44 protein-coding genes are annotated in these 47,517 nt (G+C 65.5%); 23 read left to right on the top strand and 21 right to left on the bottom strand.

Going from position 1 to position 47,517, the window contains the following annotated elements:
• Positions 1-163: 163 nt before the first annotated feature.
• The 6 genes from OCW50_RS25855 to OCW50_RS25830 all read right to left on the bottom strand — a co-directional run bounded on the left by OCW50_RS25855 (position 164) and on the right by OCW50_RS25830 (position 3,981).
• Positions 164-1,186 carry a glycoside hydrolase family 3 N-terminal domain-containing protein gene (locus OCW50_RS25855; RefSeq protein ID WP_262299537.1) on the bottom strand — a complete coding sequence of 341 codons (1,023 nt, stop codon included), beginning with the start codon at positions 1,184-1,186 and terminating at the stop codon, positions 164-166.
• Positions 1,187-1,232: 46 nt separating this feature from the next.
• Complete coding sequence (locus OCW50_RS25850; protein ID WP_262299536.1) at positions 1,233-1,724, bottom strand: GNAT family N-acetyltransferase; 492 nt, start codon at positions 1,722-1,724, stop codon at positions 1,233-1,235.
• A gap of 206 nt (positions 1,725-1,930) precedes the next feature.
• Complete coding sequence (locus OCW50_RS25845; RefSeq protein WP_262273177.1) at positions 1,931-2,338, bottom strand: DUF6894 family protein; 408 nt, start codon at positions 2,336-2,338, stop codon at positions 1,931-1,933.
• A gap of 7 nt (positions 2,339-2,345) precedes the next feature.
• The gene (locus OCW50_RS25840; protein WP_262299535.1) at positions 2,346-2,597 is read right to left on the bottom strand and encodes a hypothetical protein; all 252 of its coding nucleotides are present in this window, start codon (positions 2,595-2,597) and stop codon (positions 2,346-2,348) included.
• Positions 2,594-3,346: a Crp/Fnr family transcriptional regulator gene (locus OCW50_RS25835; RefSeq protein WP_262299534.1), complete on the bottom strand. Its 753-nt coding sequence runs from the start codon at positions 3,344-3,346 to the stop codon at positions 2,594-2,596. The genes OCW50_RS25840 and OCW50_RS25835 overlap by 4 nt, the downstream gene beginning before the upstream one ends.
• A 227-nt stretch (positions 3,347-3,573) precedes the next feature.
• Positions 3,574-3,981 (bottom strand): hypothetical protein, encoded by a 408-nt coding sequence (locus tag OCW50_RS25830; protein WP_262299533.1) that lies wholly within the window; start codon positions 3,979-3,981, stop codon positions 3,574-3,576.
• A gap of 301 nt (positions 3,982-4,282) precedes the next feature.
• Here OCW50_RS25830 and OCW50_RS25825 point away from each other — a divergent pair, with 301 nt between their 5' ends.
• The 3 genes from OCW50_RS25825 to OCW50_RS25815 all read left to right on the top strand — a co-directional run bounded on the left by OCW50_RS25825 (position 4,283) and on the right by OCW50_RS25815 (position 8,299).
• On the top strand, positions 4,283-4,420 hold the full coding sequence (locus tag OCW50_RS25825; RefSeq protein ID WP_262273181.1) for a hypothetical protein: 138 nt from the start codon (positions 4,283-4,285) through the stop codon (positions 4,418-4,420).
• A 429-nt stretch (positions 4,421-4,849) separates the two neighbouring features.
• Entirely contained in the window at positions 4,850-6,247 is a 1,398-nt protein-coding gene (locus tag OCW50_RS25820; RefSeq protein ID WP_262299532.1) for a metal-dependent hydrolase family protein, read from the top strand.
• A 204-nt stretch (positions 6,248-6,451) separates the two neighbouring features.
• Positions 6,452-8,299: a metallophosphoesterase family protein gene (locus OCW50_RS25815; protein ID WP_262299531.1), complete on the top strand. Its 1,848-nt coding sequence runs from the start codon at positions 6,452-6,454 to the stop codon at positions 8,297-8,299.
• On the opposite strand, the gene OCW50_RS25810 is transcribed toward OCW50_RS25815, so the two are convergent.
• Complete coding sequence (locus OCW50_RS25810) at positions 8,193-9,221, bottom strand: AI-2E family transporter (RefSeq protein ID WP_262299540.1); 1,029 nt, start codon at positions 9,219-9,221, stop codon at positions 8,193-8,195. The genes OCW50_RS25815 and OCW50_RS25810 overlap by 107 nt on opposite strands.
• Before the next feature lie 869 nt (positions 9,222-10,090).
• Between OCW50_RS25810 and OCW50_RS25805 the strand changes: the two genes are divergently transcribed.
• The 3 genes from OCW50_RS25805 to OCW50_RS25795 are packed head-to-tail and all read left to right on the top strand — an operon-like array spanning position 10,091 to position 14,719.
• Positions 10,091-11,644, top strand: a complete 1,554-nt coding sequence (locus tag OCW50_RS25805; RefSeq protein ID WP_262299530.1) for an AbgT family transporter — start codon at positions 10,091-10,093, stop codon at positions 11,642-11,644.
• A gap of 35 nt (positions 11,645-11,679) precedes the next feature.
• The gene (locus tag OCW50_RS25800; protein WP_262299529.1) at positions 11,680-12,885 is read left to right on the top strand and encodes a M20/M25/M40 family metallo-hydrolase; all 1,206 of its coding nucleotides are present in this window, start codon (positions 11,680-11,682) and stop codon (positions 12,883-12,885) included.
• 4 nt (positions 12,886-12,889) lie between these two features.
• Positions 12,890-14,719 (top strand): SLC13 family permease, encoded by a 1,830-nt coding sequence (locus tag OCW50_RS25795; protein WP_262299539.1) that lies wholly within the window; start codon positions 12,890-12,892, stop codon positions 14,717-14,719.
• Between the two features lie 8 nt (positions 14,720-14,727).
• Here the strand turns inward: OCW50_RS25795 and OCW50_RS25790 are convergent, their stop codons facing one another.
• Positions 14,728-15,300, bottom strand: a complete 573-nt coding sequence (locus OCW50_RS25790; RefSeq protein ID WP_262299528.1) for an HdeD family acid-resistance protein — start codon at positions 15,298-15,300, stop codon at positions 14,728-14,730.
• A 120-nt stretch (positions 15,301-15,420) separates the two neighbouring features.
• Entirely contained in the window at positions 15,421-15,990 is a 570-nt protein-coding gene (locus OCW50_RS25785) for a DUF1269 domain-containing protein (RefSeq protein WP_262299527.1), read from the bottom strand.
• A gap of 517 nt (positions 15,991-16,507) precedes the next feature.
• On the opposite strand from OCW50_RS25785, the gene OCW50_RS25780 reads away from it, so the two are divergent.
• The 4 genes from OCW50_RS25780 to OCW50_RS25765 all read left to right on the top strand — a co-directional run bounded on the left by OCW50_RS25780 (position 16,508) and on the right by OCW50_RS25765 (position 18,488).
• The gene (locus tag OCW50_RS25780) at positions 16,508-16,747 is read left to right on the top strand and encodes a NepR family anti-sigma factor (protein WP_262299526.1); all 240 of its coding nucleotides are present in this window, start codon (positions 16,508-16,510) and stop codon (positions 16,745-16,747) included.
• Positions 16,737-17,285, top strand: a complete 549-nt coding sequence (locus OCW50_RS25775) for a sigma-70 family RNA polymerase sigma factor (RefSeq protein WP_262299525.1) — start codon at positions 16,737-16,739, stop codon at positions 17,283-17,285. The genes OCW50_RS25780 and OCW50_RS25775 overlap by 11 nt, the downstream gene beginning before the upstream one ends.
• A gap of 218 nt (positions 17,286-17,503) precedes the next feature.
• Positions 17,504-17,707, top strand: a complete 204-nt coding sequence (locus tag OCW50_RS25770) for a hypothetical protein (RefSeq protein WP_262299524.1) — start codon at positions 17,504-17,506, stop codon at positions 17,705-17,707.
• Between the two features lie 16 nt (positions 17,708-17,723).
• Complete coding sequence (locus tag OCW50_RS25765; RefSeq protein WP_262299523.1) at positions 17,724-18,488, top strand: 2-keto-4-pentenoate hydratase; 765 nt, start codon at positions 17,724-17,726, stop codon at positions 18,486-18,488.
• 214 nt (positions 18,489-18,702) lie between these two features.
• Here OCW50_RS25765 and arfA read toward each other — a convergent pair whose 3' ends face one another.
• From arfA to OCW50_RS25735, 6 genes are all read right to left on the bottom strand, one after another.
• Positions 18,703-20,256, bottom strand: coding sequence for an arabinosylfuranosidase ArfA (arfA, locus tag OCW50_RS25760; RefSeq protein WP_262299522.1), 1,554 nt, complete (start codon positions 20,254-20,256; stop codon positions 18,703-18,705).
• Positions 20,257-20,325: 69 nt separating this feature from the next.
• Positions 20,326-21,174, bottom strand: a complete 849-nt coding sequence (locus tag OCW50_RS25755) for an ABC transporter ATP-binding protein (RefSeq protein ID WP_262299521.1) — start codon at positions 21,172-21,174, stop codon at positions 20,326-20,328.
• 12 nt (positions 21,175-21,186) lie between these two features.
• Positions 21,187-22,248, bottom strand: a complete 1,062-nt coding sequence (locus OCW50_RS25750; protein WP_262299520.1) for an ABC transporter ATP-binding protein — start codon at positions 22,246-22,248, stop codon at positions 21,187-21,189.
• A complete protein-coding gene (locus OCW50_RS25745) occupies positions 22,245-23,114 on the bottom strand; it encodes an ABC transporter permease (RefSeq protein ID WP_262299519.1) in 870 nt (289 codons plus the stop codon). Before OCW50_RS25745 ends, OCW50_RS25750 begins: the two co-directional genes overlap by 4 nt.
• Entirely contained in the window at positions 23,114-24,118 is a 1,005-nt protein-coding gene (locus tag OCW50_RS25740) for an ABC transporter permease (RefSeq protein WP_262271815.1), read from the bottom strand. The genes OCW50_RS25745 and OCW50_RS25740 overlap by 1 nt, the downstream gene beginning before the upstream one ends.
• A gap of 42 nt (positions 24,119-24,160) precedes the next feature.
• Positions 24,161-26,053, bottom strand: coding sequence for an ABC transporter substrate-binding protein (locus OCW50_RS25735; protein ID WP_262271814.1), 1,893 nt, complete (start codon positions 26,051-26,053; stop codon positions 24,161-24,163).
• A gap of 159 nt (positions 26,054-26,212) precedes the next feature.
• Here OCW50_RS25735 and OCW50_RS25730 point away from each other — a divergent pair, with 159 nt between their 5' ends.
• From OCW50_RS25730 to OCW50_RS25710, 5 genes are all read left to right on the top strand, one after another.
• On the top strand, positions 26,213-27,169 hold the full coding sequence (locus OCW50_RS25730) for an ArsR/SmtB family transcription factor (protein ID WP_262299518.1): 957 nt from the start codon (positions 26,213-26,215) through the stop codon (positions 27,167-27,169).
• 312 nt (positions 27,170-27,481) lie between these two features.
• Positions 27,482-29,302 carry a PAS domain-containing HWE histidine kinase family protein gene (locus OCW50_RS25725; RefSeq protein ID WP_262299517.1) on the top strand — a complete coding sequence of 607 codons (1,821 nt, stop codon included), beginning with the start codon at positions 27,482-27,484 and terminating at the stop codon, positions 29,300-29,302.
• Positions 29,303-29,791: 489 nt separating this feature from the next.
• Positions 29,792-30,073 carry a hypothetical protein gene (locus OCW50_RS25720; RefSeq protein ID WP_262299516.1) on the top strand — a complete coding sequence of 94 codons (282 nt, stop codon included), beginning with the start codon at positions 29,792-29,794 and terminating at the stop codon, positions 30,071-30,073.
• A gap of 9 nt (positions 30,074-30,082) precedes the next feature.
• The gene (locus OCW50_RS25715) at positions 30,083-31,066 is read left to right on the top strand and encodes a zinc-dependent alcohol dehydrogenase family protein (RefSeq protein WP_262299515.1); all 984 of its coding nucleotides are present in this window, start codon (positions 30,083-30,085) and stop codon (positions 31,064-31,066) included.
• A gap of 19 nt (positions 31,067-31,085) precedes the next feature.
• Positions 31,086-31,928, top strand: coding sequence for a universal stress protein (locus tag OCW50_RS25710; protein ID WP_262299514.1), 843 nt, complete (start codon positions 31,086-31,088; stop codon positions 31,926-31,928).
• Between the two features lie 11 nt (positions 31,929-31,939).
• Here the strand turns inward: OCW50_RS25710 and OCW50_RS25705 are convergent, their stop codons facing one another.
• Both OCW50_RS25705 and OCW50_RS25700 read right to left on the bottom strand, forming a co-directional pair.
• Positions 31,940-32,257, bottom strand: coding sequence for a c-type cytochrome (locus OCW50_RS25705; RefSeq protein WP_373371512.1), 318 nt, complete (start codon positions 32,255-32,257; stop codon positions 31,940-31,942).
• Positions 32,257-32,661 (bottom strand): hypothetical protein, encoded by a 405-nt coding sequence (locus OCW50_RS25700; protein ID WP_262299513.1) that lies wholly within the window; start codon positions 32,659-32,661, stop codon positions 32,257-32,259. The genes OCW50_RS25705 and OCW50_RS25700 overlap by 1 nt, the downstream gene beginning before the upstream one ends.
• Before the next feature lie 561 nt (positions 32,662-33,222).
• Between OCW50_RS25700 and OCW50_RS25695 the strand changes: the two genes are divergently transcribed.
• From OCW50_RS25695 to OCW50_RS25670, 6 genes are all read left to right on the top strand, one after another.
• Positions 33,223-34,617 carry a selenium-binding family protein gene (locus OCW50_RS25695; RefSeq protein ID WP_262271806.1) on the top strand — a complete coding sequence of 465 codons (1,395 nt, stop codon included), beginning with the start codon at positions 33,223-33,225 and terminating at the stop codon, positions 34,615-34,617.
• A 31-nt stretch (positions 34,618-34,648) separates the two neighbouring features.
• Positions 34,649-35,287, top strand: coding sequence for a hypothetical protein (locus OCW50_RS25690; protein ID WP_262271805.1), 639 nt, complete (start codon positions 34,649-34,651; stop codon positions 35,285-35,287).
• A gap of 182 nt (positions 35,288-35,469) precedes the next feature.
• Complete coding sequence (locus OCW50_RS25685) at positions 35,470-36,180, top strand: L,D-transpeptidase (protein WP_262299512.1); 711 nt, start codon at positions 35,470-35,472, stop codon at positions 36,178-36,180.
• 434 nt (positions 36,181-36,614) lie between these two features.
• Entirely contained in the window at positions 36,615-37,421 is an 807-nt protein-coding gene (locus OCW50_RS25680; protein ID WP_262271803.1) for a bestrophin-like domain, read from the top strand.
• Positions 37,422-37,759: 338 nt separating this feature from the next.
• Positions 37,760-38,011: a hypothetical protein gene (locus OCW50_RS25675; RefSeq protein WP_262299511.1), complete on the top strand. Its 252-nt coding sequence runs from the start codon at positions 37,760-37,762 to the stop codon at positions 38,009-38,011.
• Between the two features lie 30 nt (positions 38,012-38,041).
• Positions 38,042-38,845, top strand: a complete 804-nt coding sequence (locus OCW50_RS25670; RefSeq protein WP_262299510.1) for a DUF72 domain-containing protein — start codon at positions 38,042-38,044, stop codon at positions 38,843-38,845.
• A 421-nt stretch (positions 38,846-39,266) separates the two neighbouring features.
• On the opposite strand, the gene OCW50_RS25665 is transcribed toward OCW50_RS25670, so the two are convergent.
• The 3 genes from OCW50_RS25665 to OCW50_RS25655 are packed head-to-tail and all read right to left on the bottom strand — an operon-like array spanning position 39,267 to position 43,729.
• Positions 39,267-40,955 carry a S8 family serine peptidase gene (locus OCW50_RS25665; RefSeq protein ID WP_262299509.1) on the bottom strand — a complete coding sequence of 563 codons (1,689 nt, stop codon included), beginning with the start codon at positions 40,953-40,955 and terminating at the stop codon, positions 39,267-39,269.
• 25 nt (positions 40,956-40,980) lie between these two features.
• The gene (locus tag OCW50_RS25660; protein ID WP_262299508.1) at positions 40,981-41,952 is read right to left on the bottom strand and encodes a phosphatase PAP2 family protein; all 972 of its coding nucleotides are present in this window, start codon (positions 41,950-41,952) and stop codon (positions 40,981-40,983) included.
• Between the two features lie 25 nt (positions 41,953-41,977).
• The gene (locus tag OCW50_RS25655) at positions 41,978-43,729 is read right to left on the bottom strand and encodes an AfsR/SARP family transcriptional regulator (protein WP_262299507.1); all 1,752 of its coding nucleotides are present in this window, start codon (positions 43,727-43,729) and stop codon (positions 41,978-41,980) included.
• A gap of 864 nt (positions 43,730-44,593) precedes the next feature.
• Between OCW50_RS25655 and OCW50_RS25650 the strand changes: the two genes are divergently transcribed.
• On the top strand, positions 44,594-44,851 hold the full coding sequence (locus OCW50_RS25650) for a hypothetical protein (RefSeq protein WP_262299506.1): 258 nt from the start codon (positions 44,594-44,596) through the stop codon (positions 44,849-44,851).
• 60 nt (positions 44,852-44,911) lie between these two features.
• On the opposite strand, the gene OCW50_RS25645 is transcribed toward OCW50_RS25650, so the two are convergent.
• Positions 44,912-46,669 (bottom strand): adenylate/guanylate cyclase domain-containing protein, encoded by a 1,758-nt coding sequence (locus OCW50_RS25645; protein ID WP_262299505.1) that lies wholly within the window; start codon positions 46,667-46,669, stop codon positions 44,912-44,914.
• A gap of 611 nt (positions 46,670-47,280) precedes the next feature.
• On the opposite strand from OCW50_RS25645, the gene OCW50_RS25640 reads away from it, so the two are divergent.
• Positions 47,281-47,517 (top strand): aquaporin (locus OCW50_RS25640; protein ID WP_262299504.1); only part of this gene is annotated, 237 nt, incomplete at its 3' end.

Here is a 47,517-nt window from a genome sequence, read left to right as displayed (position 1 = left end):
GAGCTTGCGCCAACGTCTGGAGAGAGGCCGCCACGCACGAACCCTGCGCACCCGTTTCCGGCATGATCCCGCCGCTTACCTGGCGGCTCTCGAACAGCAGGCCTGCCAGTTAGCTTTGCCGTCCTAGTTTTTTTGAACGTTCGAGCCCACGCGGGCAATTCGCTTAAGCGAGCCGGGCGAAGATGTCCTCGACCTCCGCATGCAGCTGCCGGACATCGACCTTGAGGGAGCCGAGACGCCGCTGTCCGGCCTCGATCCTCTCCCGGGTCTGATGCGACAGCGGCCGGGCGGCTCTTGCCGCGGCAAGGCTCTCCGCCGTGGTTCCATGGCTGTGCAGGGCGATGTCGCATCCGGCGTCGAGCGTCTGGCGCACGCGCTCGGGCAGAGGCCCGCGCAGGGATTCCATGAACAGGCAGTCGGAGATGAGCACGCCCCGGTAGCCGAGCTCGCCGCGGATCACATCGTTGCAGATGACGGGCGAGACCGAGGCCGGCAGCTCCGCGTCATAGGCGGAATAGACCACGTGGGACACCATGGCCCATGGGGTGTCGATCAGCGCGAGGAAAGGCTTGAAATCCGTCGCGGTCAGGACCTCCCGGCTCTCGCGCACCACCGGCCGCTCCTTGTGGCTGTCGGTCGTCGCCCGCCCGTGGCCGGGAATGTGCTTCATGACGGGCAGGTTGCCGACTTCCAGGAGGCTGTCGACCACGACGCGGCCGAGCGCGGCCACACGCTCGGGATCGGGACCGAAGGAGCGCGCTCCGATCACGGCGCTCGTCGTGTCGAAGACGAGATCGAGGACCGGCGTGCATCCGCTCGCCAGTCCGAGTTCCGTCATCATGGCCCCCATGGCGTGCGACGAGAGGCGCAGGGCGTGCTTGGCGAGATCCATGTCATGGTCGGCCAGGCGCGAGAAGTCGCGGAAGGAACGGAACGTCGGCCACGGGCCGGCATCGAGATGCTGCACGCGGCCGCCCTCTTGGTCCGTGAAGACCGGCGCATCGTCGCGTCCCACAGCCTCGCGGAACTGGGCCACCAGGGATTTGACCTGATCGGGCGTCTTCAGGTTCCGGCGTCCCACGAAGAGACCGTAGGGATTCGTTTCGCGGAACAGCGCGACCTCGTCGGCATCGAGAACCGGGTTCGGGATGCCCACGAAGAGGGCGAGCGGCACGTTTTGGGACATCGGGCTCTGCGGGGTATGAGTGAAGGGCAGTCGAGAGGGGCTGGGTTTATGCAAGAACCGCCGGCTTCGGCGTTCGCAGCATGTCGGCGTAGATCCCTTTGCCTGCGACCGCGATCTCGACGGCGCCGACCGCGTCGATATAGAACCGGGCCGGGCCGGGATCGCCGATGATGGCATAGGCGTAGCCCATGTCCTTCATGGCCTGGAGCGTCCGGTGCAGCAACGCGGCGCCGATCCCCTGCCCCCGCGAGGCCTCCGCAACGCCGGTGGGCCCGAAGAAGCCGCGCGCGATCGCGTCGTAGCACGCGAAGCCGACGAGCTCGCCGTTGCTCAAGGCGATCAGGCAGGAGGAAGGCTGGCGCCCGATGGCGACCGCCGCCTCGCTCGCCCAGTTCTGGCTGAAATGGCGCTCGACCCAGGACAGGACCACGTGCCGCTCGGGGGCGAGAACCGGCCGGATCGTCACATCCGTTCGTGCCGTTCGCCGGCCCAGGGCTTCGACAGCGGGAGCGTAAAGACTGACAAGCAGGTCGCCCATGCCTATTCCATAATTGGGGTATATCTATTTTTATAGTGTATTATATTTGGGTCAACTCGGCTTGATCCGTCAAGCCTGTTCTCCGCGCACGCAGCTGCGTCCCGAACGATGCGCTCTTCAAAGAGTGGAACATCGGACCCAAACCTGGGTCCGCTTTTCACGTCCGATGCTCGAGAGAGGCGGCCTGCGGATTGCGCGGGCGGAGATTACCGGTTCGCGTTCTTGCCGAGGCGGCGCAGCAGCTCTTGTGACCGGCGAAGATTCTCCTGAGCCGTTCTCACCTGCTGGGTCACGTCGGCGGTCAGGCGCATCATCCGCTCGCCCTGCTCCCTGGCGGTCCTGACGCCTTGGGACGGCCTCATGGCCCGTCGTCCGGCCTGACGGTCGAGAACCTCGGAAAACGGCAGCTCCAGGATCAGGTCTCCCGCGGCATCGACGATCTCGAAGGCGTAACGTCTCGGATTGCGGCCTTCGCGCAGCCATTCCTGCGCCATGTCGCCGGCGGCCCGGAAGGCTTCCAGGTAGGCAGCGTCCGCATCGGGAAGGACCACGCCGCTCTCATCCGGGCTGACGCCCTCCGGATCGCCCTTCAGATGGAAGTAGAACCGCGGCATCGCTTTCTCATCCCTCCTTCGTGGGCCCGCCATGCCCGAGGATCCACCGCTTAGCGGCATCCAGATCGGCGAAGGTGGGATGGTTGAGACCGTCCAGCCGGTCGAAGCCCGCCTCCAGGAACCAATGCCCGGGCGCAACCGGGTTCTCGGGCGAAAGATGGACCAGGACGGCCAGGAGCCGCTGGTCACGGTCGAAGACCAGCATGCCCTCCTCTTCAGCTCCCGTCGCGACGCGCACCGGCTGAAGGGTGAGGGTCATGCCGCGGCTCCGCCAGTCGTGAGGAGGTGAAGGTAGGTCTCGTCGAAATCCCCGACTTCCTTCAACCTCTCCCAGTCGGGAACGATCAACCGGGTGCCCCGGGTCTCGATCAGGCCGTCCGCCCGCATCTGCTGGAACACCCGGTTGACGTGGACGGCCGTGATGCCGAGCGCATCGGCGAACTCGACCTGGGTGATCGGCAGATCGCAGGAATGATCCTCGGCCAGCCCGACCGCGTGCAGGCGCACCAGCAGCTCGCACAGGATATGGGCCATGCGCGGATAGGCTTCACGGCGCCCGACATTGAGGATCCATTCCCGGAAGGCCGCCCCCTCCACCAGGGTCTCGCGCCAGAACGCAGCCGCAATCCTGGGAGAGCGCAGGCAGAGATCCCATAAGGCCTCGTGGGTGATGAAGCCGAGGCTGCACGGCGTGAGCGTCGTCACGCTGATGTCCAGCACCTTCAGGTGCAGGCTCTGGATGTCGGGCATGTCCCCGGGGACGCCGAAGGCGACGATCTGGCGCTTGCCGTCTCCCATCACCTTGCTGGTGCAGGTCATGCCGCTCAGGATCGCGAAGGATCGCGACGGGCGGTCGCCCTCGCGCACCACGTCTTGATCCTCCTTGATGGCCGTCACCTGGATCGGCAGTTCGAGAAGGGCCTGCCGCTCATCGTCCGTCAGCGGAAAGATGCTCTCCAGCTTGCGAATGATCGGACTGTGATTGGCGGGGAATGGTGCAGGCAACATCGTGTTCCCTGTTTGTCGGGCTGTAGGATCTTATGGCATAGCCCTGAGCCGCAGGTCGGCGCTTTTGATCGCCCACCATACAGGCGGGTGAGCGCCTGTCTTTGACCCATGTTAATCCTGTATGGCCTTTCGGCCGCCGTCCGGCAAGCGTCGCAGCGCAACACCCGGACGATGCGGATCGAGGCGCGGCTGCCCGGCTGTCGTCGACAGAATGGCTCCCCGGCGGCTCAGGGTGCGTTCGTGGACCAGCCGTGATCGGCCGGCGCTCGTCCGACGGGCCGGCGCTCGCGCGGGCCGTGCCCGACGGTCAGGCGCGGCCGGTGCGGATGCCCGACGCGGGCCGGGATCGCGCTGCGCACCGCCTGCTGGAGCAGCCGCAGTTCCTCCTGCAGGGCCGCCAGACGCGCGAGCAGCTCGGCATCGCTGAGCGGCCCGGCCGGCTGCTCCTCGCACCGCCCAACCGCCCGGATCTTGCGCAGCAGGGCCGGACCGATCGCCGGGGTGGACAGCCAGCGCGCATCCGGGATCGCCGCCACCTCCCCGAGGCTCGGGCAGCGGCCGGCGAACTCGCCGCAGATCACCGATTGCAGCCGGGGGGAGAAATGGCTCAGGGGAAAGAGTTCGTCCCGCGACATGGGCTTTGATCCTCGGGCTTTGATCCTCGGGCTTTGATCCTGGGGCTTCGATCTTCGCGCTTCGATCCTGGCGTTCGGGTCCGGGTTCGACCGGAGCCCTATCGCAGAAGCCGATCGTGTCTGCTCCGGGGCTGAATCAAGGCCAAGCCTGGGCAATCCGGCACGGCTATCCTTTTGCGCCCACGGCGCCCGTCCTGACGGGACCGTCGGAACCGTCGCGTCGACAGGCCCGTGGCGATGCAGGTGTGCTATCATGCCGGCGTGCGATCCGTCGCGACATTCCTGCAGGGAGGAGTTTGTCATGGCACACCGGGAGCAGCACGGGAATCGGGAATCCAAGAAGCCGAAGAAGGAGAAGCCCAAGGGAGGCGCGACACCGCAATCGACCAAATGGGCCGTGAGCGAGATCGTCGAGGCCCGGTCGGACTCCAAGCACTGATCGCAGCCTCCCGGACCGCGGGCTCGCCCCCGCCGGCATTGCGCGTGTCGCGCCATGGATCTCGGCGAGACCGATGAACGGATCCTCACGGAACAACCGGCCCGGCGCACCGCGCCGGGGACCGGGCGGCGAGCCTTCGCGTGGAGCCGTGTGGAGCACGGGAACACGCCTCGGCGACAACACCCCGTCCGGACCGGAATCGAACCGGGCCCGGCTTGGGCATTTCCCCTGTCGCGCTCGGGGTTTTCCCGATGGTCCGCGGGTGTGAGACGGGCTAAGCTCCGGGCGGAGCAGCCCACCGGGAGAGCCCGCGAGAGACTCCGCGAGAGACCCCACTGCGCCCGCCGTCGCATGGGGAGCGCCGTATGGTGTCGCAGACCCGGCCGGTTGCCGCGGCGAGGTCGGGGCGTGCGAGAACAGGGGAACGCAATGTCTGTCTTCCCGGCGACCGCCAGCGCGGTCCCCCGATCCTTCCGGCGGCTCGCGACGGCGGCGCTCCTGTGCATCGCGCCAGGTCCGGGCGATGCGGCCGAGCGGCCCCCGGCGACCCCGCCGGGCCCTGCGGCGACTCTCATCGAGAATGTACGGATCTTCGACGGCAGGAGCCCCATGCTGTCGCCGCCCAGCCATGTTCTGGTGAAGGGCAATGTCATCGCGCGGGTCTCAACCGCCCCGATCGACATCCCGCCGGACACCGCCGTCCAGGTGATTCCCGGAAACGGGCGCGTGCTGATGCCGGGGCTGATCGACATGCATTGGCACGCGATGTTGGTGCGCCCGACGCCCGTGACGCTCCTCTCGAGCGGGATCGGCTATTCGAACCTGCTGGCGGGCGTCGAGGCGACGGCGACGCTGATGCGCGGTTTCACCACGGTCCGGGACATGGGCGGCCCAGCCTTCGACCTCAAGCGCGCCATCGACGAAGGCCTGCTGCCGGGCCCGCGCATCTATCCCTCCGGCGCCATCATCACGATCACGGGCGGCCATGGCGACTTTCGGCCGCTGTCCGATCTGCCGAGGACCATCGGCGGGATGCTCGCGCGCGTCGAGCAGCTTGGCGGCAGCATGATCGCCGACAGCCCGGACGAGGTGCGCCTGCGGGCGCGGGAGCAGCTCATGCAGGGTGCGTCCCAGATCAAGCTGACCGCCGGCGGCGGGGTGGCCTCCCCGTTCAGCCCGCTCGACGTTTCCACCTTCACCGAGCCGGAGCTTCGTGCTGCGGTCGAGGCCGCCGAGAACTGGGGAACCTACGTCTGCACCCACGCTTACACGCCCGCGTCGATCCAGCGGTCGATCGCGGCGGGCGTCCGCTGCATCGAGCACGGGCACCTGATGGACGACGCCACGGCCCGGCTGATGGCCGAGAAAGGAATCTGGCTGAGCACGCAGCCGTTCCTCGACCTCGGCGGCGCCGACGCTCTGGGGCCGGCCGAGCAGGCGAAGAAGAAGCAGGTTCTGGCGGGAACCGAGAGGGTCTATGCGCTGGCGAAGGCGTACCACATCAAGACCGCTTTCGGGACCGACGTCCTTTTCTCGCAGGAACTGGCCGAACGCCAGGGGGCCATGCTCGCGACGCTCGCCCGCTGGTACACGCCGGCCGAGGCGCTCACCATGGCGACGTCGACGAACGCCGAACTCCTCGACCTGTCCGGACTGCGCAATCCCTATCCGGGCAAGCTCGGGGTCGTGGAAGAGGGAGCGCTGGCCGACCTGCTGCTCGTCGACGGCAATCCGCTCGACAACCTCGACCTGGTCGCCGACCCGGCCAGGAACTTCCTCGTCATCATGAAGGACGGACGGCTCTACAAGGACACCCTGCCCCGGTGATGTCCGGTCCCCAGGCGTGCCCCGGGGCTCGGATCGTGTCATTGTCCTGGAGCGCCCCGAAGGCCGCGACGATGCGCCGACGGCATCGGGTCACCGGACCCGAGGAGACCCGACCGGATGAGCGCCCCTGGGTTTCGCACTTTCGAGCAACGACCGGAATCGGCCATGATGAGCAAGTCACCGTCCGGGCAGGAGACAGGGACGATGCGGGAGACGACCGTCGATCCCGGCATTCCCTTTCTCATCGACCCGCGCGGCGGCGACATCGAGGATGACGTCGCGAGCCCCAAGAGCCGGTCGCTGATCGCGATCGGCGGTCGCCTTCTCGCCGAAATCAGCCTCCCCAAGCTTTTTGCGGCCTGGATCATGCTGATCGGCCTTCCGGCGGTTCTCCTCGGGCTTGCCCCGCTGGTGATCCTGGGATGGGCCAACACCATATCCCGGCAGCTCGCGACCGCGCTGGCAGGGTTCTGGTCGCTGCTGATCGTCGGAGGCCTCGTGGCGCTCGCCTGGGTCGGCGGCAGGCCCGTGCTGCGCGCCGCCGAGCAAAGCTTCTGGTCGCTCAATGCACTGGCCGTACAGCCGGTCTATGCTCTGTTCCGGGAAGGCCTGCGCCATATCGGCGGCAGGCTCGCTCCCGGCCTCAAACCGCGGCAGCGCACGCGGCTCTACGCTGCCGCGGCCCTGGGCGGAGGCCTGCTGCTGAGCGGACTGTCGCTCTGGTCCGTCCTGCTTGCCTGGCCCGCGTCGCGCTGGATCGGCCATGCGGGCGACGTTTTCGCGCCGCTCCAGCTGATCGGTCCCGCTCTCGCCAACGCGGTGGTCATCGTCGGATGCTATGTCATGGGAGCGGCCCTCGTCTGGGCGGCGGCCGATGGTGCCCTGGGCCGGCCGGCCGACCTCATGACCTTCGCCGAGATCCCGTCCGGCGTCCGGACATGGCGGATCGCGCACCTGTCCGACCTCCATGCGGTCGGAGAGCGCTATGGGTTCCGGATCGAAAGCGGGAGGACCGGGCCGCAGGGCAACGCAAGAATGCACCGTGTCGTCGATCGCCTCGCCTCGCTCCACAGGCACGATCCGGTCGATCTGGTCCTGATCACCGGCGACATGACCGATGCCGGCCGGTCGGCCGAGTGGGCGGAGTTCATCGACGCGGTCGCCGCCTATCCCGATCTGGCCGAACGCATCCTGATCCTGCCCGGGAACCATGACGTGAACGTGGTCGACCGCGCGAATCCGGCCCGGCTCGAGCTGCCGACCAGTCCTGGCAAGCGCCTGCGCCAACTCAGGACCCTCTCGGCGCTCGAAGCCCTGCACGGAGGCAGGGTCTTCTGCTTCGATTCCGAGGCGGGGCGCCTGGGTCGCACTCTTTCGGAGAGACTTGCCCCGTACAGGAACGACATCCAGGCCTTTGCCGAGACAGGAGGGCTCCGCCGGTCCCTGCGACTGGCTCGGATATGGGACGATGCATTTCCCCTGATCGTCCCGCCGACAACGGAGGAAGGCATCGGCGTGGCGCTTCTCAACTCGAACGCCCAGACCCACTTCTCCTTCACGAATGCCCTCGGGATCATGTCGGCGCTGCAAGCGCAGGATCTGGCGGCCGCCATGGAGCTTTATCCCCGCGCCGGCTGGATCGTCGCCCTTCATCATCACGTGGTCGAATATCCCACGCCGGCGCGGGCGTTCTCGGAGCGCATCGGCACGGCCCTCATCAACGGATCGTGGTTCGTCCGACAGCTTCGGCCCTTCGCCCGGCGCCTCGTGGTGGTCCATGGTCATCGTCACACGGAGTGGATCGGACAATGCGCGAGCGTCCGGATCGTCTCCGCGTCGTCGCAGGTCATGCAGGGGGCGCCGGTCGAGAGCGCCTCCTTCCTGGTCCATACCCTCGCGATGGTCGATGGCGGGCTTCAGCTCGCCAGGCCCGAACGGGTCGAAGTCACGTTTTCCGATGGGGACGATCGGGGAGCGGTTCATCCGCCTCGTCCGGTGGCCCGAGCTGAACCGCCAGCCACCGCGTCGCCGGATCCTGAGCACAGAAGGTGAGAACGGCAATCGTGATCGGAAGCCCGATGAACGTCCCCGGCAGGCCCCACAGGAACGTCCAGAGGAAGATCGAGAACAGCACGACGAACGGCGACATGGCGAGCACGCTTCCGGAGAGGCGAGGCTCGATATAGCTTCCAACCACGAACTGAATCACGTTCAGGCACGCGAAGACCGTGATGACGGCCTGCCAGGTATCGAACTGCACCATCGCGAGCAACGTGGGGAACAGGGTCGCGATGAACGGCCCGATGAAAGGGATGTAGTTCAACGTGAAGGCAATCACCCCCCACTCCTGGGCGAGCGGCAATCCGAAGAGCTCCGCGAAGAGCCAGACGAGCGCGCCGGTCAGAGCGCTCATCACGGTTCGCACCACCATGTAGCGGCGGATCTTCACGGCCGCTTCCGCGCCGCCCGCGAGCAGGACCCGTGACACCCGTTGATCCGGCAAAGTTCCGATCTTCCGCGCCGTTCCTTCGACTTCGAGCAGCCCGATAATCACGTATACGAGGACGATGAGCCAGAAGCTCAGGGTCGTGTTGACCTGGCCCGTGAACTTCTGCATGAGACCCACGATCCAGCTGATGTTGAAGTGATCCGCCCAGAGGCTCGCCACGACGATCCCCTGCTCCTCGAGCCATGCCGTCATCTGATTGTAGATCGCCTGGAAGCGGCCCAGATTGAGGAGGATCCAGCGTCCGACCCGGCTGAAGGCCCAGACCACCAGCGAGGCAAAGCCGCTGAACGCAGTCACCAGCAACAGGACGCTGATCGCCAGGGCGACGAGACGCGGAACGAAGGCCTGGAGCCGGGCCTGCAACGGCCACATGATCGCGATCAGGAACAGCGCGAAGGCCACCGGTGCGATGACGGCCTCGGCCACGTAGATCGCCCCGAGGACGATCAGGGTCGTCATCGTCATCAGGGCCCAGTTCGTCGACTCGATGCGAGAGGGGCCACGACGGGTCTCGTCCACGGGAACATGAGGTTGATCCACGTCGTCCCTCCCGGTCCATGGCAGCCATGGCGATGAGCCCCGCCATAATCGCGGGCCGGCGCCATCGGACCGGTCTGCAATCCGAAGCCGCTCGCCGGCGCTCGCCGGCGCTCGCCGGAGCTTGCGGAGCGCCCGCTCGCGCAAGATCGCGCAACAGGATACCGGCAGTCCGCGGCAGGAGCAAATCGCGAGACATCGGGAACGCGTGCGCCGCAGGGATTGCGAGGTGTTCCCGCATTCTCGACGGCCGAATGTCGATGCACGGCTGAGGCCGGGACCGGAAAGCCTGCCATCTCGTCGAGGAACCCTGCTGCCGGGTTCATGGCAGATGGCGAAGCCGGCCGCTCGCATCGAGAATCCAAGGATTTATTGCTTGTCACCATGTTGGAAAGAGACCATAATCCCTCCCCGGGTGACCTGAAGAACGGGCATTTTGCTCGATAGAGCCCAAGTCTTCAGAGTCCATGTCTCCAGGGTCCATGTCTCCGTGTCGGATCTCGAGAACGATTGCCACGAGCCTGCGGATTGAGTGTCGCCAGTTCCGCTCATTGCTGGACACCTAGAGCATCGAGCGCAAAAGTGGGAACCGGTTTTGCGTGGAAAGATGCTCCACAACAAAAGCTTGAAGCATCGAGCGCAAAAGTGGGAACCGGTTTTGCGTGAAAAGATGCTCTAAAGCTAAAGCTTGAAGCGTCGGGCGTGAGGTCGATGACACGTCCAATGCTTTAGCCCGGTCAGTGCACAGCTGCGTGTCGTGCCTCCTGTCGTGGGGCCCTCTAGCTCAAGGGCGAGAAATGACAACCAGCACGGAAATCGCGCCGAAGACCACGATGCAGCGGTTTCTCGACGGCGTCGAGCGCGTGGGGAACATGGTTCCCCATCCGGTCGTGATCTTCCTGATCCTCATCGGCGTCGTGGTCGTTCTCTCAGCCGTGCTCAGCCTGTTCGGGGCGGCCGTCTCCTTCGAGCGCATCAACCCCGACACGCACCAGGTCGAGACGGCCACCACGGAGATCCGCAGCCTTCTGACCGCGGACGGCATCCGCTTCATCTACGCATCCTTGATCCCGAATTTCATGGGCTTCACGGCGGTCGGACTCATGATCGTCGCGATGATCGGCGCGGGCGTGGCCGAGGAATCCGGCCTGGTGACCGCGTTGATCCGCAAGCTCGTCATCGTGTCGCCGGCCTGGGCGCTGACCTACATCCTGTCCTTCGTCGGCATCATCGCCAGCATCGCGGCCGATGCGGGCTATCTGGTCCTGATCCCGCTCGCGGGCGTCGCCTATCTGGCCGTGGGGCGCCATCCCCTGGCCGGGCTCGCCCTGGGCTTCGCCGCCGTGGCGGGCGCTTTTACCGTCAACATGCTGATCAAGCCGCTCGACGCGGTGCTCGTCGAGTTCACCAACGACGCGGCTCATCTGGTCGATCCCAACCGTTCCATCGGGCTCGCCTCGAATGTCTGGTTTTCGTTCGCCTCGGTGCTGTTCCTCACCGTCGTGGTGGCCTTCATCACCGACCGCGTGATCGCGCCCCGGCTGGGAACCTACGATCCCAGGCTGGCCGCCGAGGGAACGACGACCGAGCAGGCCGCCGAATTGTCGGAGCAGGACTCGCGGGGCCTACGCTTCGCGGGCATCGGGCTCATCGCGCTGATCGCCGTCTTCTGCCTCCTGACCCTTCCGCCGGGCGCCCCGCTGCGCAACCCCGACACGCGGGAACTCATCGGCAACTCGCCGTTCATGAACGGGCTGATCGCGCTGATCATGCTCATGTTCCTCGTGACCGGGTGGACCTATGGCATCGGCGCCGGGACTCTCAGGACGCTGCCCGAGGTGATCGCCGCTATCGAGAAGGCGGTGAAGAGCCTCGGCGGCACGATCTTCCTGTTCTTCGTCCTGAGCCAGTTCGTCGCCTACTTCACCTATACCAACATGGGCACCGTGATGGCGCTCAGCCTGTCGGGCGCGTTGCAGGCGGCCAACATCGGCGCGCTGCCGCTGCTGCTCGGCTTCATCGTCGTGGTGGCGATCATCGACCTGCTGCTGACCGGCGCCATCGCCAAATGGGCGATCTTCGCCCCGGTCTTCGTGCCCTTGCTCATGAAGCTCGGGGTCGAGCCGGAGGCGGTGCTCGCCGCCTATCGGGTCGGCGACTCGCCGATGAACGCGATCACGCCCCTGAACGCGTATTTCGCCCTGGTCGTGGGATTCGCCCAGAGATACGACCGGACGGCGGGTGTCGGCACCATCGTGTCGCTGATGCTCCCTTATGTGGTGTGGATGTTCGTTCTTTGGACGGCCCTTTTCGCCCTCTGGAAGATGTTCGGGCTCCCCTGGGGGCTGTGAACCTGCCGGGCAACCGCAAGCAACGGAATGAGACGATGGACAGCTTTGCCCTCCCCCTCGATGCCGCCGCCGCCGAAGCTCACCTGATGCGGTTCCTCTCGGTGGAGGGCGTGACCGGGCAGGAAGGCCAAATCGCCGCGGCCGTGTCCGAGGCGCTGAAGACGGCCGGCGTTCCCGCCTCCGCGATCCGCTTCGATGACGCGCACAAGCGTATTCCGATCCCGACGGAAACGGGGAACCTGATCGTCGATCTGCCCGGCACCCGACCGGGACCGCGGCTTCTGTTCGCGACCCATCTCGATACGGTGCCGCTCTGTGCGGGCGCCAAGCCGCGACGCGAAGGCGACCGCATCGTCGGAGACGGCACGACGGCCCTCGGCGGCGACAACCGCACCGGATGCGCCATTCTCGTCATCCTGGCCGAGACCCTTCTGAAGCACGGCCTGGCGCACCCGCCCATCACGCTTCTCTTCACGGTGCGGGAGGAAAGCGGCCTGCACGGCGCGCGCGAACTCGACCCGGCCGATCTCGGCGGCGCGGTGATGTGCATCAACGTCGATGGCCAGGATCCGAACGATCTGATCGTCGGCGCGGTCGGCCAGGAGAACTGGGAGGTCGAGATCCGGGGCAAGGCCTCGCATGCGGGCGTCGCGCCCGAGAAGGGCATCTCGGCGACTCTCGTCGGCGCCATCGGGCTTGCGGAAGCGCAACGGGAGGGGTGGTTCGGCAAGGTCGCAAAGAGCGACGGCACGGGAACGAGCAATGTTGGGATCTTCGGCGGAAAGGACGGCAAGGCCGCCGGGGACGCGACGAACGTCGTGACCGACTACGCTTTCATCAGGGGAGAGGCCCGAAGCCCCACATCCGCATTCGCAGCGGCCATCGCGCAGGGATTTGAACAGGCTTTCCGGAAGGGTCGGGAAGCGGTGAAGGACGATCAAGGCGAAATGGCAGATATGACCTTCACCCATACGCCATCCTATCCCCCCTTCAACCTGGATGAGACCACGCCGGTGGTGCGGCGCGCGACCCGGGCCATGACCATGCTCGGCCTCAAGCCCAACTACCTGTTCTCGAACGGCGGTCTGGATGCCAACTGGCTCGACAAGCACGGTGTCCCGACCGTCACCATCGGGGCCGGCCAGGCGGAGATCCACACCATCAAGGAATACGTGAACCTGCCGGAATTCGCGACCGGCTGCCGTCTCGCGCTGCTGTTGGCCACGATCGAGGATGAGTGAGCGATTGAGCCCGATCACCTATATCGCCGTCATCATCGCCGCAGCCGTCGTCCTGTTCATCTGGAACAAGCTGCCGGTCGTCGTCGTCGCGATGGCGACCGCGCTGGGGCTCTGGGCCACGCATGTCCTGACCCTGGAGCAGGCGCTCGGCGGGTTCGGCGATCCTGCGGTCATCTTCATCGCCTGCCTGTTCGTCGTCAGTGCGGCTCTGGAAGCCACCGGCGTGACGGCCTGGGCCGGTCAGCTCCTGATCCAGGGAGCGGGACAGGAGAGCCGGACGCGTCTTCTGCTCCTCACCATGAGCCTCGTGGCTCTGCTCACGGCCATGATCAGCGTCAACGGTGCGGTTGCCGCCCTGCTTCCGGTTGTTGTGGTCATGGCCGTGCGCCTCAAGAGGAAATCCTCGCAGCTCCTGATGCCCCTCGTCTTCTCGGCCCATGCGGGATCGATGCTTGCTCTCACCGGCACGCCGGTGAACGTCCTCGTCTCGGAGGCCGCATCGGAGGCCGGAGTGGGCGAGTTCGCCTTCTTCGAATTCACCCTCGTGGGCTTTCCCCTTCTGATCGGCACCATGGCGATCATCGTTCTCTTCGGCGAGCGCCTTCTGCCGCAACGCAACGGCGCCAAGATGCCGGCCGATCTCAGTCGTCATGCAAAGACGCTGGTGGAGCAGTATGGGCTCGCCGACGGCATCGTCCGGCTCCGTGTGCGCGCCACCTCGCCGTTGATCGGCCTTTCTCCGTCGGAGCTGGACTTGTCCCGCTTCGCAGACGTGCAACTCATCTCGGTTCAGGACGGAGACGGACCCTCTCCGCTTCGCCGATCCGTTTCGGAGGGAGACCTCATCCTCATCCGGGCAGGCGCGGAGGCGGCCGCCTCTCTCGCGGCGCGGATGCACCTCGCGTTTCGCGAGGACGTCGCATCGGGTCAGGGCGAGGACACGCTGTTCAACCGCAGGTCCGGTCTGGCCGAGGTGGTGATCCCGCCGCGGTCCGGGCTTGTCGGCCAGGCGGTTTTCCCGGGCATGGTCACCGACAGCGGCGACCTCGTGGTCCTTGCCGTGCAACGGGCGGGCTCGGAGGTCGGCACGGGCGGCCAAAAGTCCGGACAGGGTGTGGCCCTGCATCCCGGGGACAGCATGCTGCTCCAGGGGACCTGGAAGGCGCTCGATCTTCACCTCAGCGACCCGGACGTGCTGGTGGTGAACTCACCCGAGCTGGTGCGGCGCCAGGCGGTGCCGCTTGGGCCGGGAGCCTACCAGGCGATTGCCGTGCTCATCTGCATGGTCATCCTCCTCGCGACCGGCCTCGTGCCGCCCGCCGTCGCGGGCCTCCTCGCCGCCGGCGCCATCACCCTGTCCCGGATCATGACCCTCGAGCAGGCCTATCGGGCGGTCGACTGGACGACCGTGATCCTGGTCGGGGCGCTGATGCCGCTGTCGACCGCGATGGTGGAGACCGGGGCGGCCCGGTTGCTGGCGGAAGGTCTGGTCGGCCTCGTGGGCGGCGCCGGTCCCTACGCGCTCCTGGCCGGCCTCTTCGTGCTCACCGCAGTCCTCGGTCAGTTGATCAGCAACACCGCGACCGCCCTGATCGTGATCCCGATCGGGGCCGCGGCTGCGACCAGCATGGGGATCTCGCCGCGTCCCGTGCTGATGAGCACCGCGGTCGCCGCCGCGGGGGCTTTCCTGACCCCCATCGCGACGCCCACGAACCTGATGGTGATGGGCCCCGGCGGCTATGTTTTCGGCGATTACTGGAAGCTGGGATTGCCCCTTCTCTTATGGTTCTTCGTCATCGCGGTCTTCGTCGTGCCGCTGATCTGGCGGTTCTGACGGATGCGTCAGCTCGCCCGCACCTGCCAGGCGAGATAGGCGATGGCCGAACCGACGCTGATCAGGTTCATTCCGAGCAGGAATCCCAGAAGCCAGACGGACGTCACCGGCAGATAAGCCCAGAGGATCAGCGAAAGCACGATGCCCACGACGCCGCTGGCCAGAACCCAGCCCCAATTGGGAAAGGGACGGATCGTCAACGCGAAGACGACTTTTGAAATGCCCTCCATCATGAAGAAAACGATGAGGAGAAGCGAGATCGTCGTCAGTCCCTGGGCCGGATCGCGCAGGAACAGGAAGCCGATCAGCATGGCAAGGCCGATGGAGATCAGTTGCAGCCAGAAATGCGGCACATGGCGCGCGCTGACGAGGCTGAGGGTCTGCAACAATCCGCTGATCACCAGAAGCCAGCCGAGGAGAACGATGACCGCGGTCGACGAGACGATCGGATAGATGATCGCCAAGGAGCCAGCCGCGACGAGGAGCAAGCCCTCCGTCAGATACCACAGCGCATAGCGCTTGACCGAACTCCGCATGGCCTCGCGAAACACCTCTGCCGCGGCGTCCAGCGATATGGCCATCCTACCCTCCCGCCTCATGCAGCTCCCGACCGCGAACGGTCGGCTGGATGCGCTTCATGCGAGGCGGTCCACACGCGCCGGGAAACGACAGACTCCGCCCCGAGGCCGTCATCGGAACTCTCACTGCGACTGCGCCGGAACCGAACCCGCCGCCGCAACTCCCTCGCTTGGACTTGGCGCATGCGCCTTCGACAGGGCGGCCTGGAGCTTCGCTTCCTGCTCCGGCGACAGCGAGGACCGGATGATGTGCCCGCTGAAACCGGAGAGCTCGGCCAGCACCTTCTCGGGCTGCGATTTTCGAACGAGCAGGAACAGGGCCGATGTATCGGGCTTGAGGGTCGAACCGATGGATTTGATGAAGTCGTCGTTGATGCCGTAGTCGATCATGCTTCCGGACAGCGCGCCGGACCCGGCTCCCACCGCGCCCCCGATCGCAAGCCCGGCGAGGGGATTGAGGAACAGCAATCCGATGAGGCTGCCCCACATTGCGCCGGAGAGTCCGCCGGACGTCGCCCCGAGCCTGACGAGGTTGACGCTCTGCTTGACACGGACGGCACCGTCCGCTCCGCGGATGGCCACGACGGCATCCTCCAGATCGATGAGATATTCCTTCTGCAGTCGGGTCAGCTCGGTCAGGACACGATCAGCATCATTCGGGTTGTCGAACCCGACGACCACCAGTTCAGCCATGGGATCCGCTCCTCCAGCGCCAATCATGTGGGTCGTAACAAGGTCCAAATTACCATCAACCGGCTGGCGAGGTCTATCAGGTTTAACCCTAGGATTTCGGCCACGGACCCTCGGGCGCCGGGCTGGCGGCATCCTGACCGGGACCATCCGTTCCGAAGCGGCCATCCGCATCGCGGCCGACCGGGACAAGCCCGGTGATGACTCCCTCCACACGTCATGGCCGGCCTTGTGCCGGCCATCTCGATACGGTGAGGCGCGGCGCTCCACCGGATCGGGATCACCGGGACAAGCCCGGTGATGACGTGGTGTGTATGTGGCCCGTTGATGACGTGGAGGGGAGACATGGCCATCCCGATTGTCCGATGCGCTAGACGCAGACCTCGGCGAGCGCATGCGATCGATCGGACCCGGCGTTCCGGCACTATCATAGGTGAATGGCAAAGCTTTGCTCTTGCGTTAATGCAGACAGTCCGCGGTGAGCCCATTCAGAGACAGAAGCAGCGGTGTGGAGGAGAGAGTGGTTGCCAGCAACCCGAAAAGCGACGCCGCCCTGGTCGAGCCGAATGCCATCGAGGAGATCCTCGACGGTGATAACGCTACGGAAGCCGAGCCGACCTTGCCGCCGCACGTCGCATCCTTCTTGGGGGAGCAGCTTCAGGCCTTGTACTCTCACCTGATGAGTGAGCCCGTTCCGGACCGGTTCGTCCAGCTCCTCGCGCAACTGGATCAGGAGGGAACGCAGCCTGATGGCGAATGAGAGTTCCGTCCATCAGGCCATGTTGGCCGCGATCCTGCATCTGCGCGCCTTCGCCATTTCCCTGTCCGGCAACATCGAGCGCGCGGACGATCTCGTTCAGGTCGCTCTGCTGCGTGGGCTCGAGAACCTCGACAAGTTCCAGCCGGGCACGAGCATGCAGGCCTGGCTCTTCACCATCCTGAGAAACCAGTTCCACACCGATTATCGCAGGCGACGACGGGAGGTGGAGGATCCGGACGGGGTCATGGCCCAGCAACTGGCCGTGATGCCGGAACAAGGCTCTCGCCTCGACTTCAGGGACCTTCAGGTCGCCTTGACGAAGCTCTCCGTCGAGCAACGGGAAGCTCTTCTGCTCGTCTCCGCGGAGGGCGTCTCCTATGAGGAAGCGGCTCAGATCTGCGGGGTCAGCATCGGCACCATCAAGAGCCGCGTGAGCCGCGCCCGAAACCGCCTGGCGGAACTTCTGGCGCTCGACGGCAGCGAAGACCTCGGCCCGGACCGCCTGGTCAGAGCAGCACTGTTCCGGCACGCACCCTGACATCTCCCCGGTTCGGGCGCTGCCGACGAAGGTGCACGGCCGGTCGAACGCGGCCGGAGCGACGACGGCGGCCTGTTACAACGGTGCACCGGATCGCGGCATGGCCGGGGATTGAGCAAAGCGCGCCGGTTCGGCGTTAGGAAAAGGAGCCAGGACGTCCGGTTGGCTGACGACCGGATGGACGGGAACTCTTCGGGCGCGGCGGACAGGAGAACGTCATGGACAGCAGGGAAGCCAAAACCGGACAGCAGGATCTGCGGCTGGAGGCGCCCGCCGGAGCACCTTTTCCGTTCCAGGCTCATCGTTCGGTCGGCGAGCCGGCACTCTGCCCGTCCGCGGGATGCTTGTCGCGGCGGAACTCCACGCCGATAATCCGGCAGAGCGCCGTCGCGGCGCTGCTGACCCCAACCACCCCGACCTGAGGGCGTCCCTGTGAGCATGTCACCGAGCACGATCGCCGACCAGCTGGCTGCCGAACACCGAAATCGAGTCAAATTCCATAGGATCGATGGGATCGGCGGCCTTCAGGCTGCTTACCGCGTGCAGGACGCCTATGTGGAGTCCATCATTGCGGACGATTCCCGGGCCGGCTACAAGATCGGCCTGACCTCCAGGCGCATGCAGGAGATGTGCGGCATCGATCGGCCGGTCAGCGGCACGATCTTCAGCAGCAAGGTCATGAGGAGCGGCGCCCGCCTCGCATTGGACGAGTATGGCCACCTCGGCCTCGAATTCGAGATCTGCTGCCGCCTCGGCCGCGATCTGGTTCCGGGTGACGGTCCGGTCACACCCGAGCAGGCCGGCGACGCGATCGATGCCGTCGCTGCGGCGATCGAACTCGTCGATGATCGCCATGCCGATTACAGCGTTCTCGATATCAACACGCTCGTCGCCGACAATTCCTGGAATGCAGGCGTCGTGCTGGGAGAGTTCGTGCCGCCTCCCGGCCGCCTGGATGCGATGGAAGGGGTCGCCTATCAGGACGGCGAGGAGATCGGGCGCGGATACGGGGCGGATGCGCTCGGGCATCCGTTCATACCCCTGGCCTGGCTGGCGAACCACCTCGCCGACTCGGGCCGCACCCTGCGCAAGGGCGACATCGTCATGACGGGCAGCATCGTCACGACGCGCTTCCCCAGCGGACCCTTCACGTTCCGCTTCGACATCGCCGGCCTCGGAAGCGTCGAGGTTCATGGCGAATAGAGCGCAGCGGCCGAACCTCTCCGGCCTCGTGGTGACTGTGTGGTTTGGTCCTGACATCCTCCACACGTCATGGCCGGCCTTGTGCCGGCCATCCCGATCCGGTGAGGCGCCGTACCCTTCCGACCGGGATCACCGGGACAAGCCCGGTGATGACGTGGAGGGTGGCATGGGGCGGCACTGACACCCTCCACGGCCATCCCGATTGTCCGATGGGCTATTGCTTCTGGACCGCCAGGCGAATGACGTTCCAGGACGCCGGCGCGAGCTTGACTTTCACCGTCTCGTCCCAGATCTCGACCCCCTCGAGCGGGGTCGGCGTGATCGTGTCCGGGGCATCCTTCGTGTTGACCGCCATCAGATCGTCGTTGCGCAGCTGATGCGCCTCCTTGACCGTCAGGCCGGCAAAGCCGCGGACGAGGGCCTCCACCGACAGGCTCGCGTCGAGGCTTCGGTTGAGCGCGAAGATGGTGACGCAATCGTCCTCGTGATTGTGAACGACCGACACCTTGAGATAGGGCACCGCCGAAATCGGGAAGCGCAGGTCCGAGGTGCCGCGGGGATCGTAATAGGTCGTCTCGTAGGTGGGCGAGTTCACGCGCGTCTGCAGCACGGTGCCCCGGCCGAGCGTGCTCATGTCCTTGAACGGGTAGAAGATCGTCTGCCGCCAGGCCGGTCCGCCGGTCTCGGTCATGATGGGCGCGATGGCGTTCACCAGCTGGGCAAGACAGGCCGACTTGACCCGGTCCGCGTGGTTGAGAAGCGATATGCAGGCTCCCCCGAAGGCAAGTGCGTCCTGCATGTTGTAGATTTCCTCGAGGATCTGGGGCGCGACCGGCCATCCGAGCTTCACCCGCCCCTCGTTCTTGCGCCGGGTGCGATACCAGACGTTCCATTCGTCGAAACTCAGCATGATGCGCTTGGACGAGCGGCGACGGGCGGCGACCGCGTCGGCGATGGCCACGACCTCTTCGATGAAGCTGTCCATCAGATCCGGGCTCGCGAGGAAGGCCGGAGTGTCGTCCGCGTAGTTGTTCAGGTACGTGTGCAGGGAGATGTATTCCACGTGCTCGAAAGAGTGGTCGAGAACCGTGTCCTCCCAGGAGCCGAAGGTCGGCATGTTGCGAGAGGAGGAGCCGCACGCCGCCAGCTCGATGGTCGGATCGATCCATTTCATGAGCTTGGCCGCCTCGGAGGCGATCCGCCCGTACTCCCAGGCGGTCTTCGTCTCCATCTGCCAGGGACCGTCCATCTCGTTGCCCAGGCACCAGAACTTCACATTGTGCGGCTTCTCCCAACCGTGAGCCCGGCGCAGATCCGACAGTTCCGTCCCGCCCGGGAAATTGCAGTATTCCAGAAGGCGGCGAGCATCGTCGGGGCCGCGGGTGCCGAGATTGACGGCCATCATGGGCTCGACGCCGGCCGCCCGGCACCAGTCCATGAACTCGTTGGTCCCGAACGTGTTCGGCTCGGTGGACATCCAGGCGAGATCGAGGCGGCGCGGACGCTTCTCCACCGGGCCGACCCCATCCTCCCAATTGTACCCGGAGACGAAATTCCCGCCCGGATAACGGATGATGGTCGGGGCGAGCTCGCGGACGAGTTCGAGCACGTCCTGCCGGAACCCGTGCTCGTCGGCGGTCGGGTGCCCCGGCTCGTAGATGCCCCCGTAGACGCATCGCCCCAGGTGCTCGACGAATGCGCCGAAGAGACGGGGATCCGTTTCCGCGATGGAGAAATCGCGGTCGATTGTGACTTTGGCTTCTTTCATGGAGTGGCTCCGATCAGTGAGGAGGCTACAGGCTCACTCCCGTGAGCCGTGGGGGAGACGGGACGTGGTTCATGTCGCGACAGCGGGCACGCCGGCCCCGACCCTGTCGTCCCGCCAAGCGTCGTCGACAGACAACACCGCCTGACGAAGCTTGATCGAATAGGGATGCTGGGGGGCCGCCAGCACGGTCCGCGCATCGCCGCCCTCCACCACCCTGCCCTTCTGCATGATGATCAGGCGGTCGCTGATGTAATAGGCGGTCGCAAGGTCGTGCGTGATGTAGATGATCGACACTCCGAGCTCGTCGCGGAGCTTCTTGAAGAGATTGATCACCGTCATGCGCAGCGATGCGTCGATCATCGAGACCGGCTCGTCGGCGACGATGAGCGACGGATTGGACACGAGCGCGCGCGCGATCGCCACGCGCTGGAGCTGGCCGCCCGACATCTCATGCGGGTATCGCCCCTGGACCTCGGCGAGCGACAGGCCGACCTTGTGCAGCGCCTCGTCGGCCCGTTCGGCCGAAGCCTTGGGCGTCCGGCACTCCGTGAACCGCTGCGCCGCGCTGAACAGATAGCGGTCGACGCGCTTCAAAGGATTGAAGGCGTCGAACGGGTTCTGAAAGATCGCCTGCACATGGCTCATGAAGTCCAGGCGCGCGCCCCGGCTGCGGATTTCGCGCAGATCCCGGCCCTGGAAAAGGATCCGTCCCGTGGTGGGCGCGACGCTGTTCAGGATCATGCCGGCGAGGGTTGTCTTTCCGCTGCCCGACTCGCCGATGATGGTGAACACCTCAGGCTTGTCCGCCGCAAGCGAGAAGCTGACATCGTTCACCGCATGGTTCACCCTCCGCGAGACAAGGCCGCCTCGCGTGAAGATCTTGTTGACGTTCTCGACGTCCAGAAGGTTCGGCCTCATGCGCTCGCCTCCTTATGCGACCGTCCGGACCCTGGCGGGGTCGGCCTGGGCGACGTGGCAGGCTGTCCGATGCCCGGGCAGGATCTCGACCATGGGCGGAGCCTCGCGGCGGCAGATCTCGATGGCGAAAGGGCAGCGAGGGTGGAACCGGCACCCCGGCGGAGGGTCGGCCAAACTCGGGGGAGAGCCTTCGAGAGCCTTTTTCGGGGCCTCGTCCCCGATGCGGGGCAGGCTGGAGATCAGATGCGCCGTGTAGGGATGCAGCGGCTTCTTGAACACATCCCTGGTCCGCCCCTCCTCCACCAGGCGGCCGGCATACATGATGCCGAGGCGGTCGGTCAGGTTGGCGTGTACCGCCATGTCGTGGGTCACGAACAGGACGGAGGATCCGAATTCCTGCTGGATTTCCCGTATCATGGACAGGACGCCCTTCTGGACGATCACGTCCAGGGCCGTCGTCGGCTCGTCGGCGATGATGAACTCGGGGTTGCAGACCGTCGCCAGGGCAATGGTCACCCTCTGGCGCATGCCGCCGGACAATTCGTGCGGATAGGCCTGGAGAACCGCGGGATCGAGGTGGAGACGCTTCAGGTGCCGCTCCACGAGACGGGTGAAGTCCGCTCCCTTCGCGCTCACGTGAGGCAGAGCGAAGTCCTCGAAGGCGTGCCTGATCCGCCGCACGGGATTCAGCACGCTCATGGAGCCCTGCATGATGTAGGACAGGCGGCTCCAGCGGATCGCCGACAGTTCCTGCGGCGAAAGCCTGTAGATGTCCCGCTCGCCGTCCTTGAACGCGAAGCGCACCGAGCCTTCGACCACCCTGAGCGGGGGGCGGATCGCCCCCGCGATGGTCTTGATGAGGGAGCTCTTGCCGGAACTCGACTCGCCCGCCAGACCGTAGATCTCGTTGCGGTTGATCGCCAGGCTGATGTCGTCGACGGCGCGGACCTCCCGGTCGACCCCGAACAGCTTTACCTTGTAGTAGGCCTTCAGCCGGTCGACGGTGAGCAGCGGCGAGGTCTGCGGCGCATTCAGCTCGTCGGGCGACGGAATCGCGCGAAGTTCTGCGATCATGCCTGCCCTCCCAGACGGCTCAGGCGGCTGCGGGGATCGATATACTCGTTCATCGATATGGCCAGAAGGAACAGCCCGATGAACAGCATGATCACGAGAAGGACCGGGAAAGTGACCCACCACCAGATCCCCGACACCAGGGCGGTATGCTGGTTCGCCCAGTAGATCATGCCGCCGATCGTCGGGGTGTTGATGTCCGTGAAGCCCAGAACGGACAGCGTCACCTCGATCCCGATCGACCAATTGATGTTGTTCATGGTGGTCGAGAACACGATCGGCAGGACGAAGGGCAGATGCTCCTGGAGAACGATCTTGCCCGTGCTCATGCCGGAGAACACGGCCTGGCGGGTGAACTCGCGGGTCCGCAGGCTCATGGCGATGGACCGGATCAGCCGCGCGTCGTAGGCCCAGCCCAGCAGCGCGGTGATGATCGCCAGCATCGCCCAGGTCATCTCGTCCCGCATGATGAAGTAGAACAGGACCAGGATGGGAAAGAGCGGCACAACGACGAACGTGTCGTTGATCGACATCAGGATGCGGTCCACCCAGCCTCCCTTGTAGCCCGAGATGAGACCGACTGCGAGGGAGATGATCCGGCTGAGAAACGCCACCACGATGCCGAACAGAAGAGTGTTCCGGATCGCGAAGGTGAGCTGCCAGAACACGTCCTGCCCTCTCGACGTCGTGCCCAGCGGGTGCTCCCAGGACGGCGGAATGTCGGGTGGCACGACATAGACGTCCATGGGCGGATAGGGCGAGAAGAAGGAGCAAAGCGCAATGGCCGCCACGATGAGGACCAGGACCAGCCCGATGGCGAACTCGCCGTTGTAGCGCAGGAGGTCGCGCAGGATCCTCAGCGTGTTCATCAGCGTGCCTCCACGCGAGGGTCGATCAAGGGATAGAGGAGATCGATCAGCAGAACGGCCGCGGAGACGGCCACGATCGAGATGGTGGTGATGCCGAGAACCAGGCTGTAGTCGCCGGAATGGACCGCGCTGATCAGGAGCGATCCGACGCCCGGATAACCGAAGACCTGCTCGGTGATAATCGCCCCGTTGAAGATCGCGCCCAACTGCAAGGCCAGGCCCGTGACCTGGGGACCGAGCGCGTTGCGCATCACGTAGGACCGCATGATCTTGCCGCGCTTGACGCCGGCCAGCTCCGCGTAGACCACGTAGTCTTCCGTCACGATGTTGGACACGAGCGAGCGCATCCCCATGAACCACCCCCCGATCCCGACCGCCATGAGCGAGAGGACGGGCAGGATCGAGTGAACGACGATGTCGAGCGCGAAGGCCAGAGTGTTGGATCGATCCGACGCCATCGTGGCGCCCCCGCTGATCGGCAGGACAGGCCAGAGGAAGCCGAAGATGATGAGAAACACAAAGGCGACCACATAGTACGGGATGGGGTGAAGCCCCATGCTGAGGACGCCGAATGCCCGGAGGATGCGGCTGTTGCGATAATAGCCCGCGAGGCCGCCGAGCAGATTGCCGAGAAACCAGGTCAGGAGCGTCGAGACGAGCAGGAGCCCGACGGTCCAGGGAAGGGCTCGCAGGATGAGCTGCGAGACCGGAGTTGGAAAGGCCGACAAGGAGGGCCCGAAATCACCGACCAGAACCCGCTTCCAGAAGTTGACGTACTGCTCCCAGGGCGAGCCCTCGAGACCATAGAGCTGACGCAGGGACTGCCGCATCATCTCGATGGCTTCCGGACTGGTCGCTCCGTACGACGTCGCGGCCGAGATCGACTGCTCGACCGGATTGATCGGGGTCATGTGCGTCACCAGATAGGTGATGTTGATCCCGACGAAGACGACGACCGCGAACTGCACGAGCCGCTTGGACAGATAGGCCAGGTAAGCCTTCACGGGCCGCTCCTTGTCTGCCTGGATGAAGGAGATGTCTGAACGCTAGGGCTGCTTGGGCTTCAGCCTCACCATCATCGAGCGGGAATTGCCCCAGTTCGGCACGGGGTTGGCGTAGGGATTCTCCGCCGTCGGATATCCCGTCCAGTAGGTCTCATCCATGGCCGTGAACACGTTGTAGGCCATCAGCGGGATGATCGGCATCTCGCGAACGATGAGCTTGGCGTAGTCGCGACCGAGTTCGACGGTTCGTTTGTCGTCGAAGGAAATCGTGCGCACCTGCTCGATGATCTTGTCGAGCTCCGGATTGCTCCAGCGCTGCCAGTTGCGCGGAGACTGCGTCTTGCCCGGCGCCGCGACGAACTGGGAGTGCCAGCTGTCGAGGAAGAACGACAGGTCGGGATGGCCGCCGTAGGTCTCGACGCTCCAGGAGATCAGCGTCTCGAAATCGCCCGCGATGCGCCGGTCGAGCATCGTGGTGCCCTGGGCGACCTCGGTCTTCGCATCGATGCCGAACTGACGCCACTGCTGCACGATCATGGTTCCGGCGCGGGTCAGGATCGGACGGGAATCGCCCTCGACCATGAGCTTGATGGAGAACGGCTTGCCGTCGGGCGTGTACCAGGCATTGCCCCGCTTCGTGTAACCGGCCTTCTCGAGGAGCTCCGTGGCCGCCTGCGGGTTAGGCTTCCACCAGCCGTAACCGAACGCCTTCCTGATCTCGGCCGGATCGGTCGGGATCTGCTCCTTCATCGTGGGACGCAGCATGTCGGCGATCTGGTTGCCGATATTCGGATCGTACGGCTTGACCTTGCTCTTGCCCGTGTCGATCTCGTACGACGCAAGCCACTCCTGGAGCGGGATGTGGTAATCGTCCGGATGGGTTCCCGTCGGGGGAATCCCGATCGGCGAGAGGGTCGCGGCGCCGCGATACGACGCCATCGAGACGGCCTTGATGTCGATCAGGAGAGCCAGGGCCCATCGCACGTCCCTGTTCTGGAACGCAGGGTTCTGCATGTTGAAGATCACCGACGGAAGGGTCGGATCGGGATGGGCGAACGGGAAGTTCGGGAACCAGGTCTTGAGGCTCGGCGACTGCTTGGTCAGCGTGAACATGCCCTCGGGCGCAATGTCATGCACCACGTCCAGGTTATGGTTGAGCTGAGCGATCACGCGCTTGTCCGGTGGGCCCGGATCGATATAGGCGGCATATTTCGGCCCGGGCTCGCCGTAGCGCCCGAGGGTGGTGCGCTGCCAGTCGTCGCGCTTTTGCCAGATATACCATTTTCCGTCCGGGTCGAAGCTGTGGAGCTTATAGGCGCCGAGCGACACCGGCGGGTTGAAATCGAACTTCTGGGGATCGGCCGCCTTCTCGAAGACGTGCTTCGGCATCATCCAGATCGCATTGAACCTGACCGTGAAGAGCGAGTGGAAGCGCGAATTCGGCTTCTTCAGCTTGAACCGGACCGTCCACGGCTCGGGCGACGACACGCTGTCGACGTTCAGCCCCAGCAGGGCGCTCCAGCGCATGCCCGGGTTCTTGATCTGGGTCTCGACCGTGTAGATGAGGTCGTCGGCCGTGAACTCGACGCCGTCGCTCCAGTAGATTCCGGGGCGCAGCTTGACCGTCATTTCGGTGAAATCTGCGTTGTAGATCGGCTTCTCGGCGGCCAGGGAGTTCTCCCAGACCCCGTCGAGCCCTCGCTCGGGATCGATGTACCAGAGCGTGTCGAGCGCGAGCTGATGCAGGCCCGTGTATTGCCCGCCCGCGTTGATGGTCCAGATGTTGAACCATCCAGGGTTCTTGATCGTCCCCTCGGGATTTTCGAGGATGATCGTCTCGTTTCGCGGGACACCTGGGACGTTGGTTTGGGACAGTGCGGTGGTCGCTGCCAGGGCCAGACCAGTGGCAACGGTAAGCATGCGCAGAATTCGCATTGGCGCTCCTCCAGGTTTGATTATTATCTTTTTTCTTAGTTAGCCCTGACTTTCCGGAATCGGTCAACAGTAGCATTGATACATATCGAAACTTTCGATACATATGAGGCTCACTGAAGGGACGGAATGCCGTCTACAACCCTCGAGCTGAGCGACCGCATGTCAGCATTCAAACGAAAATTCCTGACCTTGGTCGCCGAGGAGAGCTCCGAGACGCTGCGGGGAATCGCCTCGCCGGGACGGATCCGGATCCTCAAGCTCCTGCGGGCGCGGGGGCCGCTGAACGTGAACGAGATCAGCGATGCTCTGGATTTGCCGCAATCGACGATCGCCACCCACGTTCAGGTTCTCGAGCGTGCCGGGCTGATCGAAACGGAGACGATCAAGGCGTCCAAGGGCCAGCAGAAAATCTGCTCCATTCGTTATGACGAGATCATCATCCGGTTCGACGATCAGGATCCCCTCAAGAGCAAGGACCACATCGAAGTCTCCATGCCCATCGGGCTTTATACCAGCTGCGATGTGAGCGCCCCCTGCGGGCTCTGCTCGACCGAGAGCGTTCTGGGCGTCCTCGACGTTCCCGACCTCTTCCTCGACCCTCATCGCATGAACGCGTCGCTGATCTGGTTCAGACGAGGTTTCGTCGAGTACAAGTTTCCCAACAACGGCAAGGTCCTCGGCGCCAAGATCGACAGGCTCGAGTTCGTCATGGAACTGTCGTCGGAGGTACCCGGGACCAGTTTGGACTGGCCCTCCGATATCAGTCTCTGGATCAACAATGTGAAGGTGGGAAGCTGGATCTCGCCGAGTGATTTCGGCGACAAGCGCGGGCTCTATACGCCGCACTGGTGGAAGCTGGAAGGCTCCCAATACGGCAAGCTGGTCACCTGGCAGATCAGCCGAAGCGGGACATCGGTCAACGACGTTCAGATATCCAACGTGACGCTCGACAAGCTGGAACTCGACAAGCACCATGGCATTCGCCTTCGAATCGGGATCGACGATGCGGCCCGGCATCCGGGCGGCATCAACATTTTCGGTCGCGGATTCGGGAACTACGATCAGGATATCGTCATGCGCATACACCTGAAAGAGCAGCCTGGCGCCTTGGGGTAGGTGCCCAGGCGTGGGGACGCGGGCCGACGGGGCGCATCGCCGCCGGCACCGAAAACGCTGCAGCGCACCGTTGCTGTCCCCTGAGAGGGCGCTAGAAAGGACGCAAGCCTCGCCGTCGAAAGTGGTCTCTCAAGCCCATGCTCCCGCCTTCAACCCGACCCATCCGTCTCGCGCCGGACGACGCGGCATCGGCCGCGCCTGGCACGAAGCTTGCCTGGCGTTCGACCGGGAGCGCCGGCATCTCCCGAGGCGCCGATCACTCTCGGCAACGACGCCGGCAGCCCGAGACTTGTGGGATTGCGGAGCCGCATCATGGATAGCAGGCCCCCGCAGCCGTTCGACTTCCTCCAGGACGGAGGTGAGACGGGCGCCCTGATCCGCAGCCATGATTGGTCGACGACCCCCCTCGGGGCGATCCCCGGCTGGCCTCAGAGCCTGAAGACGACGGTCGCGCTGATGCTGCGGTCGCCCGTCCCGATGGTGCTTCTCTGGGGGACCGACGGGATCATGATCTACAATGACGCCTACACGGTGTTCGCCGCCGGCCGGCACCCTCGCCTGCTCGGCTCGAAGGTTCTCGAAGGCTGGGCAGAGGTGGCGGACTTCAACGCCAATGTGATGCGGGTCGGCATGGCCGGCGGCACGCTCTCTTACCGGGACCAGGAATTGACCCTCTACCGCAACGGTGTCCCGGAGCAGGTCTGGATGAACCTCGACTACAGCCCCGTGCTCGATGAGAGCGGCAGGCCTGGAGGCGTGCTCGCGGTCGTGGTGGAAACGAGCGACCGGGTGAAGACGGAGGCGGCCCTTCGGGACAGCGAAATGCGGCTTCGCGGCGTGCTCGACGGCATGGGCGAAAGCCTGGCTCTCCTCGACAAGGATTTCCGGATCATCGACATGAACGCCGAGGCGCTGCGCCTGGAGAGCCGCCCGCGCGACGAGGTGATCGGCAAGACGCACTGGGAAGCCCACCCGGATGCCGACCCCGCCCTGGGCGAGATGTTCCGGCGCGCAATGGCGACCCGGAAGCCCGTCAACATGAGGCATCGCTACGTCTGGCCTCATGGGCGGGTGAGTTGGATCTCGATGCACGCCTACCCGGTCGGCGACGGGCTGGCAGTGTTCTACGGCGACATCACGGAACAGGTGGAGGCGGAAGAGCGCCTGCGCGAAAGCGAGGAGCGGCTGCGGCTCATGGCCGATGCGGTGCCGCAGATCATCTGGATCACCGACGCCCAGGGCAATGCCGAGTTCTTCAATCGGCAATGGTTTCTCTACACCGGAGCGGTCAACGGGCCGGCGACCGCGGCCCGGATTGCGCTGGACTTCGTGCATCCGGATGACGAAGCCGCGACGATGCGAGCCTACGAGGAAGCGAGACGCACGGGCGGCGTGTTCGAGGTCGAGCATCGGATCCGCTCGAAAGAGGGTGAATATCGCTGGTTCCTCGTTCGGGCCGAGCCCTACCGGGATCTCCGAACCGGTGAGATCGTCCGCTGGTTCGGGGTGTCCATCGACATTCACGGCCGTCGGGTCGCGGAAGAGCACCAGAGCCTGCTCATCAACGAGCTGAATCACCGGGTGAAGAACACGCTGGCAACCGTTCAATCGGTCGCCTCTCAGACCCTGCGCAACGCGGAGAGTACGGACCAGGCGAAGGAGGCTCTCGAGGCCCGCCTGTTTGCCCTGTCCCGCGCCCATGACGTTCTCACCCGGGAGAACTGGGAGGGGGCGGATCTGTACGATATCGTCGAGCAAGCCGTCGCCCCCTATTCCAGCCGTGGCGAAGACCGTTTGCACCTGGCAGGCTCCCGGGTTCGCGTTCCGCCCCGCACGGCGCTGGCGCTGGCGATGGCTCTGCAGGAGCTCGCCACCAATGCGGTCAAGTACGGGGCCTTGTCGAACGAAGCCGGAGAGATCAGGATCGCCTGGAGCGTGCACGCAACCGGGTCGGAGCCGCGCCTCCATGTCAGATGGGAGGAGCGCGGAGGTCCTGCCGTTCGGCCGCCGTCGCGGCGCGGGTTCGGCTCCCGCCTGATCGAGCGGAGCCTGTCTCAAGACCTTGGAGGCACCACCCGGATCGAATTCCCTCCGACCGGCGTCATCTGCACCGTGGATGCTCCCCTCGCCTAGAGCATCGAACGCAAAACTGGGAACCGGTTGTGCGTGGGAAGATGCTTTGAAACAATGGCTTGACGCATCGGGCGTGAGTTCGATCACACGTCCTATGCTCGAGAGCGTCTGACCCAGGGGTAGACCCGTTTTTTTGGTCCGATGCTCCGCTCCTCGCAGATCGCTTCGTTCGGGTCGTTGACGCAGCCCTCCGGGTCCGCCTGATGCGCTCGCCGCCATTTCTCTTCAGCCCTGCGATCTCGAGTTCGTCGGCTCGGCCCCTCGACGGCAGGAAGGGCTCGCCTCCGATGTGAGCGGATCCAGCAATCGCCTTGATGTGGATCAATGCCGAGTGGAAGGAAGCCGTCCATACCTGACCCAGGTCCGTCGAGTGTGATCGCGCAACCCCGCGTCGGGCTGCTGCAGAGTTCCAACTGCAACCGGCCCGACTTTCGCGTATGATCGGGGGCGGGCGAGCTTTCGAGGGGCCGGACAACGGCGGAGGGCTCCATGATCGTCGGTGATGAGCGTTCACAAATCCCGAGCGGATCGATTGTCGATCAGGTCTATGATCCTGACCTCCTTCCGCGCCTTCGATCGCTGCTCGCGTCCCTTGCCGACCTGGACGTCGCCCACGCGAGTAATCTGATCGTGATCGAGAGCAGACCGATGGACGAGGCCCGCAAGGACCGGCTGATGGCCGACCTCTGGCTGAGCCATTGCAGGCAGCGCGCGCCGTTCGTCCGCGAGATCGAGGCGCTGAGGGCGCGGATGGACGCGGCGTTCCGCTGAGGGGCTGCCATGAAGGCCATGGTTCTCTACGAGATAGGAACGCCTCTGGTCCTGGAGCACCGGCCGCCGCCCGCAGCCGGTCCAGGGGAGATCCGCGTGGCGGTCGAAGCCTGCGCGGTGTGCCGGACCGACCTCCATGTGGTCGACGGGAACCTGCCGCGTCCCAGGCTGCCCCTGATCCCCGGCCACGAGATCGTCGGACGGGTCGAGGCGCTCGGGTCCGGGGTCTCGTCTCTCGAGCCGGGCCAGCGTGTGGGCATTCCCTGGCTCGGGCACACCTGCGGACACTGTCCCTATTGCCTCGCGGGCCACGAGAATCTCTGCGACGAGCCGCTGTTCACGGGCTACACGCGCGACGGGGGCTTCGCCACCCTGGCGGTCGCCGATGCGGCTTACGCGTTCAGCCTGCCCGAGGATGGCGACCCCGTCGCCCAGGCTCCGCTCCTCTGCGCCGGACTGATCGGCTGGCGTTCGCTGGTGGCCGCCGGTCCCGGCGAGAGGATCGGCATCTACGGCTTCGGGGCGGCGGCTCACATCATCACCCAGGTCTGCACCTGGGAGGGACGGCGCGTCCATGCCTTCACGCGCCCGGGCGACACTGCCGCCCAGGAGTTCGCCCGCTCGCTCGGCGCCGTCTGGGCGGGCGGTTCGGACGAGATGCCCCCGGAGAGCCTCGACGCCGCGATCATCTTCGCGCCCGCGGGCAACCTCGTGCCTGTGGCCCTGCAGGCCGTGCGTAAAGGCGGCCGCGTCGTCTGCGGCGGCATCCACATGAGCGACATCCCGCAGTTCCCCTACCGGCTGCTGTGGCAAGAGCGGCAGATCGTGTCCGTCGCCAACCTGACCCGTCAGGATGCCGTCGACTTCCTGGCGATCGCTCCGGAGGCCGGGGTCAGGACACGGACGGTGGCCTATACGCTGGCGGCCGCCAACGAGGCCCTGGACGATGTGCGGTCAGGACGCCTCCAGGGAGCGGCGGTCCTGGTTCCCTGACGCAGGAAGAGAGGAAACCATGCTTGAGAACATTCGCAGCATCCTGATCGGGATCACCGAGGAAGGCGACGCCGACGAGCGTTCCTCCGCCTTGGCCTACGGGCTCTCGCTTGCGCGGCACGCAGACGCCCACGTCACCGTTCAGGCGGCCTCGCTGAAACTCACCGTACCGTATACCTTCGTCCGGACCTTTGCCGAAGGGCTCGTGGCGGCCGAGAACCGCCGGGTCGACGCTCTCGCCCGCACGGTCGCCGACGCGTCCCGGCGGGCCGCGGCGGCCTCGGGGCTGGCCTGCACAACGCAGGCGCCGCAGCTCGCCTATCCGGCCCTCATCAGGAGCTTCACCGCCCTCGCCCGGTCGCACGACCTGACGGTGCTCGATGCCGAACCGATCGCGCTCGCGGTCGACCGGGGCGTCATCGAGGCCGTGCTCATGGACAGCGGCCGGCCTCTCATCGTCGTGCCGCAGGGTCGCGAAGCCTTCGCGGGAGACCGGATCGTCGTGGCCTGGGACGGCAGCGCCAAGGCGGCGCGGGCCCTCAACGACGCCCTACCGTTCCTGCGGGCCGCCGGGCAGGTCGAGCTGGTCAGCGTCACGGGCGAAAAGGACCTGGCGCACACGGTGCCCGGCGCGGAGATCGCCCCGCATCTTGCCCGCCACGGCGTCACGGTGGATGTCCTCGCCTTGCCGGCGATCGACGGGGACGTGGCCGAGACCTTGCGCAACCACGCGCGCCTGACGCGCGCCGACATGATCGTCATGGGCGCCTATGTCCATTCGCGCCTGCGCGAAATGGTGCTCGGCGGCACCACCCAATCCCTGCTCAAAAGCGCACCCGTTCCCCTGTTTCTCTCCTCCTGAGCCGACAGGAGCTAGCCCTGAATGGAATTCAGGTAGGCGAGCAGATCGTTGATCTGCGCCGGATCGAGCTGGAACTGGGGCATGGAGGGATGGCCCGTCGTGATCCCTTCCGCGAAAGCCTCGGCCAGGTCCTCGATGGGATAGCGCGTATGCAGGGTCCGGAAGGGCGGCGCCTCCGGAATGGGGCTCTCGCCCACGCGGCCGATCGCATGGCACTGGGAGCAGTTCGTCTGCGCGAACGTGAACCCGCGCTGCGCCCGGCCCGATTGCGCGACGGCCATCGTGGAGGCGCAGGCAAAGGCGAGTCCGGCGAGAGCAAGGCGCCTCATCATCGATCCTCCCCCACCCTGCGGGGCGTCCCTGCCGTAACCGAGACGACCTGGAACGTGTGGGGGTGCCCATCATCGTCCCCGATGGTGACGTACTCGCCCGGAACGAAGCGATGCTGATGCAGATGATACCCTGCCTCCTCGTCGCCGGCCCGGTCCTGGTTGTAGTCGATCATCCAGGTCGCTCCGCCGGACCCGCCCGGCCGGTGAACCAGGACACCCTGCCGTTCGCCCTCGTCACCCCAGAACCGGCAGACCCGGCAATGGGCCCTGGTGTTCGACCACTCCTGCGGGTCCAGACGGCCTTGGTCATCCAGGGGTGCGGTCATCTCGTAGCCGTAGCGCGGACTCCCCTCGGGAAACTGCTTGCTGCGGGCCAGGTGAAGCGTGACGTGATGGAGCATCAGGTCCCTCCCAGGGTTCACGCGGATCTCGAGCAGAGCCCGACATTGTGGCAAAGCTTAGAGGATGCGTGCCCGCCCGCCTTGATCCCGATCAATCCGACGCGACATCCGGGGCCCCAGGAAGCGTCGGGCGGTCGAGGACCGCACCTTGGTACACTTGGATCGAGCCGTTCGGTCGGATCCATGCCGCTAGCGCATCGTACGGACCCGAAGGGCAACGCCAGTGAAAAGTGGCCCCGGTATTCGCCGGCGCGGCCCTGCGGGTCCGCCTGATCCGATGCCCCGGTCGAGAGAAGGAGCATCGGAATCGATCCCAAAAGTGGTGTCCACTTTTCACGTCCGAGGCTCTCGATCTGCTTCCCCTCACGGGGAATCATCTCTCTTCTTGGCCTCGCCACATTTTTTGACGGTGAACCGGATCCACTTCACCGAAAAATGCCCTGGGTCGTGAGACGCGACACAAGCTGGACGATCGGCTATGATGCGGGTGTCAGCACAAGAATAATGGCACTTGAATAATGGCACTTGCCGTCGACCCAGGGGGCGATCAGGGAGGGTGTCGTGACGCGTTGGCAGCCCGATTCGAGTTTCTATCCATCCCCGCGCCTGGCCCAGAAAGCCCCGCCCGAGACCCTGGCCTACGTGGCCATGTTCGATCCGGACCGGCAGCAGCCCGACGGCATCGCGGTCGTCGATCTCGACCCCGCGTCACCATCCTATGCCCAGATCGTCGGGTCCGTGGCCATGCCCAACACGGGCGACGAACTGCACCATTTCGGCTGGAACGCGTGTTCCTCCTGCCTGTGCCCCAACATGCCTCACCCGCATGTGGAGCGGCGCTATCTCGTGGTGCCCGGGCTGCGCTCGTCGCGCATCCATATTCTCGATACGAAGCCTGATCCGCGCCATCCCACCATCGTGAAGGTGATCGAGCCCGAGGTGCTGGCCGAACGAACCGGATACACCCGGCCGCACACGGTGCATTGCGGGCCGGACGGCATCTATGTCACGGCCCTCGGCAATGCCGAGGGCAAGGCACCTGGCGGCATCTTCATCATGGATCACGAGAGCTTCGAACCGCTGGGACGCTGGGAAGTCGACCGGGGGCCGCAACAGCTTGCTTACGACGGCTGGTGGCACCTCGGGTACGATACGCTGGTCACCAGCGAGTGGGGAACGCCCGACACCTTCGAGAACGGCCTCATTCCCGAGATCCTGCTCGGCTCCCGCTACGGACGGCGCCTGCATTTCTGGGATCTTCTCAAACGCAAGCATCTGCAGGAAATCGATTTCGGCGAGGAGCATCAGCTCGTGTTCGAGCTCCGCCCGGCGCACAATCCGACGAAGGCTTACGGGTTCGTCAACTGCGTGATCAGCCTCAAGGATCTCTCCTCGTCGATCTGGACCTGGTATCGCGACGGCGATCGCTGGGCCGTGAAGAAGATCATCACCATCCCGGCCGAACCCGCCAGCCCGGACGATCTGCCCGACATGTTGAAGGGCTTCGGCGCCGTGCCGCCGCTCGTGACGGACATCGATCTCTCCATGGACGACCGGTTCCTCTACGTGTCCTGCTGGGGCACGGGCGACCTCCAGCAATATGACGTGTCCGACCCGTTGAATCCCCGGCTCACCGGCAAGGTGCGGATCGGCGGGATCGTCTCGCGCGCCACTCATCCCAAGGCAGCGAACGGGCATCTGACCGGCGGGCCTCAGATGGTCGAGATCAGCCGGGACGGGCGGCGGGTCTATTTCACCAACTCCCTCTACGGCCCGATCGACCAGCAGTTCTATCACCGCGGCTTCGAGGGCTGGATGGTGAAGTTGAACGCGGATCCGGAGGGCGGCATCTCGTTCGACGAGACCTTCTTCATCGAGTGGCCCAAGGGGCACCGGCCGCACCAGGTCCGTCTCGAGGGAGGCGATTGCTCGTCGGATTCCTACTGTTATCCATGAGACGCGCAACGCGACGGGAACGCGACAGGCAATGAATACGCTGTCGTCCACTCTCTGGCCCTGGCTGGCCCTTGCCGGGCTCGGCGCCTTCCACGGCCTGAACCCGGCCATGGGCTGGCTGTTCGCCGTCGCGCTGGGCCTTCATCGGCAGAGCCGGTCCCTCGTGGTCCTGGCCCTTGCGCCCATCGCCATCGGGCATGCTGCCGCCGTGGGGGCCGTTCTGCTCGTGACGATCCTCTTCGGAACGGTTCTGGACGCGACCCTGCTCGGCCGCTGTGCCGGGATCCTCCTGTTGGTCTGGGCGGGCACGCACATGCTCGCCGGCCACCGAACCCCGGTGCGCATCGGAATGCAGACCGGACTGGCCGGCTTGGCATTGTGGTCCTTCATGATGGCCAGTGCTCATGGGGCGGGCTTCATGCTGATCCCGGCGCTCCTGTCGTTGTGCTTATCCTCCGGGATGGCCGGCGAGCTCACGGCCTCCACGTCCCTGCCGATCTCCGTTGCGGCGCTCGCCGTGCATACCGGAGCCATGCTGGCGGTGATCGGGGCCGTCAGCCTGATCGTCTACGACCAGGGGCTCGCCTTCCTCCGGCGGGGCTGGATCAACCTGGATATCGTCTGGAGCGCCGTTCTGGCGGGTGGCGGCCTTCTTCTCCTGGCCACATGATGCCGGGCCTCGAAAAACCCGGTCGGCGAGCACCGAGGCCGACGCAGGCGCTGGCGGCCCCGCCCGGGCCGGGCTTGCCAATCCGGATGCGGGACGGCAATGTCGGCCCAGCTTGAACCTTCAGCGGGTGCCTGGCGGACTTTCGTCTCGTCAGGCCTTAGGACACGGGGAGCGACCAGATCATGATCATGGACGATGGGAATGCCGGTGCCGGAGGCATCGACGAGGTCGCTCTGCGCGGGCGCCGGGCCGGACTATTGAGCCGCCGGTCGTTTCTGATCGGCTCGGCGGTCAGCGTGGGCGCCGCGGGGCTCGCCGGCTGCGTGACCTCCGACGGGATGAGCTTCGCCGAGGCCTCGAAGGTCTACGGGCCGGTGCCCGAGGAGAAATTCCCGATCCCGGCGGTCGACGTCGCCAAGGTCGACCCGAAATATTATCGCAAAACCGTCCGTTACGACACCAAGGAGGCGCCCGGCACCATCATCGTCGACCCGGCCAATTACTACGTCTACCGGATCGAGGACGACGGATACGCCACCCGTTACGGTGCCAATGTCGGACGCGACGGGTTCCGGTGGAGCGGTGACGCGTATGTCGGACGCAAGGCCGAATGGGCGACCTGGACCCCGCCCAAGGAGATGATCCGGCGCCAGCCGGAGGCGGCCAAATACGCCCGCGGCATGCCTGGCGGCCTCGACAACCCGCTCGGGGCCCGCACGCTCTATCTCTATCAGAACGGCGCCTACACGCTCTACACGATCTATGCCAGCAGCGATGCCGAATCGATCGGGACGGGCATCACGAGCGGGTGCGTCGGACTGCTCAGCCAGGACATGATCCACCTCTATTCGAGAACACCGGTCAAGACGAAGGTGGTCGTCCTGCCGGCCTAGCGCATCGTGCGGAAAAGTGGCCTCGGTTTTCCGCCCCGAACGATGCGCCGCTTAAGGAAGAGAGCATCGGATCCGATCCCAAAAGTGGGTCCACTTTTGGGTCCGATGCTCTAGAGACCGCGTTGTCCGCGATCCGGGCGCTGTCCGAGCGGGCAGCGCAGACGGTCCGCCGAGGGACGGAGCCGTGACGCCCGCTTCGGCCGCGAGGGCGGACGGGGAAAAGTCCGCGCCCTCCACACGCAGCAGAAGCGGGGCGCACATCGCGACGGGCCGCACGGGCCGCACAATGGGCAGGCGGAATGTCGCGGCTTGCCCGCCTCGCGGGCCGGGGACATGAGCGAAAGCGAGGCCTCGCCCCGTCCTCGGCGGCACGGGTTGACCCGTTCGGGAGAATGCATTGGGATTGGCTCCTCCGAGGCGCTCGCGGACCTGCCATGACACCGGTACTCATCAGTCTCCTGACCTTCGTCGCCGTGGCATGCGGGGCCCTGATCGGCCTCGGGTTGGCCCCCAGGCTTCCCCAGACCCACCTCACCGGCGACGGGCGAACCGCCGTGTCGGTCGTGATGGCCGTGGTCGGAACGCTGACCGCCCTCGTGATCGGCCTCATGATCAGCACCGCCAGTTCGGCCTTCAGCGCCCGGGTGAACGCGGTCGAGACGCTGGCCATGGACATCGTCAAGCTCGACAGGGTGCTGCGACGGTACGGCCCCGACACCGACGGCACCCGCGACCTCGTCGGGCGCTATGCCGCCATGAAGGCCGACGAGCTGACGCGCCGGGCCGAGGACGCGACACCGTCGGCCGCCGCATTGGCGCTGCTCGAGACGATCGACGACCAAGTGACGCGGCTGCAGCCCGCCGACGACCGCGGACGCAGGCTCAAGGAGCAGGCGATCGGACTTCTCGAGGCCATTTCGGAGGCGCGCTGGCTGCTCGCGGAGCAGGCCGACATTACGGTCCCGCCGCCCTTTCTCATCCTGGTCATCCTCTGGCTGTCGCTTCTGTTCGCCAGCTTCGGGCTGTTCGCCCCCCGCAACGCGACGGTGGTGGCGTTCCACATCCTTGGGGCTGCGGCGATCTCCGGCGGCATCTTGATGATCCTCGAACTCGGCACGTCGACCCAGGGGCTGGTCCGCGTGCCGGTCGCGCCGCTGGAAGCCGCCGCAGAGCAGCTCAAGACGAGCAAACAGGCGGTGGCGGCGCCCCGGCACCCCGAGCACCAGGTCCTCCAGCCGTGAATCGGCACCGATCTCGGGTCCATGGCGCCTCCAGATCGACCAACGGGAGCGCACAGACGATGATCTCCGGCGCCAGGTGAGCGACAGTCGCGTCGCCGTGATCGCCTTCAGGCGATCGGTCGCTTTGCCGCCCGCCATCAGATCGGCGCTGCATCCGATGCGATCGATGAGCGGGCGTGTCCGGCTCCAGGTCGAAACGGCCATGGACCTGTTGGTCCGGGCGGCGGATTTGTCGGCAATCCTCTCTGAGGACGGAACAGGTTGAGATCTGACCGTGTGCGGCGGCCTGCCACCGAGCCTGCGCCTCGTCATGGGAGAGGGCTCATGGGAGAAGGCTCATGGGAGAAGGCTCATGGGAGAAGGCTCAACCTGAGGCTCTCGCCCGCCTGTCGACGCCGGCGGTGACGCCCGCTCCCGTCGAAGTCCACAACAATGTCCGCTGGGTCAGCCTCCTCTGGCGATCCCGGCCGGAGGACGCAAGAGCTCCTTCCGCACCGGGCACGGCAGGCGGAACGCCCCGGCGGGACCCCGCGTTGGCACAGCACCGCTTCCGGACGACCGGGTCCCTCGGCGGGTCCCATCCCGCGTGAGGCTTCGGTCCGCGTTGCTCATGGAGTCACATGCAGGATCGTTCAGACACAGCCCGCCTGACGACCGGCACCCGCGGTTCCTCCGGGTGCGCGGGCACGGTCAGAATCGGCACTGCGGCTTGGAGCATCCCGAAGGAGCATGCAGCGCCCTTCCCGGCGACGGGAACCCACTTGGAGCGCTATGGCGCCGTCTTCAACGCCGTGGAAATCAACTCATCGTTCTATCGCGCCCATCGGCCGGCCACCTATGAGCGCTGGGCGGCGTCGGTGCCGGACGGTTTTCGCTTCGCCGTGAAGGTCCCGAAGGCCATCACCCACGAGCGTCGTCTGGAGGACGTGGGCGACCTGCTGGACCGGTTCCTGTCCGAGGTGAACGGTCTCGGCCCCAAGCTCGGCCCGCTGCTGGTTCAGATGCCGCCGAGCCTGAGATTCCAGACCGGGATCGCCGACCGGTTTCTGGATGACCTCAGGAGCCGGGCGGAGGGCGGCATCGTCTGCGAGCCCCGACATGGCTCCTGGTTCACTCCGGACGTCGAGTCCCTGCTGATCGAGCTTCGGATCGCCCGTGTGGCGGCCGACCCGGCGCCTGTTCCCGGAGCCGACGAGCCAGGCGGGTGGCGTGAGCTGTCCTACTATCGCCTGCACGGCTCGCCGCGGATCTATTACTCGGCCTACAGCGAAGACTATCTGGCAGGCCTCGCGCAGGTGCTGGCGCGGGATACCGCCACGGGCGCGCAAACCTGGTGCATCTTCGACAACACGGCGGCCTTCGCGGCAACCGATGATGCCATCAAGACGCTACGGCTCATGGAAGCCGGCCGAGCGCCCCGATGACGACGGGGCGGATGACCATCGCTGTGGCGCGACCTCTCCCACGTCATGGCCGGCCTTGTGCCGGCCATCCCGATCCGGTGGGGTGCGGCGCTTCTCCGAGCGGGATCACCGGGACGAGCCCGGTGATGACAGTGGGAGGGTGTTCGCACCGGGTCACACCACCCTCCACGTCATGGCCGGCCTTGTGCCGGCCATCCCGATTGTTTGAAGCGCGGCGCCTCTCGTATTGAGATCACCGGGACGAGCCCGGTGATGACGTGGAGGGGAGAGACGGCCATCCCGATTCTCCGATGCTCATTCCTTGAAGCGGCGCATGGTTCGGGTCACGAGCGTGGCCCGCTTTCGTCCGCACGATGCGCCGATCAAGAAGAAAGCATCGGATGGATCCCAAAAGTGCAAGTCCACTTTCGGGTCCGATGCTTTAGGCTCCAGCGGATTGTTTCACGGTCCGGACCGCTTCAGCGGCATCGACGAGACCAGCGCCGAAAAAGACCTTAGGATCGGCCTTCGCCTCGGCCTGGCCGTTCATCGGATCGGGCTCGAACGCGGACCCGCGCGACTTGCCGCCGCCTCCACTCTGGAGCCGGTCCGGGCGCATGTTCGCAGCGCGCATCAGGATCATCTTGGCCTCGATCCCCGTCAGCCGAGCATCACGCCCGGCGCGCGCCTTGTGGGCCCTGCTCATGAGAGCCACAACACCGGCGGTCAGCCCAGCCGCCGCAGAGGTGCCGCCGAAGCCGGTATAGTAGCCTCCGGCGAAGCCCGGGTTGTTCTCAGGCGGCAGGTTGGCGACATAGGGCACGCTCCCGCCGGCATATCCCCAGGCCCCCGGCAGGTCGGTGGTGGCAATCGTGTAGTGGCTGTAGGGAATCTCACGGTGGGAGCCCAGCCCATACGGGTGGAGTTTCGTCGCCGGGTTGCCCCAGTCGATACGAGCCTGATGTTCGTTGTAGATTTCTCCGTCGTTGGACGGTGCGACCACGGTCAGGCCCATTCCGTAATTGCTGTAGCCGGCGCGGCGGCCATCCGCGTTCACGGCCCCCACGGCAATGATGCCATTGGACTCCCGACCGTCGGGTTCCTTCTCGCCTGCCAGACAGGCCGGATAGATGAGCTGGCTCTCGCCGGAATTCCCGGCCGCGCAGACGACGGGAATTTTTTTGCTGACCGCGATGAGAAGCTTTTTCAGGATCGTCCATTCGTCCGGTGCTGTCCCGCTGTCGCGACGGGTCGTCCCAGACGGACTGTCGTTCCGGCACTCCTGCGCGTTCTGCGCCTTCGTCACCGTCAGGATCCCACGGGTCGGATCCGGAATGTCCCTGGGCAGGAGGATCACGTCCGAACCGATCTGATACGCGTAGAGAAGTGCCGCCATCAGCGGCCACGGATCCTCGTCGAAAGACGTCTTGATCGGGACGAGCGTGGAGAATGGATCGACCCCGACATAGGGAACGACATTGTCCCGGATTCTCAGCGACCGCCCGTCGGGCCGCTCCACGAAATCGTGCAGGGAAACGGGTTCGACCATGCGACCGCCTGCCATGTGCACCAAGCCCGGATCGCCGACCGCCAGACCGGCGACGGCGGTTCCATGGGACGGCAAGGCGGCGTCGAGGGTCTCCGTCATATGGAGCACGCCATTGGATGCCCGAAGCCTGTCAGCGAAGGAGATCAGCGCCGTCTTTTCGTCCTCGGAGAAGAGATCCAGGTCCAGGCCTTCGATCTTCAGATCACGAAAGAACGGAAGCTCCTTCTCGGGCTTCAGGTCCCCGTTTGTGTCGATGCGGACCCTGCGAGCCCCGTATCGATGGGTGACCAGGTCGATGGCCCGGTTCATATCGACCTGCATCAGGTTGGGGTGGTGATGCCCGACCCCGACGTCGATCATCGCAATCGTCGTTGGATGATGGGCCTCGGAGCCGTGATCCGCATCGAGATCATCCCACACCGATCCGACGATGTCGGGACAGGGCGATCCATCCACGCGTTCCGCGCGAAGGACGCCGAGCACGCAGAGATGCCAAAGATAGTAGTATGGCGGGTAAGGCTTGTCGTCATGCGCCGGGGCATGAGGGACATGATCGGCAGAGCTTCGATATTGATCACTCATGATCGATTCTCCATGGCGCGACTGGTCAGATCCACTCCTCACGGGCCTCGCCGAGCATGTCGGCGCATGCCTCGACCAGATACGGCAGAAAGCGTCGGGCCAGGTGCTTTCCGGCCTGCGTGTCGCTGGGATAGTGAAGTCCGGCCCACTCGCGGTTTCCCGCAACGCGCTGAGCCGCGTTGAAGAGTTCAGCCGACCCCGGATGCTCGGGAAGAAGGGAGCTGAAGGCGTATGCGATCGAGAAACACTGGAAAGCGTGATTGCTCGGGTAGGACGAGTGGCCGGGGTTGGGCAGCATCGGTCTCACCCGCGGATCGAACTGGTTGGGCCGCGCGCGGCCGAAGCGGTCCTTGTAGATCAGGCCGACATATTCGCACAGGGCGAGAATCGTGAAGAACAGGCTGTACGTGGCCGCATAGCCGTGCTGCCCTTCGATGCTGAGAGGACGGGTGAAAGCCGTGAGGTCCAGCGTGGCTTCGAGGAGGATGTCGGGGCGGCGGCGCTCCCTCTCCTGGAGATCATTTTGCAGGGCGAGCAGTTGCTCGATCTCGAAACGGGTGCGATCGGGTCCGGGTGGGGCCTCGATATCGATGCACTCCCATACGAAGCGGCGCAGCGGCGCGCCGAGCGGTCCCGTCCCCTGGTGGAGCCGGCGCAGTTCGAGCGCCGGGAGAAGGGCTTCCTCGAAGCCGCCCCCTGCCGGCGCCAGAGCTTTGTTCTTGTTCAAGGAACCTTTGTTGAAGGTCGATTTGTTCTTGTTGAGGATCGATTTGTTCAAGACCGAACGGTTCATCGTCGCGAAACTCGGACCCGCGGTGGGCTCGACGAGCGGCAGTTCGAGGTCTCCTTCGGGCTGCCGCGCGCTTGGGGACGCACTCGTCCGGGCCGGAATGTCGAACGGGACGAGCGTTCCGCCACGGACAACCCATCGATGCTGATTGAGGAAGTTCGCAAATCGAGCCGATGGGGCATCCGCTTTCATCTTCGAGTCAACCATCTGCTCCTCCCGGAATAGGTTGCGATCAGGTCGTCACACGGCGCACCCCTGCCTTGATCAGCCCCTCGATGAATGCCGCTCCCCCTTCGGAGCGAAGCAGCGGATACTGCGCATCGCGGAGAGCTTCGATGGAAAAGTCTGGCTCGACCGCTTTCAGCCGGGCCAGGATGTCCTGGGATGCTTCCTTGTCTCCAAGATGAGCGTAGCTCGACACGAGGTAGCGCAGGATCGAGTTGAACTGCGGCCGATCCTCCATCACCATCCGTCCGACGCGGACTGCCTCCTGGTGTCGTCCCGACAGGGACGCCGTGATGCAGCAGGATGTATCGAAGTAGAAGCGGTACGGACTGGATGTCCCGAGCTCCCGCGCCCATTGCGCGCAGCGCAATCCTGTCTCGGGGCGTCCTATATAGGCATGAAGCATCGAGTAGAGATCCCAGCTCAAGGGCTGGGTCGGATTGATCCTGATCGCCCGCTCGAAGAGATTCGCCGCAATGTCGTATTCGCCGAAAAGGTAGGAATGCGTATGGCCGACCAGCGCCAGCGTCAGGGCATTCTGGGAATCGAGCGCCAGAGCCTTGTGGCTGAGGAACTGAGCTTCCTCGAGCAGGGGACGGACATTGTGGGAGAACCGCTGCCCGACACGGAACGTGAGGAGAAAGGCGAGCCAGGCATAAGCCTGCGAGGACGGCGCCAGCTCGATGGCGGAACGAAGGATTGTCTCGGCCTGGTCCAGGTCATCCTTCGACAACCGGAAGATCCGGTCGATGGCGGAGAGAACAAGCGCGGAACCCGACAGGTCCTCGCCATCCCTTGACGGGCTCTGAACGAGAATCTTCAGAACGCCGTCCACGGCGCGCCGTATGATCGGAGCCACGAGAGACAGATGGTCCGTTTCCTGCGAGCGCGCGGAGACATGCTCGCTGTCGACCCAGATCAGCGAACGGTCGGAGGCTCTTTGCACGCAGAGCGTGACCTGAATGGCTCCGTTCGAACCGGTCGCCCGACATTGGAAGAGGAACCGGGTCTGAACGAGTTCGGGCACAGGGTCGCCGGTACCGACCGCCCTGCCCGCGCCGTCGCCCGCCGGGGCGATGGACGACCAGAGGTCCGTGACCCTGACCTCTCCGGTCTCGAGCAGGCTTTTGGCAACGAGTTCGTTGACCCGGTCGCCCAGGCTGATCGGCACGTTTCCCACGGCAATGGCCGGAAGAATTCCGATATGGACGCGTGTCGCGGCCTTCGGGATCGCGGTCTCGGTACGCTGCGATGGAGCATTGTTCCCATGAACGAACGCGTGGCTCGGCAGGCGGCTTCGCTTTCCCCGGGCTCCCGCCTCGATGGCCTCCATCCGGCTCGCCCAGAACTGACGCTCCAGGCTCAGCCATTCCTCGAATTCCGGATCGCCGATATCGATCCCTTCCAGCAGCTCGCGGTCCGGGCCGGCCGACGCCACGTCAAGATCGCTGCCCTCGCTGGTCTCTGTCGCCCGGATGTCGGTCCACACGCGGTCGAGATCGAGAGAAACCGTGTTCTTGTCGGCATTCAGGATATCCTGCGCCAGCGGACCGAGCGCTTTGCGCAATTCGGTGAGGGCCTGCCGGAGACTGGCACTGGCCTGCTCCTCCTGACGATCGCTCCAGAGCTTGTCGCGCAGCCACACGCGGCTGCGGGCGCCCCGCGGAGCAAGCGCCAGCATCGCAACCAGCGCCTGGACCTTCTGCCCCCGCGGCGTCCTGACCGTGCCCGCGCCATCCTGGACTGTCAGGGGACCCAAGAGAAATATTCGGCATAACGGGTCGGCTCGGTGGCTGTTCATGGCCAATGCCTCTGCCGTTGGAAGCAATGACGAAAAGGATAGGTGCGCTTTCGAATCACCGCAAGAAAAAGCAACGCTGGAGCATCGGACCCAAAAGTGAGGTTGCCCATCCGGGTCTGTCGCTCCACCACGGTATAACATCTGGCGCGCCGGCCATATCATTCTGGCTGCTCGATCTGGATGAATGCCACCACGGCACTCTTCACCGCGGCCGTAAGAGGCGCGTGAGCCCATCGTGAAATCGTACCAAATGCCGGACATTTTCTCCGGCCGGTCGATGAAGTTCACGCGTCGGTCACGATCCGATGACACCGGAAGGGCATGGTAGCGACAGAACGCAGGACAAGACCGCCCTGCGGGCATGAAGCCAACACCGACTGGGATCCATCCCGGGAGGATGCCATGATTCTGACCTTCCTCGATCCCCGCTCCGGCCAGCGGGTCACCATCACGGTGCCGGACGGTCCTCCGCCCCCTGAGGCTGTGCCGAAGCAACCCTCGATGAGCCCGGGAGAGCACCGGCTGTGTCGACCCTTCGGAGAAGCGACATGACGCCGGCTCAGGGCTGCCGGGCCAAAACCGCCGCAACCGGGCGCTTTGCCGGGGAGCGGCGCCCGCCGCCAGAGCATCGGACCCAAAAGGGGACCCAGGTTTGGGATCGGATCCGATGCTCCGCTCTTGGCCGGCGCATCATGCGAAAAACCGGGTCCACTTTTTCGCATGATGCGCCAAGGCTCCGGACGGAGCCTCGGGCCGTCGCGCGCCGATGGCGTCGCCGCGCGGTGGCCGCGCACAGGACCGGGCGTCAATCAGGAGAGTTCCATGCCCCGTTTCTATGACACCTGCGCCGGACCCATCGACGGTCTCTATCTGCCCCCCATCGCCTGGGCCGTGCTCAAGCGGGAGGAGATCCACACCCTCGAGCAGCTCGCGGGCCTTGCCGACCGGCTCGAGCATGTCGAAGGGATCGAGCCCAGGATGGCGGAAGTGATCCGGGAGGCCCTCGCCCGTGTCGCATCGCCCGAAGAGCGGGTCTTTCACGAGATGCCGCTGGGTGCCATTGGCCCATGGTGCGCGTAACCCCGATCACGGCGAGCCTTTCACCGGCGAGCGGCCCGTTCCCGCGCCCGATCCGGCCCGTCAATCCAGGCCGGCACGGGCCAGCCCCTCGACCAGGCGCGCCCGGTCCTCGGCGCGGACGAAACACGATGTTGCCCCGACCCAGGCCCGTGAGATGTCGGGGACGAGCGACTTGAGCCGTCCGAGCAAGTCCGTGGCGGCCTCCCGGTTGCCCATAAGCCCGGCACAGGTCGTGCCGATGACCAGCGGATAGACGTGGCCGGACCGCAAGCGATGCGCCTCCCGGGCATACCTCAATCCAAGCTCGTAATTCGCGCCCTGGAAGTAGGCCATCGCGTAGTAGAACTGAAAGTCGCCGAGAAAAGCCTCGCGCGGGCTCAGCCTGAGGGCGTAGTCGATGCAGGGAATGGCATCCGCCGCGCGGCCCCCGTTGGCATGCACGAGTCCCAGCTGGCCGTGCGCGAACGCGGAGTTGGGGTTGATCGCGACCGCCTGGCTGATCGCCGCCATCCCCAGGGCATCGTCACGCGTCGCATAGGCGGTCATTGTCTGCGCGAGGTAGGCCCACGGTTCCTTGTCGTCGGCAGCAATGGCCTGCCGGACGACATCCCTGGCAAGGGCCAGGGCGTATCCCATGTCCTCCCATCCCTGGAACGCGCGCCACATCATGATCCAGCCCTTCATGGCGAGCGCCTGGGCATAGTCGGGAGCCAGTCCGATGGCCCGATCGAGCAGGGGGAGCATCTTCCGGCTGCTCTCCTCGGACAATTGGGAACAGAGGAACGCCGCCCGCACGACACATTCCCACGCGTCGAGGCCTTGATGCGGCTTGAGCCTTTCGCGGGCATGCTCCGCCGCCATGAGTTCCGGCCCGATGCGGCCGACGACGCTTGCGGTGATCTCGTCCTGAATGACGAAGATGTCGCCGAGGTCGCCGTCGTACCTCTCGGCCCAGAGATGGGCTTCGGAGGCCGCATCGATGAGCTGCGCCGTGACCCTGACGCGGTTGCCGGATGTGCGGACGCTCCCCTCGAGGACATAGCGGATGCCGAGTTCACGCCCTATGGCGCGCACGTCCACGGGCTTTCCCCTGAAGGTGGACATCGTGTTGCGGGCGATGACGAAGAAGCCTTTGAGCTTCGACAGCGCCGTGGTGATGTCCTCGGTCAGTCCGTCGCTGAAGAAGTCCTGCTCCGGGTCCGTCCCCATGGTGCTGAACGGCAGCACGGCAATGGACGGTCGGTCCGGGAGTGCGGGCCTGGGCGATGCCGTTCGTGCGGTCTTCCTTTCCAGAAGGGCGCGGTACAGCCGCACCGGCCGCTCCAGGTTCTTGAGCGCGCGTTCGCCCAGGTACTCGTAGTCGCAGTCGAGCTTGCCCTGGAGGTGGTCGTACGCGGTGCCGGAAATGCAAAGGCCGCCCGGATCCGCCAGGGGCTGGAGGCGGGCCGCGATGTTGACGCCGTCGCCGTAGAGATCCCCGTCAGCCTCGCGGATCACATCACCGAGATTGACGCCGATCCGGAAGACGATGCGTCGCTCCGTCGGGATGGCGGCCTGGTTCTCGGCGACGCTCTTCTGGATGGCGACCGCGCACGCGACGGCATCGACGACCGAGCCGAACTCCACGAGAGCGCCATCGCCCATCAGCTTGACGATACGGCCCTGATGCTCGGCCAGCAGCGGATCGATCACCTCCCGGCGCAGCGCCTTCAGGGCCGACAGCGTCCCGGCCTCGTCATGCTCGACGAGGCGGGAATAGCCGACGACGTCGGCGGCCAGGATCGCGGCCAGCCGACGCTCCGCTCTCGCCGTTGCCATGGCTGTGTCTCCCTCGGGAGATCCGCCGGATGAAGCCCGGGCGACTGACGCGACACGCACCGCCCGGCGGCCCGGCACCGCGACCGTGCCGGTTCATGATACCACCGGGGCGGCCATGTGGCGACGCTTCGCGGGAATGCCGCCTTCGACGGCAACAGGGTCCGCGAAGCGGTCGCTGCCAAGATCCGTCGCAGCCCCTCGTTTCAGGATTTCCCCGGTGAAATCTCAGGTGTTCACCGGATATCGGTTTCCCGCCACGGAGCTAAGCTCACCTCGAAGCAGAACGGCCCGGGCAACAGGGCCGGCGCAAGCGAAGGACTCGCCGAAGGGAGACCTTGCCATGACAATGGCCGAGCTGACGGCGGCGCTCGCGTCCGCCCTGCCCTTCCTTTCCGCTGCAGAGGCCGCGCCCACGCCTCCGCCCGGCGTCGTTGCGAGCGCGTCTGTGCGGATGGGACCTGTCGACCGGGCACGATGGGGCCCGAGCCGCGGCGGGCTTCGTGGCCGCGGCGGCCCTCCGCCGGCTCCCGCCTGAGGCTCGCACGACACCGATCCCCGACGAACACACGGCTTCCGGGACGTCTGTCCGCGCTGACACACAGGAGGACCACATGGATCTGCACAACACCCAGAACATCCACCGCTGCGTGGCCGAGGGCATCGGCACCTTCTGGCTCACCTTCGCCGGCTGCGGCAGCGCGGTGATCGCCGCCGCCTTTCCCGACGTCGGCATCGGCCTGCTCGGCGTCTCGTTCGCGTTCGGGCTGTCCGTGCTCACCATGGCGTACGCCATCGGCCACATCTCCGGCTGCCACCTCAACCCGGCGGTGACCGTCGGCCTGGCGGCC

The organism is Microvirga sesbaniae (genome assembly GCF_025460805.1).
GTDB classification, from domain to species: Bacteria; Pseudomonadota; Alphaproteobacteria; order Rhizobiales; family Beijerinckiaceae; genus Microvirga; species Microvirga sesbaniae.
Note: the sequence above shows the minus strand (reverse complement) of the source record. Positions and strands in the feature narration are given on the sequence as shown.

What these genes read in the sequence shown, in the direction of transcription:
- OCW50_RS25855 (WP_262299537.1), bottom strand. Translation starts at nt 1,186, where the DNA reads ATGTCCCAAAACGTGCCGCTCGCCCTCTTCGTGGGCATCCCGAACCCG.
- OCW50_RS25850 (WP_262299536.1), bottom strand. Translation starts at nt 1,724, where the DNA reads ATGGGCGACCTGCTTGTCAGTCTTTACGCTCCCGCTGTCGAAGCCCTG.
- OCW50_RS25845 (WP_262273177.1), bottom strand. Translation starts at nt 2,338, where the DNA reads ATGCCGCGGTTCTACTTCCATCTGAAGGGCGATCCGGAGGGCGTCAGC.
- OCW50_RS25840 (WP_262299535.1), bottom strand. Translation starts at nt 2,597, where the DNA reads ATGACCCTCACCCTTCAGCCGGTGCGCGTCGCGACGGGAGCTGAAGAG.
- OCW50_RS25835 (WP_262299534.1), bottom strand. Translation starts at nt 3,346, where the DNA reads ATGTTGCCTGCACCATTCCCCGCCAATCACAGTCCGATCATTCGCAAG.
- OCW50_RS25830 (WP_262299533.1), bottom strand. Translation starts at nt 3,981, where the DNA reads ATGTCGCGGGACGAACTCTTTCCCCTGAGCCATTTCTCCCCCCGGCTG.
- OCW50_RS25825 (WP_262273181.1), top strand. Translation starts at nt 4,283, where the DNA reads ATGGCACACCGGGAGCAGCACGGGAATCGGGAATCCAAGAAGCCGAAG.
- OCW50_RS25820 (WP_262299532.1), top strand. Translation starts at nt 4,850, where the DNA reads ATGTCTGTCTTCCCGGCGACCGCCAGCGCGGTCCCCCGATCCTTCCGG.
- OCW50_RS25815 (WP_262299531.1), top strand. Translation starts at nt 6,452, where the DNA reads ATGCGGGAGACGACCGTCGATCCCGGCATTCCCTTTCTCATCGACCCG.
- OCW50_RS25810 (WP_262299540.1), bottom strand. Translation starts at nt 9,221, where the DNA reads ATGACGATGACGACCCTGATCGTCCTCGGGGCGATCTACGTGGCCGAG.
- OCW50_RS25805 (WP_262299530.1), top strand. Translation starts at nt 10,091, where the DNA reads ATGACAACCAGCACGGAAATCGCGCCGAAGACCACGATGCAGCGGTTT.
- OCW50_RS25800 (WP_262299529.1), top strand. Translation starts at nt 11,680, where the DNA reads ATGGACAGCTTTGCCCTCCCCCTCGATGCCGCCGCCGCCGAAGCTCAC.
- OCW50_RS25790 (WP_262299528.1), bottom strand. Translation starts at nt 15,300, where the DNA reads ATGGCCATATCGCTGGACGCCGCGGCAGAGGTGTTTCGCGAGGCCATG.
- OCW50_RS25785 (WP_262299527.1), bottom strand. Translation starts at nt 15,990, where the DNA reads ATGGCTGAACTGGTGGTCGTCGGGTTCGACAACCCGAATGATGCTGAT.
- OCW50_RS25775 (WP_262299525.1), top strand. Translation starts at nt 16,737, where the DNA reads ATGGCGAATGAGAGTTCCGTCCATCAGGCCATGTTGGCCGCGATCCTG.
- OCW50_RS25770 (WP_262299524.1), top strand. Translation starts at nt 17,504, where the DNA reads ATGGACAGCAGGGAAGCCAAAACCGGACAGCAGGATCTGCGGCTGGAG.
- OCW50_RS25765 (WP_262299523.1), top strand. Translation starts at nt 17,724, where the DNA reads ATGTCACCGAGCACGATCGCCGACCAGCTGGCTGCCGAACACCGAAAT.
- arfA (WP_262299522.1), bottom strand. Translation starts at nt 20,256, where the DNA reads ATGAAAGAAGCCAAAGTCACAATCGACCGCGATTTCTCCATCGCGGAA.
- OCW50_RS25755 (WP_262299521.1), bottom strand. Translation starts at nt 21,174, where the DNA reads ATGAGGCCGAACCTTCTGGACGTCGAGAACGTCAACAAGATCTTCACG.
- OCW50_RS25750 (WP_262299520.1), bottom strand. Translation starts at nt 22,248, where the DNA reads ATGATCGCAGAACTTCGCGCGATTCCGTCGCCCGACGAGCTGAATGCG.
- OCW50_RS25745 (WP_262299519.1), bottom strand. Translation starts at nt 23,114, where the DNA reads ATGAACACGCTGAGGATCCTGCGCGACCTCCTGCGCTACAACGGCGAG.
- OCW50_RS25735 (WP_262271814.1), bottom strand. Translation starts at nt 26,053, where the DNA reads ATGCGAATTCTGCGCATGCTTACCGTTGCCACTGGTCTGGCCCTGGCA.
- OCW50_RS25730 (WP_262299518.1), top strand. Translation starts at nt 26,213, where the DNA reads ATGTCAGCATTCAAACGAAAATTCCTGACCTTGGTCGCCGAGGAGAGC.
- OCW50_RS25725 (WP_262299517.1), top strand. Translation starts at nt 27,482, where the DNA reads ATGGATAGCAGGCCCCCGCAGCCGTTCGACTTCCTCCAGGACGGAGGT.
- OCW50_RS25720 (WP_262299516.1), top strand. Translation starts at nt 29,792, where the DNA reads ATGATCGTCGGTGATGAGCGTTCACAAATCCCGAGCGGATCGATTGTC.
- OCW50_RS25715 (WP_262299515.1), top strand. Translation starts at nt 30,083, where the DNA reads ATGAAGGCCATGGTTCTCTACGAGATAGGAACGCCTCTGGTCCTGGAG.
- OCW50_RS25710 (WP_262299514.1), top strand. Translation starts at nt 31,086, where the DNA reads ATGCTTGAGAACATTCGCAGCATCCTGATCGGGATCACCGAGGAAGGC.
- OCW50_RS25705 (WP_373371512.1), bottom strand. Translation starts at nt 32,257, where the DNA reads ATGAGGCGCCTTGCTCTCGCCGGACTCGCCTTTGCCTGCGCCTCCACG.
- OCW50_RS25700 (WP_262299513.1), bottom strand. Translation starts at nt 32,661, where the DNA reads ATGCTCCATCACGTCACGCTTCACCTGGCCCGCAGCAAGCAGTTTCCC.
- OCW50_RS25690 (WP_262271805.1), top strand. Translation starts at nt 34,649, where the DNA reads ATGAATACGCTGTCGTCCACTCTCTGGCCCTGGCTGGCCCTTGCCGGG.
- OCW50_RS25685 (WP_262299512.1), top strand. Translation starts at nt 35,470, where the DNA reads ATGATCATGGACGATGGGAATGCCGGTGCCGGAGGCATCGACGAGGTC.
- OCW50_RS25680 (WP_262271803.1), top strand. Translation starts at nt 36,615, where the DNA reads ATGACACCGGTACTCATCAGTCTCCTGACCTTCGTCGCCGTGGCATGC.
- OCW50_RS25675 (WP_262299511.1), top strand. Translation starts at nt 37,760, where the DNA reads ATGGGAGAAGGCTCATGGGAGAAGGCTCAACCTGAGGCTCTCGCCCGC.
- OCW50_RS25670 (WP_262299510.1), top strand. Translation starts at nt 38,042, where the DNA reads ATGCAGGATCGTTCAGACACAGCCCGCCTGACGACCGGCACCCGCGGT.
- OCW50_RS25665 (WP_262299509.1), bottom strand. Translation starts at nt 40,955, where the DNA reads ATGAGTGATCAATATCGAAGCTCTGCCGATCATGTCCCTCATGCCCCG.
- OCW50_RS25660 (WP_262299508.1), bottom strand. Translation starts at nt 41,952, where the DNA reads ATGGTTGACTCGAAGATGAAAGCGGATGCCCCATCGGCTCGATTTGCG.
- OCW50_RS25650 (WP_262299506.1), top strand. Translation starts at nt 44,594, where the DNA reads ATGCCCCGTTTCTATGACACCTGCGCCGGACCCATCGACGGTCTCTAT.
- OCW50_RS25645 (WP_262299505.1), bottom strand. Translation starts at nt 46,669, where the DNA reads ATGGCAACGGCGAGAGCGGAGCGTCGGCTGGCCGCGATCCTGGCCGCC.